This is a genomic window from Roseovarius gahaiensis (assembly GCF_011601345.1).
GTDB classification, from domain to species: Bacteria; Pseudomonadota; Alphaproteobacteria; order Rhodobacterales; family Rhodobacteraceae; genus Roseovarius; species Roseovarius gahaiensis.
In genome coordinates this window covers 1-55,896 of sequence record NZ_JAAORB010000012.1, presented here as the reverse complement: position 1 = coordinate 55,896, position 55,896 = coordinate 1, and the positions used below count along the sequence as shown (strand labels likewise).

The window sequence follows — 55,896 nt, the reverse complement described above, 5'->3', positions numbered from 1 at the left end:
GCAAAAGCGGGTTCGGCGATTGGAAAAAATCACGATCAGGACAAAAGCCACGATCAGGCCGACAACGATGATCAAAGCTGCGCCTCCGCGAAGATTACCAAGGGCTTATAGCTCGTTTGCCGCGCAGTCTGAACCGTTGAAATAACGCGCGACCCGATCGCACCTGTCGTCATCGGGTCGCGTTACGCTGTTTGGTTTAGAAATAGGCGTACATTTGGTCCAGCGCCGACAACTCGGGGCTGGCAGGCGAGGCCGGTGTGTTTGCCGGTTCATCCTGATAATAGATCTCGAACCAATCTGCCATGTTGGCGGCTGTATCCGCCGGGGTGGTGGCTTGGGTATCATTTGTTTTCGCTGCAAGTGCCATGGGGTCTCTCCATCATGATTGCACTTGTAAATGTAACATTCTGCAGCGCAGCATTCACCGACACTCCTGCAAGTGCGTTATGCGCTGAACGCAAAATGCACAAAAAAGCCCCGGCAAAATGCCGGGGCTCGTTGATTTTATGCGTTATTTTTTCTCAGACTGCCCGCTCAACCATCATTTTCTTGATGTTTGAAATCGCTTTGGCCGGGTTCAGACCTTTGGGGCAGGTCTTGGTGCAGTTCATGATCGTATGGCAACGATACAGCTTGAAGGGATCTTCCAGATCATCCAGACGCTCGCCCGTAGCCTCGTCGCGGCTGTCGATGATCCAGCGATAGGCATGCAACAGGGCTGCCGGCCCAAGATACTTGTCACCGTTCCACCAATAAGACGGGCAGGAGGTCGAGCAACAGGCACACATCACGCATTCATAAAGACCATCAAGCTTTTCACGGTCTTCTATCGATTGCTTCCATTCTTTCGCCGGAGCATTCGTTTTGGTCTCCAACCACGGCATGATGCTTTCGTGCTGCGCGTAAAAATGCGTGAGGTCGGGAATCAAATCCTTGACCACGGGCATATGCGGCAACGGATAGATTTTCACATCGCCTCTGATTTCGTCCATGCCATAAATACAGGCCAACGTGTTGATCCCGTCGATATTCATCGCACAGGATCCGCAGATCCCCTCGCGGCAAGACCGGCGGAACGTCAGCGTCGGGTCGATCTTGGTTTTGATGTAAATCAGCGCATCCAGAACCATCGGCCCACAATCGTCCAGATCGACGAAATAGGTATCGACGCTAGGAGTGTCGCCGTTGTCAGGATTCCAACGATAAACTTGGAACTTGCGGACGTTTTTTGCGCCCTCGGGCTTGGGCCATGTCTTGCCCGCTGTCATCCGGGAATTCTTGGGGAGTCTCAGTTGAACCATTTTTGTCTCCTCCGCTTAGCCGCCAAACAGCGTCATGCTGTTTTCGGCAATGCATTGCACGGCTTCGGGGCGCCGAGCGATCTCAAGCACCTGATCCACCGTTGATTGAGTTACACCCGAGACCGACGCCCCGGCAATTGTCAGAATTTCATTCGCCGAGGCCGCATCAATGATGCAATCGGTCACTGGCGCCGCGTTCACGCCGGGAAACTGCCGGTCGACAACCCCATTCACCACGGTCTTGGCACGGTCACGCGCCAAGTTGTCCGCCGCGTCGTTCATCGCGTTGCACCCCGTCAGAACGGTCGCCATTGTCAAAGCTATGGCAAACCCCTTCATCAGAACGTCCGTTCCTTGGGGGCGATTTTCTTGATGCTTATGCCACCGTCGGTCTCGGACGTGAGCGGATCTTCGATGATCGGGCGATAGCTAAGATCGATCGTCGCATCAGCCACCCGTGCGATCGTGTGCACCCGCCAGTTTTCATCGTCACGCGTGGTGAAATCCTCATGCGCATGTGCGCCGCGGCTTTCCTTGCGTGCCTCTGCCCCGGCGATGGTGGCCAAGGCGTTGGGCATCAAGTTGGTCAGCTCCAACGTCTCCATCAGGTCCGAGTTCCAGATAAGCGAGCGGTCCGTCACCTTCAAATCGCCAACCTTGGCGGCAATGGCCTGCATTTTATTGACGCCGTCAGCCAAGGTTTTTGAGGTCCGGAACACGGCGGCGTCTTCTTGCATGGTTTTCTGCATTTCCAGACGCAGATCAGCCGTCGGCGTGTCACCATCGGCATGGCGCAGGGTATCGAACCGGTCAAACGCTTTATCGACCTGTGCCGTATTGGTGTCGGGCACGGCTGTTTCGGGATCAACCACCTTACCGGCCCGGATAGCGGCCGCACGGCCAAACACCACCAAGTCGATCAACGAGTTGGACCCAAGGCGGTTCGCCCCGTGAACACTGGCGCACCCGGCCTCGCCCACGGCCATCAGCCCCGGCACAACGGCGTGCGGATCATCCTTTTGGGGGTTCAAAACCTCGCCCCAATAGTTCGTCGGAATACCGCCCATGTTGTAATGCACGGTGGGCAGCACCGGGATCGGCTCTTTCGTGACGTCCACACCGGCGAAAATCTTGGCGGATTCCGAAATGCCGGGCAGGCGCAGGTTTAGCGCCTCGGCGGGCAGGTGCGACAGGTTCAGGTGAATATGATCACCATTCGGACCCACGCCCCGGCCCTCGCGGATTTCCATCGTCATCGAACGGCTGACATAATCGCGCGGCGCAAGGTCTTTGTAGTTGGGCGCATAGCGCTCCATGAACCGCTCGCCTTCGCTGTTGGTCAGGTAACCACCCTCACCGCGCGCACCTTCGGTGATCAGACAACCCGAGCCATAGATGCCCGTTGGGTGAAACTGCACAAATTCCATGTCCTGCAGCGGCAGCCCCGCACGGGCCACCATGCCGCCACCGTCGCCGGTGCAGGTATGCGCGCTTGTGGCGCTGAAATAGGCGCGGCCATAGCCGCCTGTTGCCAACACCACCATCTTGGCGTTGAACACATGCATCGTTCCATCGTCCAGCTTCCAGCAGACAACACCGGTGCAGGCACCATCATCGCTCATGATCAGGTCGATGGCGAAATATTCGATGTAGAATTCGGCGTTGTTTTTCAGGCTCTGGCCATAAAGCGTGTGCAGAATGGCGTGGCCAGTCCGGTCGGCGGCGGCACACGTGCGCTGCACCGGCGGGCCTTCCCCGAATTCCGTGGTATGGCCACCAAAGGGGCGCTGATAAATCTTGCCCTCTTCGGTGCGGCTGAACGGAACACCGTAATGTTCCAGCTCATACACGGCTTTGGGGGCCTCGCGCGCCAGATATTCCATGGCGTCTGTATCGCCCAGCCAATCACTGCCCTTGACCGTGTCATACATGTGCCACTGCCAGTGATCCGGCCCCATGTTCGACAGCGACGCGGCGATGCCACCCTGTGCCGCAACCGTGTGCGAGCGTGTCGGGAACACTTTGGTCACGCAGGCCGTGCGCAGGCCCTGTTCGGCCATGCCAAGCGTGGCGCGCAGCCCTGCGCCGCCCGCCCCCACGACAACAACATCATAATCGTGCGTTTCGTATTCGTAAGCAGCCATTGCTTGAAAACTCCGGGATTAAAGGGCGATCTTGAGAACGGCGAACAAGCCAGTGGCGATCATGCCATAGCTTAGCACCGTGACCGAGATGATCAGGATCTTCCGGGTCATGCCGCCCGCGTAATCTTCGATCATGGTTTGTGCGCCCTTGCGGAAATGTTGCAGCCCCACATACAGGACCAGTATTGTCAGAATCGCCACGGCGGGGTTTGAAAAGGTATCGATAACCTCATCATGAGTGCCCCCAAGCGCACGGCCAAAGACGAAAAGAAAGATCGGCACGATCAACGCCAAGCCCACCGAGCTGACGATCATATACCAATGATGTTCGGTGCCGGAATGAGCAGCGCCCAAACCTTCGGCGCGCTTGCGTGCTGTTAGAAAACGCATGGCTGGCCCCCTTTTAAATGATTATCAGCGTGATGATGGTCATGATTACCGACCCGGCGATACAGGCGATGCCCAGCTTTTCAGCCGTTTCTATTTCAAGGCCCTTGCCAGAATCGTAGATCAAATGCCGCAGCCCGGCAAAGTAGTGATACCAGATCGCCCAAAGCGACAGCGTGAAAACCAAATCCCCGAACCACGATGTCACCACCGCGTTTGCCATTGCAAAATACTCCGGCCCCGTCGCGGCGGCCAACAACCACCAGACAACCAGCAGCGCGGCAACGATCAAGGCATTGCCGGTCAGGCGCGTCAGAATCGAGGTAATCGAAGTCAGCTGTGGGCGATAGACTTGCAGATGTGGAGACAGTGGGCGGTCGCCCCGGTTCACGTCGGCCATGGTCGGTCCCTTCGTTTTCGTCCTTGGGGCGCGCCCACGGTGAGTGGACTGCCCTTGTCATGAGTCTTTTAGCGCGTGATTGCGCTTTGCACAGCCCCATTTGGTGAATTCTACCGTCAATTCGTCGCAGATCGGCATTTTGTGATCACGTAAATTATCGTGTGATCACAAAATTAACCCTGATTGTAGGTCAAGAGGCTATCAGTCCCCTAAGGCTTGGAAATCTGACGGTTAAGGGTAATCGGTCGACTTATGCCACGAAGCGGCTGATGTGATCACAAAACCAAATCAGGTCTTGAACACACGATAAATCGCCGGAATCACCAAAACTGTCAGCAATGTTGACGAGATCAGACCAAAGAAAAGCGACAGTGCAAGACCCTGAAAAATCGGATCGGCCAAAATCACCGCCGCCCCAATCATAGCCGCCAAAGCTGTGAGCAGAATCGGCCTGAACCGGATCGCACCAGCGTCGATCAGGATATCCAAGTCGCTTTTTCCGGCCGGGTCGGTATGCCTGATAAAATCCACCAGCAAGATCGAATTGCGCACGATAATCCCCGCAAGGGCAATGAACCCGATCATCGACGGGGCCGAAAACGGCGCCCCCCACAGCCAATGGCCCAGCATGATCCCGATAAAGGTCAAAGGCACCGGCGTCAGGATCACCAGCGGAACACGGAACGATCCGAACTGCGCCACCACCAGTATGTAAATCGCCAGCAAAGCCACACCAAAGGCCGCCCCCATATCGCGGAAGGTGACCCAGGTGACTTCCCACTCGCCATCCCATAGCAGCGTCACCCCGCTTTCGTCAGCGGGCTGGCCGTTCAGGGCAATTTGCGGTTTTTGCCCCTCGGGCCACTCCATCGCGTCGATCTTGTCGGCCACGGCCAACATTCCGTAAAGCGGCGCCTCGAAATCCCCGGCCAGCTCGGCGGTGACCATCTCGATGTCCCGTCCGTTGCGCCGGAAAATCGGGAACGAGGCCTGCTCGTCCCGCACTTGCACTACGTCGCCCAATTCCACAACGCCACGCGCGCCGGGCAGAACATTGGCCGGGATCGGCGTCGACAGCATGCGCTGGTCCATCACACGATCCGATTTCGCACGCGCCACGGTAATCGGGATCGGGTCGCGCCCCTCGCCGCGATGCGAATAGCCCACCGGCGTCTGACCGTTCAGGATGGCCAGCGTGTCAAAAACATCGGCCTCCTGCACGCCGAAAAACTCTAGATCATCGCTGGAAATGGTCGCCCGCAGACGTCGGGGCTGCACCCCAAAGCTATCATCCACATCGACGATATACGGCACCTCCTCGAACGCTGTGCGCAGTTTGCGCGCAACCTCGCGGCGGGTCTCGGCGTCGGGGCCATAAACCTCGGCCAAAAGGGTCGCCAGCACTGGCGGACCGGGCGGCGGTTCAACAGTTTTAACCGCCGTGCCCTCGGGCAGATCAAGGCCGTTCAGCCGCTCACGCAGGTCAAGCGCAATCTCGTGGCTGGTGCGCTCGCGTTCGCCCTTGGGCAGCAGGTTGACCTGCACATCCCCCTGTTCGGGGAGGGCACGCAGATAGTAATGTCGCACCAGACCGTTGAAATTGAACGGCGCGGCGGTGCCTGCATGGGTCTGCGCAGCCACCACCTCGGGCAGGTCCATCGCAGCGCGCGCGACCTTCTGCACCACGGCATCCGTCGCCTCAACCGACGCCCCCTCGGGCAGGTCAACCACCACCGACAGTTCCGATTTGTTATCGAACGGCAACAGCTTGACGGTCACGTCCTTGGTGTAAAGCAACCCAAGCGAGCCGAAAGAGATCACCACAGTCAGAAAAAGAAACAACCCGCTGCGCGCCTTGGTGGCCAGAATGGGCGTTGCGACCCTGCGATAAACGCGGCCCAATACGCCCTCGCCCTCTTCGTGCGCCTCGGCGTCGGCCCCGTCTTTGCCCGAAACCTTGACCATCAGCCAAGGCGTCACCATCACCGCCACGAAGAACGAGAATATCATCGCAGCCGAGGCATTGGCCGGGATCGGGCTCATGTAAGGGCCCATCAACCCCGACACGAACAACATCGGCAACAAGGCCGCAACAACGGTCAGCGTGGCAACAATGGTTGGATTACCCACTTCGGCCACGGCATCAATCGCCGCCTTGATCTTGCTTTTGCCGCGATCCAGTTGCCAGTGCCGGGCGATATTTTCGATCACCACGATGGCGTCATCCACCAAGATACCGATGGAAAAAATCAGCGCGAACAAAGACACACGGTTCAGCGTATAACCCATGATCCACGCCGCAAACAGCGTCAGCAGGATCGTCATCGGAATGACCACAGCCACCACGATGCTTTCGCGCCACCCGATCGATAGCCAGACCAGCCCAATGATCGACACGGTGGCAAGGCCCAGATGGAACAAAAGCTCATTGGCCTTTTCATTCGCCGTTTCGCCGTAATCGCGGGTCACCGACAGCGCCACGCTTTCGGGGATCAGATCGCCTTCAAGCGCGTGAACCTTGTGCAAAATCTCCTCGGCCACGATCACGGCATTGGCGCCTGCGCGTTTGGCCAAGGCCAGCGTCACCGCTGGCGCGCGGTGCAATCCGCCATCCTCGGTGCGGGTGACGTTGGCTGCGTATTGCTCTGACATATCGGGCACAAACTCGATCTGCGCCACGTCTCCGACGTAGACAGGCCGCCCGTCGCGAGCGGTCAGCAGAAGGCTGGCAATCTCGGCGGGGTTGGTCAGGGTTTCACCGGCGATCAGGTCGATCTGCTGGCCACCGTCGCGCAGTGTGCCCGTGCTGAAGGCGCGGTTTGCGCTTTGCACCTTGCCCGCCAATTGTTGCAGCGTCACGCCATACAGCGCCAGCTTTTCAGGGTCGGGGGCCACGCGAATGGCCTCTTGCGCGTCACCGGTCAGATAGGTCAAGCCGACATTGTCGATCTTGGTCAACTCACCGCGCAGCGCCCGCGCCATGCGGGTGAGATCATAAGATGAGACCTCATGCCCGGGCTTGCCCGCCAAGGTCAGCGTGACAATCGCCACGTCGTTGATTCCCCGGCCCACGATCAGCGGTTCGGGAATGCCGACGGGAATCCTGTCCAGATTGGCGCGGACCTTCTCATGCACCCGCAAGATCGCCGCATCGGCCGATGTGCCCACCTCAAACCGGGCGGTGACCATCGCCGTGTCATCACGGGTTTGGGAATAGACATGCTCGACATCGTCAATGGCCTGCACGATGTTTTCCATCGGCTCGGTCACCAGTTGCACGGCATCCTCTGCCGTCAGGCCCGAGGCTTGGATATGGATATCGACCAGCGGCACCGAGATTTGTGGCTCTTCCTCGCGGGGCAGGCTGATCAAGGCAATCAGCCCCACGGCCAGCGCCGCCAGAATGATCAACGGCGTCAGGGGTGAGGTGATAAAGCCCCGCGTCAGCCACCCGGCAAGCCCAAGCGGGCGAACTGTGTCGCCTTGCTCACTCATCGCCGCTCACCACCACGTCACCAGCGTTCAGGCCGGTCAGGATACGCACCATCGCCACACCATCACGATCATGTTCCGAGCCGACGACAACGCTGCGCATCAGGGTGTCGTCGCCCTTTGCCACATGCAGAAAATCCAATCCGGCGCGGGTCATCAGGGCCGATTTCGGGACCAAAAGCGCCTGATGCTCTCCGACCGGAAGGCGCACCAGAACACGGGCATCGACATAGCGTTCGCTGAGGCCGTCCACCTCGACATCCGCAATCACGCGGCCATTTTCGATCAGCGGATAGACCTTGGCCAACGTGCCGGTGCGTGGACCGTTCGGCCCTTCGATCTGAATTTCATCGCCTTCGACAAGCGTCCCGGCATGGCGTTCCGGCACTGCCAACCGCAGGAACACCCCGCCACCGCCGATCGAGGCGATGGTCTGCCCCGGCGTGACCACTGCGCCGGCTGTCACCGGGACATCCAAAACAACGCCGTCCAACGGGGCCAGAACATCACCTTCGGTCACTTGCTGTTCGATCACCCGTCGCTCGGCGCGGGCGGCGGCGATTTCATAGGTGATCACGTTCACTTCGGTGCGCAGCGCATCCAGCCGTTGCACCGTGGCGACACCGCGTTCCTGCAATTCTTCGGCGCGGCGCAATTCGGTTTCCGCATTTTGCAGCCGCGATTCGGCAGCTTGGAGGCGGGCATCGACCGCGCCAAGCTCATAATCCAGCTTTTGATCCACCACACGGGCCAGATTGGCGCCACTTTGCACCCGGTCACCCGCGGCGACGTCCAGCATACTCAGGGTTCCGCCCAAGCGGGCGCGGGCCGGCACCCTATCGCGGGTTTCCACGCGGCCATAAACCGCCTTCCAGTCTGTAATCGTGACAGGCTCTACCGTGAATTCAGCCGCAGACACCGACCAAGCGGCACATAGGGCAGCAGCAACGGAAAAGGCCCGGATCATGGGGCGAAATTCAAACATTCTCTTGCTCCAACGGCAAAGACAGCGGCGAAACCCAATCATTCACATTCAAAAAGAAATATGTGAATGACAGGTTGGTTGACCCCAGTCAACCACGCCTGTCCTTATCGTCAAAGCGGAATCAATGCCCAGTAATCCAAGTCCAGCAATACATGCGGCAGATATTTCCCGTCATCGCCCTTCAGAGTGAACGGCGTGCCACCCTTTGTGGCGACCAACCGCAAGCGTAGCGCCCCCACACCGGGCGCAGGCGTTTCGGCCTTGTCCAGAACTTCCGACCAAGCCTTGATCGTATCACCGCTATAGCACGGATTCGCATGTGCACCTGCGTTCAGCCCGGCGATCATCTGCGCATTGGCCAGCCCGTTGAAGCTCAGGGTGCGGGCCATCGAAATCACATGCCCCCCATAGATCAGGCGGTTGCCGTCTTCGCGCAGGGTGGCGTCGAAATGCACCTTGGCCGTGTTCTGCCAAAGGCGGGTCGCCATCATATGCTCGGCCTCTTCGATGGTTACGCCATCGACATGGTCGATCACCTCGCCCACCTCGTAATCGGCCCAACGGTGCGGTTCCCCGGCCAAGGTGAAATCGTAATCGGTGAAATCAAGCCCCTCGGGGATCACCAGATCGCTGGCGTCCAGTGCGGGCTTGAGATCAGGAATGGTGGTCTCGGGTGCCGCAGCGTCCAGATCGCGTTTGCGCACCATGACCCAACGCACATAATCCAGCACGGTCTCGCCGCGCTGGTTTTCGCCCTTGGTGCGCACCCAAACGACACCGGATTTGCCGTTTGAATTCTGCTTGAGCCCGATCACCTTGCTGGTGGAGCGCAGCGTATCGCCCGGATAGACCGGCTTGAGCCAGCGGCCCTCGGCATAGCCCAAATTGGCCAGCGCGTTCAGCGATACATCGGGCACGGTTTTGCCAAACACCACGTGAAACGCCGCCAGATCATCCAGCGGGCTGGACGGCAGGCCGCAGCCGCGTGCAAACTCGTCCGACGAATACAGCGCATGGCGCGCGGGATAGAGCGCATGATATAGCGCCCGCTCTCCGCCTGACACGGTGCGCGGCACCGCGTGCGCAATCACGTCCCCAATCGAATAATCCTCGAAAAACCGGCCCGGATTTGTCTTGGCCATGATTACTGCTCTCCCAGCTTGAGATCGGGGGTATAGGTGCCGTCCACCTCTTTCACCACGGCCTGACCGCAGCGCATGACGCCATTGGCGTGATCAAAGGCATAGGTTGGGCTGCCATGCAGCGCCCACCCTTTGTTCAGCGCATCAGTCACCTTGTGACAGAACTCTGATGTGTCATCGGCAGACAGGAAGCGATACAGTTGCATTTCGGATCACCCCGGAAACGGCCAGACGCCCAGCCAGTTGTGAATCCAAGAAATCACGCCGAACATGACCAGCGTGATGACCACCAGCAGGATGTCCTTTCTGGCCGGTCCAGGCGCGGGGCGCTCCCACTCCTGCGTGCGGTTGATGACAACCACCTCCAGCACGGCCCAGGCCAGCAGCCCGCCGAACAGCACCACCGAGGCCAAATCGCCGTTCACAATCAGGTGCGCCACGGCCCAGATCTTGACCGCGGTCAGTTGCGGGTGGCGCATCTTTCCGCGCAAGCGGCCCTTGGTCGCGCTCATACCGTAGACGAAGACCGCGACCAACATCAGCAGGTTGTTCAGATGCACGGTCCATACTGGCGGATACCAAAGGTTGACGAATTCAGCACCGCGGTAGCCGATCACCATCAGCACCAAGCCAACCACGATGATCAGAGCTGCAACGCCCTTGCCCGCATTGCCCATGCCGGCACGCATGTCGGGGGCAGCACGTTTAAAGAAGTGGCCTGCACTCCACAGGATCAGGCCCAGAATAAGATATGCCATTGTCGTTTACTCCGCTGCCATGTCCTTGATTGCCTCGGCCTTGGCCAGAATGCGCTGCGCCGCAACAATGTGCAGGTTTTCCACAATCTGTCCATCGACCACGGCCACGCCTTGCCCTGCCGCGTGGCTTTCCTCGAACGCTGCGATCTGACGTTGCGCCAGATCGATTTCCGACTGTGTGGGCGCAAAGGCGGTGTTTGTCACGTCAATCTGCGCCGGGTGAATCAGTGTCTTGCCGTCAAAGCCCAGGTCACGGCCCTGTTCACATTCGGCCTTCAGCCCCTCACCATCGCGGAATCGGTTATACACCCCGTCAATTGCAACCACACCACGCGCCGCACGGGCCGCCATGACGATCATCTGCAACGAGGTCATCAACGGCAGACGATCGGCACGGGTGCGACAGCCCAGATCCTTGGTCAAATCATTGGTGCCGGCAACCAGCCCCGCCACCTGCGCATGGGCCGCGATTTCGCGGGCGTTAAACACGCTGACAGGGGTTTCCATCATCACCCAGATCGGCATGTCGGGGCCCAGCATATCGGCCAGATTGTCCACATCCGATGGCGTGTTGACCTTGGGTAGCAAGATTGCATCCGCACCCGCATCGCGCAGCGCCCGCGCATCCTCAAGGCCCCATTCCGTGGTCAAAGCGTTGATCCGCACGATTTTCGAGCGTTTGCCATAGCCACCCTGTTTCAGAGCGTTCGCCAGCGTTTCACGCGCCTGCGGCTTGGCCTCGGGCGAAACTGCATCCTCAAGGTCGAAAATGATGGCATCGCAGGGCAATGTACGCGCCTTGTCCAACGCCCGATCCTTGGAGCCGGGTATATAAAGGACCGAACGAAAAGGCCGTGTTGCGGTATCCATCTGGCAGCGCCTCCCTGATCATGCTGGAACAAACTTGCGCCGGAATGCCACTTTTTGCCCAAAAAGTTCAAGTGTTTTGTCGCCGCGGCGCAGAAAATGCCCTGCACGCGCCCCGGATTACGTCAGAGCGTCCCAGATCAACTTGGTGCCGGTTACAGCCAACAAAACATATGTAATGGCGAAAAATAGCGTTTGGGGGACCACGCGATGCGCCCATATGCCCAGCCACGCGCCCATCACCGCAAAGGGGGCCAACATCACGTCCAGCACCAAGGTTTCCATGGTGAAGATACCCAAGAAGGCGTAAGGCACAAATTTCATCATGTTCAGCGCCCAGAATACGATGACGGTGGTCGCCTGAAAGGTGGTTTTGTCCAATCGCTGCGACAGCAGATAAACAGCGGCCGGTGGCCCGCCCGCATGGCTGACAAAGCTGGTAAAGCCTGCCACCGTCCCGGCCAGAACCCCCGCCCATCCGGGCAACGGCTGCGCCGATGGACGCACCAACCCGGCCCGCAGCGCCCCCGCCAGCCGATGAAGGCCAGACAAATCCCGCCGATCAGCAGGCGCAACACATCCGGTTCCGCCATGCTGTATAAAAGGGCTCCCATCGTAACCCCCGGCACACACCCCAGCAAAAGCCGCCGCGCGTCACGCCAGTTCCAGCGCCGCCAATAAGGCCGCAGGGTCGACACGTCGATCAACATCAGCAGCGGCAACATGATACCAAGGGCCTGCCCCGGCTCGATCACCAGTGCCAGAATCGACGCGCTGGCAAAGGCCGCGCCCGACCCGAAGCCGCCCTTTGATATCCCCGCAAAGACCACTGCGGGCAGTGCAACAGCAAAAACTGCCGGGTCTGGCAAAATCATGGCAATTGGCCCTAACTCCCTGTTTCCACGCAGTGTTAGCGCGCGTCATGATCCAGCGCCAGCATGACTTCGCCCCAGCGCTGCATCGCGGCACTCTTGCGTGTGCGCCAAATTGGGACTACCCCAAACGCGAAATTCCAACCGACCGGAGATACATCCAATGGCCAGACCCAAGATTGCCCTCATCGGCGCAGGACAGATCGGCGGCACGCTTGCTCACCTCGCCGCCATGAAGGAACTGGGCGACGTCGTCCTGTTCGACATTGCCGAAGGCACCCCCGAAGGCAAGGCGCTTGATATCGCTGAATCCGGCCCCTCGGAAGGGTTTGACGCACGCCTGAAAGGCACGCAGGACTATGCCGATATTGCCGGGGCCGATGTCTGCATCGTGACCGCCGGTGTGCCGCGCAAGCCGGGCATGAGCCGCGATGACCTGCTGGGCATCAACCTGAAGGTCATGAAATCTGTCGGCGAAGGCATCCGCGACAACGCGCCGGACGCCTTTGTGATCTGCATCACCAACCCGCTGGACGCGATGGTTTGGGCGTTGCAGAAATTCTCGGGCCTGCCCGCAGAAAAAGTCTGCGGCATGGCCGGTGTGCTGGACAGCGCGCGCTTCCGCCACTTCCTTAGCCTTGAATTCGACGTGTCGATGAAAGATGTCACCGCATTCGTTCTGGGCGGCCATGGCGATACGATGGTTCCGCTGACCCGGTATTCCACCGTTGCGGGCATCCCGCTGCCCGATCTGGTGAAAATGGGCTGGACCACGCAGGACAAGCTGGACGCCATCGTTCAGCGCACGCGTGACGGCGGTGCCGAAATCGTCGGCCTGCTGAAAACCGGCTCGGCGTTCTATGCCCCGGCCACCAGCGCCATCGAAATGGCCGAAGCCTATTTGAAAGATCAAAAGCGCCTGCTGCCCTGCGCGGCCTATTGCGATGGTGAATATGGCCTGAACGGGTTCTACGTCGGTGTGCCCACCGTGATCGGTGCGGGTGGTATCGAGCGTGTGGTCGACATCTCGTTGACCAAAGACGAACAGGCGATGTTCGACAGTTCGGTCAAAGCCGTCAAAGGCTTGGTCGAGGCGTGCCAAGGCATCGACAACTCGCTGGCCTGACCCGGCATCACAAGGATATCTAGTAAAACGGCGTCACTTGCGTGGCGCCGTTTTTTTGTGGGTCGCGGGATGACGCTGCCCGTGATGATTCTGGAAAATATGCACTTTTTATTATATTTTAAATTTGTGATCACACGATTTGAAGCTGTGATCACAAATGTTCGAAAATCCCCAAAATCCTCTGCAATACGTAAAAACTTCTTCCCGCATGTCCAAATAATATGACACACAGGTTGCAATCGTAGCAAAACGGGACAGTTTCATGAATATCCATGAGTATCAGGCGAAAGCTCTGCTTCGCTCCTACGGCGCCCCGGTCTCGGATGGCCGTGTCGTGCTGCGCGCCGAAGAAGCCAAAACCGCCGCTGGCGAAATGGACGGCCCCCTTTGGGTGGTCAAGGCGCAGATCCACGCGGGTGGCCGCGGCAAGGGCAGCTTTAAAGAGGCCCGCGCCGGAGAAGCCGGTGGCGTGCGTCTGGCCAAATCAGTCGAAGAAGCCGCCGAAGAAGCCAAGCGGATGCTGGGCTCAACGCTGGTGACCAAACAAACCGGCCCCGCCGGTAAACAGGTCAACCGCATCTATATCGAAGACGGCTCGGACATCGAAAAAGAATTCTACCTCGCCCTGCTGGTCGACCGTCAGACATCGCGCGTGTCGTTCGTTGCCTCGACCGAAGGCGGCATGGATATCGAAGAAGTCGCCGAAAGCACCCCGGAAAAGATCCTCAGCTTCTCGGTTGATCCGGCCACCGGCTATCAGCCGTTCCATGGCCGCCGCATCGCGTTCATGCTGGGCCTTGAAGGCGCGCAGGTAAAACAATGCGTCAAGCTGATGGGCATTCTCTATAAGCTGTTCCTTGAAAAAGACATGGAAATGCTTGAGATTAATCCGCTGATCATTTCCGACAAGGGCGATCTGAAATGCCTTGACGCCAAGATGGGTTTTGACGGCAACGCGGTCTACCGCCACTCCGATGTCGCCGAACTGCGCGACACCACCGAAGAAGACCCCAAAGAGCTGGAAGCGTCGAAATACGACCTCAACTACATCGCTCTGGACGGTGAAATCGGCTGCATGGTGAACGGCGCGGGCCTTGCGATGGCGACCATGGACATCATCAAGCTGTATGGCGCGGAACCGGCCAACTTTCTTGACGTGGGCGGTGGCGCCACCAAGGAAAAAGTAACCGAGGCGTTCAAGATCATCACCTCGGACCCGCAGGTCAAAGGCATTCTGGTCAACATCTTTGGCGGCATCATGCGCTGCGACGTGATCGCCGAAGGCGTCATTGCCGCGGTCAAAGAGGTGGGCCTGAAGGTGCCGCTGGTTGTGCGTCTGGAAGGCACCAACGTCGAAAAAGGCAAGGAAATCATCTCGAATTCCGGCCTCGACGTGATCGCCGCCGACGACCTGAAAGACGGCGCCGAGAAGATCGTAAAGGCCGTCAAAGGCTGACCGTAGGGTGCGCATTCACTGCGCACCTTCCCCGGAATTTCCAAAGGAGAACGCCAAGATGGCAGTCCTCATCGACGAAAACACCAAAGTGATCTGTCAGGGCCTTACCGGCTCGCAGGGCACATTCCACACCGAACAGGCCATCGCCTACGGCACCAAGATGGTCGGCGGGGTCACACCCGGCAAAGGCGGTCAGACGCATCTTGATCTGCCGGTGTTCAACTCGGTCCACGAGGCCAAGCACGAAACGCAGGCGAACGCCTCGGTGATCTACGTGCCACCGCCGTTTGCCGCCGACAGTATCCTCGAAGCAATCGACGCCGAGATGGAGGTGATCGTCTGCATCACCGAAGGTATCCCGGTTCTGGACATGATGCGCGTCAAGCGCGCGCTGGAAACCTCAAACTCCACGCTGATCGGGCCGAACTGCCCCGGTGTCATCACGCCCGACGCCTGCAAGATCGGCATCATGCCCGGTCACATTCACAAGCGCGGGTCGTGCGGCGTTGTCTCACGCTCGGGCACGCTGACCTACGAGGCGGTCAAGCAGACCACCGATGTGGGTCTTGGCCAGTCCACCTGCGTCGGCATCGGCGGCGACCCGATCAAAGGCACCGAACATATCGACGTTCTGGAATGGTTCCTTGCCGATGACGAGACCGAGTCGATCATCATGATTGGTGAAATCGGCGGTTCGGCCGAAGAAGAGGCCGCGCAATTCCTTGCCGATGAGCGCAAGAAAGGCCGCTGGAAACCCACCGCTGGCTTTATCGCGGGCCGCACCGCGCCTCCGGGCCGTCGCATGGGCCACGCCGGTGCCATCGTCGCCGGTGGCAAGGGCGGCGCCGACGACAAGATCGAGGCGATGAAATCCGCCGGGATCGTTGTCGCCGACAGCCCCGCCACCTTGGGCGAAGCCGTGCTCAAGGCGATTGGGTAAGCTCGTTGTCATACGGACACTTGATACCTTCGAGGAATTCGCCCCGCACGGTGATGCGCCAAGAGCATTGCCTCGCAACCACCGTGCGGTGGCTCTCTGCAAGTGCGTTCTTCCTGCTTGCAGGCGCTTGTAAGGCAGTGACTTCGGAAAGTATCGAGACAGCCATCCGGGCCTGCACGGAAGCTGGCACGTCCGTGGAAACCCGGTTCATGCAGCTTGACGAGTCAGGTTGGGTCCATTTGACCGATGACAAAAGTGCTCGCGCCCTTTCGGCAATGGAAACCGTGGCGTCGTATGGCGGCACTGAGTTCAGGCCCGCCGAGGGCACGCTCGCGGATTTCTTCGACGCTCAACGCAAAACTCCGCTAAAGCTCCGCTTTGCCGCAGGCCAGCGGGTGACACAGACCGAATTGAGCGCAGCACTCGAAAGCCGATCCGCTCGCTTTGCCCTTCAGCATTCTTCTCCACCGGCCTCGCTTGACGTTGAGGTCGTGACATTCCCGGATGGCAGCTTGGTCATGAAATGCAGCCTGGCTGCTACGGGAAATCTGGATAGCGGCGATGCGCGCGCGCTTCTTGCCTCGCAGGCGATGGCCGTTGTGCGAGATGAAACCGAGCAAACCTCGTTCGGGGCCACACGGCACAATCTCCGGCTCGAAGCTGAGTCGCCCGAAATCGATGCATCAATTGAATTCTACGACTTCACGGAGGCCACCGAACTCCATACATTCTTCAACGAGCGTGGAGTTGACAACACGCTTACATCTCTCATGAGCACGGGGCTTCATCCTGTGCCGAGCGAGGCATCACAATGACCGACCAATCCCCCAACGACCAGTTCCACGCCTCCAGCTTCATGCAGGGGCACAATGCGGAATATCTTGAACAGCTTTACGCGCGCTACGCAAACGACCCGAACGCGGTCGACGAGGCGTGGCAGGCGTTTTTCCGCGAGCTTGGGGATGGCGAAACGGATGTCAAGAAAGAGGCCGCGGGGCCAAGCTGGGCGCGCGCCGATTGGCCGCCGATGCCCAATGACGATCTGACCAGCGCCCTGACCGGCGAATGGCCTGCCGAACTGGAAACACAGAAGGCCGGCGACAAGATCAAGCAGAAAGCTTCCGAAAAGGGCATCGAAGTCTCCGACGAGGCGGTAAAACGCGCCGTTCTGGATTCCGTGCGCGCCTTGATGCTGATCCGCGCCTACCGCATCCGTGGCCATCTGATCGCCGAGCTGGACCCGCTTGGCCTGCGGGATCATGGCGCCCGCCCCGAGCTTGATCCGAAATCCTACGGCTTCACCGAGTCGGATATGGACCGCCCGATTTTCATCGACAACGTTCTGGGCCTTCAGGTCGCGTCGATCCGGGAAATCCTTGATATCGTCAAACGCACCTATTGCGGCACCTTTGCCCTGCAATACATGCACATTTCCGATCCCGAACAGGCCGGTTGGCTGAAGGAACGGATCGAAGGCTATGATAAGGAAATCACCTTTACCCGCGAAGGCCGCAAGGCCATTTTGAACAAGCTGGTCGAGGCTGAAGGCTTCGAGAAATACCTGCACGTCAAATATATGGGCACCAAACGCTTTGGCCTTGATGGCGGCGAAAGCCTGATCCCCGCGATGGAGCAGATCATCAAGCGTGGTGGCGGCCTTGGCGTCAAAGAGATCGTCATCGGCATGCCGCACCGCGGCCGCCTGTCGGTGCTGGCCAACGTGATGGGCAAACCCTACCGCGCGATCTTTAACGAATTTCAGGGGGGTAGCTTCAAACCCGAAGACGTGGACGGCTCGGGCGATGTGAAATACCACCTCGGGGCGTCAAGCGACCGGGAATTCGACGGCAACAAGGTGCACCTGTCGCTGACCGCGAACCCCTCGCACCTTGAGGCGGTGAACCCGGTGGTTCTGGGCAAGGTCCGCGCCAAGCAGGACCAGTTTAACGACGACGAACGCACCAGCGTTCTTCCGGTGTTGCTGCACGGCGATGCGGCCTTTGCCGGTCAGGGCGTCGTGGCGGAATGCTTTGGCCTGTCGGGGCTGAAAGGCCATAAAACCGGCGGCACCATGCATATCGTGGTTAACAACCAGATCGGCTTTACCACCGCGCCGCATTTCTCGCGCTCCTCGCCCTACCCCACGGACATCGCGCTGATGGTCGAGGCACCCATTTTCCACGTCAACGGCGACGACCCCGAAGCGGTTGTTCACGCCGCCAAGGTGGCCACGGAATTCCGCCAGAAGTTCCAAAAAGACGTGGTAATCGACATCATCTGTTACCGCCGGTTCGGCCATAACGAGGGCGACGAGCCCATGTTCACGAACCCGGTGATGTACAACAAGATCAAGAAGCAAAAGACCACACTCAGCCTTTATACCGAACGGCTTGTCAAAGACGGTCTGATTCCCGAAGGCGAGATTGACGATATGAAGGCCGCCTTCCAATCGTATCTGGCCGACGAGTTCGAAGCGGGCAAGGAATACCGCCCCAACAAGGCCGACTGGCTGGATGGCAAGTGGTCGCACCTTGACCGCAAGGACGAGGATTATCAGCGCGGCGAAACCTCCATCCCGCCCGAAACGATGGAAGACATCGGCCGCGCCCTGACCACCGCCCCGGAAGGGTTTCCTCTGCACAAGACCGTTGGTCGCCTGCTGGACGCTAAGAAGAAAATGTTCGAAACCGGCGAAGGCTTTGATTGGGCCACCGCCGAGGCGCTGGCCTTCGGCTCACTCCAGCTGGAAGGATACCCCGTGCGCCTTTCCGGTCAGGACAGCAGCCGCGGCACCTTCAGCCAACGCCATTCGGCCTTTATCAACCAAGACACCGAAGAGCGTTACTTTCCGCTTAACCACATCCGCGAGGGTCAAGCCCGCTACGAAGTCATCGATTCGATGCTCAGCGAATACGCGGTTCTTGGGTTCGAATATGGCTACAGCCTTGCCGAACCCAACGCCTTGACCCTGTGGGAGGCCCAGTTCGGCGACTTTGCCAACGGCGCGCAAATCATGTTCGACCAGTTCATCAGTTCGGGCGAATCCAAATGGCTGCGCATGTCAGGCCTCGTGTGCCTGCTGCCGCATGGATACGAAGGACAGGGCCCCGAACACTCTTCGGCGCGTCTGGAACGCTTCCTCACGATGTGTGGCGGCGACAATTGGATCGTGGCCAACTGCACCACACCGGCCAACTATTTCCACATCCTGCGCCGCCAGCTGCACCGCACCTATCGCAAACCGCTGATCATGATGACGCCCAAATCTTTGCTGCGTCACAAGATGGCCGTTTCGAAAACCGAAGAGTTCACCACCGGCTCAAGCTTTCACCGGGTGCTGTGGGACGATGCGCAATACGGCAACTCGGACACGCAACTGAAACCTGACGATCAGATCAAGCGCGTGGTGCTGTGTTCTGGCAAGGTGTATTACGACCTTCTGGAAGAGCGCGACAAGCGCGGCATCGACGATGTCTACCTGTTGCGCGTCGAACAGTTTTATCCGTTCCCGGCCATGTCCATGGTCAAGGAACTGGAACGCTTCAAACAGGCCGAAATGGTCTGGTGTCAGGAAGAGCCGAAAAATCAGGGCGCGTGGTTCTTTATTGAGCCGAATATCGAATGGGTTCTGCAACGCATCAACGCCAAGCACACCCGCCCCACCTATGCTGGCCGCGCGGCCGCCGCGTCGCCCGCCACGGGCCTCGCGTCTCAACACAAAGCACAACAAGAGGCGCTGGTCGAAGCCGCGCTGACCATCGAAGGGAAATAACGCATGTCTACCGAAGTTCGCGTCCCCACGCTCGGCGAATCCGTGACCGAGGCCACCGTCGCCACTTGGTTCAAGAAACCCGGCGATCCCGTCGCCGCCGACGAAATGCTGTGTGAGCTGGAAACCGACAAAGTCACCGTCGAAGTGCCCTCACCCGCCGCAGGCACCCTTGGCGAAATCGTCGCCGGTGAAGGCGAAACCGTAGGCGTCGACGCCCTGTTGGCGACGATTTCCGAAGGCGCAGGTGCCAAATCGGACGATGCCGATGACAGCGCCGAACAAGACAAGACCCAACCCGCCGCGTCGGAAAGCAACGGCGACAAAGGCAATGTCGATGTGATGGTGCCCACGCTTGGCGAAAGCGTCTCCGAGGCCACGGTCTCTACTTGGTTCAAAAAGGTTGGCGACAGCGTCTCTCAGGACGAAATGCTGTGTGAGCTGGAAACCGACAAAGTCTCGGTCGAAGTCCCCTCGCCCGCCGCTGGCACGATCTGCGATATCCTTGCTCAGGAAGGCGATACCGTGCAGGCAGGTGGCAAGATCGCCGTGCTCTCGGGCTCGGCGGATGGCACGATCACGCCCGACAAACGCCCCGAGCCCGCCGATGACGACAGCGCCCCCGAAGGCGGCAAGGAAACTCAAAGCGCACAGGGTGGCGACATCGAACACGCCCCATCGGCCAAAAAGGCAATGGCTGAAAAAGGCCTCTCTGCCGATCAGGTCCAAGGCTCGGGTCGCGATGGCCGGATCATGAAAGAAGACGTGGCCAAGGCTGCCTCGGCCGCTACATCCGCCCCCGCCGCATCGGCCCAACCGGCACAAGCCCCCCGTGCCCCGGTCAGCGCAGATGACGCCGCGCGCGAGGAACGGGTCAAGATGACCCGCCTACGCCAGACCATCGCCAAGCGCCTCAAAGACAGCCAAAACACCGCCGCCATGCTCACCACCTATAACGAGGTGGACATGACCGAGGTGATGGCGCTCCGCAATGAATACAAAGACGAGTTTCTCAAGAAACACGGCGTCAAGCTGGGCTTCATGTCCTTCTTCACCAAGGCCTGCTGCCACGCCTTGAAAGAAGTCCCCGAGGTCAACGCCGAAATCGACGGCACCGATATCGTCTACAAGAACTTCGTGCATATGGGCATCGCCGCTGGCACCCCCACCGGCCTCGTGGTGCCGGTGATCCGCGACACCGACGCGATGTCATTCGCCGCGATCGAAAAAGCCATTGCCGAAAAAGGCGCGCGGGCGCGTGACGGGAAACTGTCGATGGCCGAAATGCAGGGCGGCACGTTCACCATCTCCAACGGTGGCGTCTACGGCTCGCTGATGTCCTCGCCCATCCTCAACCCGCCGCAATCGGGGATTCTGGGGATGCACAAGATCCAGCAACGCCCGATGGTGGTGAACGGCGAGATCAAGGCCCGCCCGATGATGTATTTGGCCCTTTCCTACGATCACCGCATCGTCGACGGCAAAGGCGCGGTCACCTTCCTCGTCCGGGTGAAAGAGGCGCTGGAAGATCCGCGGCGGTTGTTGATGGATTTGTAACGGGAATAGTGGGTTTCAAACCCACCACCTGTGGGGACCGTTTTCAAAGGAGTTTAAAGATATGCGCACAACGATAATTGGCTTGGCGCTCCTTGTCCTGTCTGCTTGCAATCCAACGACAGCCGCACTTGTAAGCGGACAACCCAATGCAGCACTGGACTTGGCTGCCGGAAGTGGAGCGGTGCAAAGAGATCAAAACGGCCAAGTGACTTTTCGCTATGTTTTTGCTGAGAACCACCTGAATGGGTTGGTCGAACCTGATCTTCAAGAAGAGACACGGCTAAATTTTATTGGGCAATTCGTCGCTGAAAGAAATATTTGCCCCACGGGCTGGAAGATTGATAACAAGTCAGACGTATCAAACAGTCTATTGTACGAGGGCTCTTGCAGAGGCTAAGTCCATGACATCTGGTGTTGCCTTTCAAGCGGCTCCCGCACCAGTGACGAGACTACAGTGGCCTTGGTCATGAGTTTCGGGCCGATCAGGAAAATCGGTCAACGGCTACGTAATTGGTGGCAGGGCGAGTTTATAGGTGAGAAGTATGAGGGACTATTCTTCATTGGTTTCGAGAGACATTGGGCCGCGCGGGCAGCACGCAGGGTTTGGCAATTCTGGAAAGAAGAATGGGAATGGATTGTTGGTACACTTCTAGCGATAGCCGCTTTATTCGTCGCACTATGAAGAAATGAGCATCGTCAAATGACCCCCGAACTCACCGCCCTCACCCTCGCCGCCCTGCTACAGGTCGTTCAATACGTCCTCTACGCCGTGCCCGCGAACCTCGAACTTGGGCCGGGCTACACCATGTCCGCGCGTGATCGCGAGCCTTCAAAGCAAATGTCCGAACGCACAGCCCGCCTTGGCCGTGCGCTCAACAATCACTTCGAGGGGCTGATCCTCTTCAGCATCGCCTGCGTGGTCCTCACGCTTGCCGAAAAATCTAGCCCCCTCACCGCCGCGCTCGCCTTCACCTATCTCGGCGCGCGCGTCCTCTACATCCCCGCCTACGCCTTCGGCTGGCGTCCAGGCCGCTCGTTGATCTGGGCTGTGGGCTTTCTGGCCACCACGCTTATGCTTCTGGTGGCCCTGCTATGATCTTCATTGTTCCAAAAATACTCCGGGGGAGTCGCCCATCGGGCGACGGGGGCAGTGCCCCCAAACCCGCTCAACCGAAAGGATACCCTTATGGCAAATTATGACGTCATCGTCATCGGCTCCGGTCCCGGAGGCTATGTCGCCGCCATCCGCTGCGCGCAGCTTGGCCTGAAAACCGCCTGCGTCGAAGGCCGCGACACATTGGGTGGCACCTGCCTCAACGTCGGCTGTATCCCATCCAAGGCTCTGCTGCATGCCAGCCACCAGTTGCACGAGGCCGAGCATAATTTCGCCAAGATGGGCCTCAAGGGAAAATCACCGTCCGTCGACTGGAAACAGATGCTGGCCTACAAGGATGATGTCATCGGCCAGAACACCAAGGGCATTGAATTCCTGTTCAAAAAGAACAAGATCGACTGGCTCAAAGGCTGGGGCACGATCCCCGAAAAGGGCAGGGTCAAGGTCGGTGACGATGTTCACGAAGCCAAGAACATCATCATCGCCACCGGCTCTGACTCCTCGTCTCTGCCCGGCGTCGAGGTGGATGAGAAAACCGTTGTCACCTCCACCGGGGCGCTGGAACTGTCCAAAATCCCCAAAAAAATGGTAGTGATCGGCGCAGGCGTGATCGGACTCGAACTCGGCTCGGTCTATTCCCGTCTCGGAACCGAGGTCACGGTCGTTGAATTCCTCGATCACATCACCCCCGGCATGGATGGTGAGGTGCAAAAGCAATTCCAGAAACTGCTGAAAAAGCAGGGGCTTGAATTTGTGATGGGCGCGGCCGTGCAATCTGTCGAGACGATGAAAACCAAGGCCAAAGTGCATTACAAACTGCGCAAAGACGACAGTGAACACACGCTTGACGCCGATACCGTGCTGGTCGCCACGGGCCGCAAACCCTTCACCGATGGCCTTGGCCTCGACGCGCTTGGCGTCAAGATGTCCGAACGTGGCCAGATCGAAACCGATGATCAATGGCGCACCAATGTCGAAGGCCTCTATGCCATCGGCGATGCCATCGCCGGCCCGATGCTGGCCCACAAGGCCGAGGATGAAGGCATGGCCGCCGCCGAAGTGATTGCCGGCAAACATGGTCATGTGAACTATGGCGTCATTCCCGGCGTGATCTACACCCACCCCGAGGTCGCCAGCGTCGGCCAGACCGAGGAAGAGCTCAAAGACGCCGACCGCGCCTACAAAGTCGGCAAGTTTTCCTTCATGGGCAATGGTCGGGCCAAGGCCAACTTTGCCGCAGATGGGTTTGTCAAAATCCTTGCCGACAAGGACACCGACAGGATCCTTGGTGCGCATATCATTGGCCCGATGGCCGGTGACCTGATCCATGAAATCTGTGTGGCGATGGAGTTTGGCGCGTCAGCCGAGGATCTGGCCCTCACCTGTCACGCCCACCCAACCTATTCCGAAGCGGTGCGCGAGGCGGCCTTGGCCTGCGGTGACGGCGCAATCCACGCCTGATCAGCGTAGCACCGCGAGGCGCGTACGCCAGAGCGCGACGAGCACCGCAATCAAACCGGAAAGGCGGGCCAATCGGGCCGCCTTTTCAACTTACCACAGCGTCTTGATCGCCCGGTCCATCCACGCCGTATCGTAATCGCTGCCGCCTTCCTCGCCGCGCGTCTGTTCGGCCAATATCTCGCCCATCGTCGGCAGGCCCTTGCTGTCGTCGCGCTCCCACAGGCCCGATCGCATCGTGGCGCGGGCGCATTGGGCGTAAACCTCGCCGATCTTGATCACGATCACAGTGGTCGGTCGTTTGCCTTGGCGATTGAACATGGCGCGCACTTGCTCATCCGCCGTTACCCGCGCTTGCCCGTTGATCCGGACAACTGTGTCCGATCCTGACACCATGAACAGCAGCGAAATCCGCCCATCACTGACGATGTTGCGCAGCGTATCCAGCCGGTTATTGCCACGCCAATCGGGCAGGGCCAGCGTTTGCGGGTCCAGTTCGGTCACCACCGGCCCATCCTCGCCGCGCGGGCTGCCATCGGTGCCAGCGGGGCCGACAGTGGACAGGATGCAATACCGCGATTTGGCGATCCACTTGCGATAAAGCGGGGTCAGGCGCGTCGCGACTTTGCGCACACTCGCCACGCTCGGGGCCGGATAAAGCGCTTCAAGATCGGCAATCTCGCGGATATAGTCAACTTTCGGGGTCAAATCCCGCCTCCTGCATCAGTGCGGTCGAGGCGGTTTCCACCTTAGCTTCCAACTCGCGCATGAACTGCCGTCGGTCCTGCCCCGCCGGGATGCGCGGCAAAAACTCGACAATCGCCGTGCCGGGTTTACGCATGATGCCTTTGCGCGGCCAAAACAAGCCCACATTGGCCGCGACTGGCACGCAATCTTGGCCCAGTTCGTCATACAGCACACCCGTGCCCACCTTGTAGGGCGCCTTGACGCCGGGTGCGATGCGGGTGCCCTGCGGGTAGATGATCAACTGTCCCGGCTCCTGTCGGCCCTTACCCACGTCCGAAACCATCTTTTTGATCGCCAGACTGCGCTTGCCCCGGTCCACCGGGACACAGCCAATTTTCAGCGCGTATTGCCCGATCACCGGCGCCCACATCAATTCACGCTTCATGATGAACTTGCCCGCAGGCACCGCGCCGAAAATCAGCACGATATCCAGAAACGATTGATGCTTGGCCGCGATCAAAACCTCGTCGGTGGGCGGCGTGCCGCGCACTTCGGTGTGCAATCCAACCATCCAGCCCGCGGTCCAGCGCACCCAACGGCACCATGAATGGCAGGCCGCCTGCGCGCCCCGGCGACTGACCACTGCCCAAGGGAAAAACAAGATCCCTATGATCCCCATCATCGCATAGATGTTGATCACAAAGATCAGCGAACGCACCCACTGCACGGCGTGGCTCATGGCATGTCCTTCAAGGTCTTGATGGCCGCCGCGCGGGTTGCGGCAAAGGCCACTGTCGCCGCAAGGGGCGGGATCAGCAGCGGCCAGACCCAATGCCAGCCCTGAAAACCAAGCCCGGTCAGAAATCCACCTTCGGCCTGTGCAGATGGCAACAGCAGGATCGCCGCACAGCCCAGCACCATACCAACGGCAGCACCGGTCAGCGCCCGCAAGGTAAAGCGGCGCACAAAGGCCCGCGCAATATAGGCGTCGCGCGCTCCCACCAGCCGCAGAACGCTGATCACCTGCGCATTCGCTGCCAGTGCGGCATTGGCCGCCAGCGTGATCATCGCCGCCGTCGCAGCACCGATCAGCGACAGTGACACCCATCCCAACAGCCGCAACCGTCCGGCCGCATCGGTCAGCGGGCGGCGCCAGCGTGTGTGATCGTCCAGCACAGCGCCCGGCACCTCGGCAGACAGGCGCAGCCGCAAGCCCTGTGGATCAAACCCTTCGGCATCTTCGATCACCTCGATCAACTGCGGAATGGGCAAGGTCTCAACTGGCAGATCGGGGCCGAACCACGGCTCAAGCAGGGCGCGCTGTTCGTCCGTGTTCAGCGCGCGTGCCTCGGCGACACCGCGTGTGCTGTTCAGCAGTTTCAAGGCGGCATCGGTCTGTGCCGCCAACTGTCCCTCGGGCGCTGAAATGCGCACGGTCGAACTGCGCGCCAATTCGTCCCCCCAACGGTCGGCCAATCGCCCGGTGGCCAGCGACAGCGCCAGTGCGAACACTGCCAGAAACGCCATTGCGGCCGCGCTGAACAAGGTCAGTTGCGCGGTGAACCCAGTGGGCGGCACAACCCGATCGGCCTGCGCATCGCCGACCACCAACTCCCCTAGTCTGGCCAGATTAGGCGTCACAGATCGGCCCCCGCGAAATGGAGCCGCCGGTTGGAAATCCGCAGCACACGGGCCTGAACATGCGCCTTGGCGGCGCGGATCAGGGCAAGGTCATGGGTGGCGATCATGATGGTTTTTCCCATGCGGTTCAACTCGACCAGAAGGCGCAGGAGGCGTTGCGACATGTCCCAATCCACATTGCCCGTAGGCTCATCGGCCAAGACGACATCGGGCGACATGATGATCGCGCGGGCCAGCGCCGCACGCTGACGTTCGCCCCCAGACAATTCCGGCGGGCGGGCCCCGGCGCGGGACTTGAGCCCCACCCAAGTCGTCAGTTCCTTCAAATTCGCGCCTTCAGTTAGCAAATCGCGGCCCGAAACCATCAAAGGCAGGGCAATATTGTCGGACACGCTTAGGTGATCCAGAAACTGGCAATCTTGATGCACAACGCCGATGCGGCGCCGGGTCATCGCGATGTCGTCGCGGTCCATCCCGCGCACATCCGTCCCGAACAGCCGCACATCCCCCGCTGTCGGCAACAAAGCCCCATAGAACAGCTTGAGCAGAGTGGTCTTGCCCGCACCCGACGGGCCGGTCAGAAAATGGAACGATCCGGGCTGAAGCTGCAGCGACACATCGCTCAGCAGCTCACCCCCACCGTAACTGTAGGCTACGTTATCCAGCTCGATCAAACCCGTTCCCTCATGCACATGATGCTGGCCTTAAATGCCTTACGGAACACAGTTGTGCAATGATTACAGGCCCGATTTGCTTTGCCCTTTCGCAACAGAACGTTACCGCCTATTGTACCAACACGAGGAAACAGGCGGATACCGCTGGCAGGCGACAGGTGGCAACATGAGGCTGACTTGCCCAAATTGCGGGGCGCAATACGAAGTGCCCGACGAAGTGATCCCGGAAACCGGGCGTGATGTGCAGTGCTCCAATTGCGGTGACACGTGGTTTCAGCATCATCCCGATCATCTAGCGTCCAAGGACGAACCATCGCCGGACACCGCCGAACACCCCAAAGGTGACACCAGCGCAAGTGGTCAGGACTATGACGCAGACGCAGACGCAGATTATGATGTCATCCCCGAAGGCCAAGACGATCAAAACGGTCACCCGGCGGAAACCGACGACAGCCATACATCGTCCGAGGATGGGCCAGACATCTCGGACGACCACGGGGACGAAGACGACCAAAACGAAACCACACCCACCGAAGGCACACAGCGCCGCGAGCTTGACCCAGCCATTCGTGATCTTTTGCGCGAAGAGGCAGAACGCGAACAAAAGGCCCGCGCGGCGGATAGCGGCAGTCTAGAGACCCAGACCGAAATGGGCCTTGAAGATAGCGGCGAAGATCAACGCACCCGCGAAGCCCGCGAACGCATGGCGCGACTGCGCGGCCTAGACGCCGAGGAAACGCCTCCAAGCGATCCGCAGCCGTCGGATACAGGCCCCCAAGATCCAGCCCAAGAAGACGACAGCCGCGCTGATATAGACCCAGAGTCGCGTCGCAACTTGTTGCCGGATATCGACGAAATCAATTCCTCGCTCGACTCTGATCCAACCCCTCGGCCGGAAGCCGCCGTCGCACGCGATGCTGTCTTACAAACCGCACCAAGAAAATCCGGCGGGTTTCGACGTGGTTTTGTTCTGACGGTCCTTTTGTTCGCGGCTTTGACGCTGATTTACGTGTTTGCCCCACAGATTGCAGGACTGCACCCCACGCTTGAAGCTCCGATGGTAAGCTATGTGACCACCATAGACAGCCTGCGCAGCCTGCTGAATGACGCGGTCGCGTCTTTCATGGAGTAAAACGGAAAAACCCAATAGGGCCGCGCAAGGCGGTTTTCAGGCTCAGAACCGATCCAGAAGTCTTTTGAGATAATCCAGTTCGATGTCAGGCCGCTCGCCATCCCCTGACCGGCGGCGGATTTCATCAAGCAGTTCGCGTGCGCGGCGATAGATATCTTCGCCTTGCAACAGCGAATCCTGGGTGCCCACCTGATTGCCATCGCCCGAACGGCGACCCAACGGGTCGGATTGCTGCTGACCCGGCTGGCCGCGCGCCTGCCCCTGTCCGCCTTGTTGTTCGCGGTTGGATTCGGCCATGGCCTCGCCCAGATTGCGCATCCCGTCGCGCAGCGCTTCCATCGCCTCTGACTGGCGATCCAAGGCTTCCGGCAGGTCATCGCCGCGCAGTGCCTCTTCCGCCCCTTCCATCGCCCGTTCGGCCTGTTCCAGCGCCTCGCGCGCGGCATCGCCTGCTTCGGTGCCACCACCGGGCAGACCGCCGCGCTGGCGCTCCAACTCGCGGCGCAAGGCCTCTTGACGGTCGGCCAGATCACCGCCCGCACCATTCCCGCGCTCGGCTTGCTCTTGTCCGGGTTGGCCGCCTTGTTCGCCCGGCTGGCCGGGTTGTCCGCCCTGTCCTTGGCCCTGCTGGCCTTGTTGCTCATGGCCTTGGCCACGACCCTGCCCGCCGTTGCGGCCTTCGTTGCCCTGCCGCTCACCGGTTTGGGCGTCGGGGTTGAACTGTTCTTGCAGATCGCGGAATGCCTCATCCGACAGGCCCTGCTGATCTCGCAGGGTCTCGGCCAGACCTTCCATCGCTTGCTGGCCAGGGTTCTGGCCCTGCTGACCGCCTTGGCCTTCGGTGACGCGCATGTTTTCCATCATCTGCTGGAACTCTTCCAAGGCTTGCTCGGCCTCGGCCATGCGCCCCTGTTCCATCAACTCTTGGATGCGATCCATCATGTCCTGCAAATCCTGCTGGGTCATGCGCATCATGTCCTGATCCATCTCACCTTGCTGAGGATCGCCGCCCTCTTGCTGCTCGCGCTGCGCCTGTTGCATTTTCTGGCGCATGTAATCATCCGTCGCCTGACGCAACTCTTGCATCAGGCGGTCGATTTCCTCCTGACTGGCACCATTTTTCATGGCTTCACTCAGCCGTTCTTGGGCCGCGCGCATCCGCTCCAGCGCGTCACCGATATCGCCTTCTTCCAGCGTCAGCGCCAGATCCCACAAGGCCTGGGCGATCTGATCCCGCGCCGGATCATCGAAACTGTCCGTCTGCACCAAGGTTTCCAGCCGCCGCAGGATGACTCGCAGTTTCAGGTAGTCCGCTTCACGCCGAAACAATCCGTCCTCCGGCTTGTAAGACACCGCGCGCAGCACTTGTGTGACCCGCGTGGCATTGTCCTTGGACCATAGCAAATCGCGCCGCTGCTCGATCACCGCCGCCGCCAGCGGATCGAAAAACCGCCGGGCCGGCAAGGCCATAGCGCGCGGGGCAGTTTGGCCCGTGTTGCCAGCGGCATCTTCGACCTCCACCTGCAACGTCACCGGCAAATGCGCCCATGGATGCTGTGACAGGTTTTCAATCAGGGCCTCGGTGAAATCGGCCCGGTCGCCGGTGATGGGCATCGGAAGATCCAACTCGATCGGGCTGTGCGGCTCGGGCGCGGTCGCCAATCCGTAACGGCGGTCAACGGCGTCCATATCCAGTCGGAACGTGGCCGTGCCAGCCGTCACACCATAATCGTCGGTGGCGCGGAAAGGCTGGCTCATCTGACCGTCAAAGGTGGTTTCGCGCCCGTCTTCCAAAAGCTCAACGCTTGGCGGCAGATCATCCTGTGCCGTGATGTCCCAGCTTTGTCCGCCGGGGCCGTTGATCTGTAAAACACCAGACTGCGCCACATCAAAACTTTGCTCAGGGTCCGTCACCGCGCCGACATCTTCCGTGCGACCCGATATCGTTTCCGCCACGCTTAGCGCCCCAACCTCGCCGTACAGACGTAGGGTCACGCTGCTGCCTTCGGGCACGTCAATCTGATCAGACTGATCGTTCAGATAGAGGCTGGGCAATCCGGTATATGCGGGCGGTTCGACCCAGCCTTCCCATGTCGGGCCACCGGCCAGCGCTGCACTGCCACCGGGGCGCAGGTCACCAACGGATCCAACCCGCCAGACCGACCCGAAAAGCAGCGCCACGATCAGCCCCAAAAGCGCGATGTAGCGCAGGCCAAACGGATCACGGCGCGCCAGCTTCAAATCCGGCTGCACGGCCTGCGCCTGCGCGGCGCGCTCGGCCATCCGGGCCTGATGCGCCCGCCACAGGGCCTCTGACGCGGGATCGCCCCCACCAATCGCCTGCGCGTCGCGCAATGCCGTCAGCGGATGCCCCGGCAGGCTGCTATCCAGCCGCGCAACCGCAACCTCGCGTCGGGGCCACCGAAAGGCGCGCGCGCCAAGATAGCCAAAAACAACGCCCCCCAGAAACGCCGCAACGGTCAGCGTCCAGACCACCTCAAGCCGCAAAAGATCGTGCAGGCCAAGAATAAGGGCCGCAGCACACAGCGCGATCAAAGACCACAGAGGCCAGAACGCGCGCACCACACGCTCGGCAATCAGCCCTGCCCAAGTCAGGGTCAGGGGGCGTCTAAGCCGGGCCAGAACCGGTGTCAGAGGGGTTGTTTGCCGTGGCATGGTCCGCTCCATTCACATGGCCGGACACACCATTTGCGTCACAGCCACTCGGGAATGGTATCGCGATTTATGATCTCGTCAAAGGTAGGACGCTGCCGAATAACGGCGAATTGATGCCCATGCACCAAAACTTCGGGGATCAGCGGGCGCGTATTATACTCGCTCGACATCACCGCGCCATAGGCCCCGGCACTGCGAAACGCCACCAGATCGCCTTCGGCCAGCTCGGGCATCATCCGGCCCTTGGCAAAGGTATCGCCCGATTCGCAGACCGGGCCGACAATATCATAAGGCGCCTGCTCGGCCGCCGGTGCGGGTTGGGTCAGCGGGACAATATCGTGATGCGCATCATACATCGCCGGTCGGATCAAGTCATTCATCGCCGCATCAAGGATCAGAAAATCACGTCCTTCACCGGACTTCACGTAAACGACACGGCTGACCAGAATACCGGCATTGCCGACCACCAGACGCCCCGGCTCGATCTCGATCTCGCAGCCAAGATGGCCCAGTGTGTCCTTGATCAACTGACCGTAATCCGTCGGCAGCGGCGGTGCCTCGTTCGAGCGGGTGTAGGGAATGCCCAAACCGCCACCCAGATCCAGCCGCCGGATGTCGTGGCCTTCGGCGCGCAGCGCTTCGGTCAACTCAGCCACCTTTTCATAGGCCAGCCGGAACGGCTCCAACTCGGTCAACTGGCTGCCGATATGCACATCTATACCAACCACATCCAGCCCCGGCATGGCCGCAGCTTCGGCATATACCTCTTTGGCCCGCGTGATCGGAATGCCGAACTTGTTTTCGCTCTTGCCAGTGGCAATCTTGGCATGGGTCTTGGCGTCGACATCGGGGTTCACGCGCACGGCGATCGGGGCCTTCACGCCCAATTCCAGCGCCACCGCATTCAACGCGGCCATTTCCGGCTCGCTTTCGACGTTGAATTGCCGAATCCCGCCTTCCAGCGCCACGCGCATTTCATCACGGGTCTTGCCGACGCCGGAAAACACGATGCGCTCTCCGGGTACGCCAGCCGCCTTGGCACGCGCATATTCCCCCCCCGAGACCACATCCATCCCCGCGCCCAGACCGGCCAGCGTTTTGAGGATCGCCTGATTGCTGGCGGCCTTCATCGCGTAGCACACCAGATGCTCGGTGCCCTCCAGCGCCTCGTCAAACAGGCGGAAATGGCGCGTCAGCGTGGCGCTGGAATAACAATAAAACGGTGTGCCCACCTGTGCGGCAATCTCGGCCACCGGCACATCCTCGGCATAAAGTTGCCCGTCGCGATAAAGAAAATGGTCCATGGCCCGCGCCCTTCCTGTTCAGCCCGCCTCTTACCACCGCGCACGGCGGTTGCAATCACAGGCGTCACGGCCCCGCTTCATTGTTCCAAAAATACTCACATCCCGTCCCGTGCCACACGCCCTGACCGCAGGAACAGATAGAGCGGCAAGCCACAACTGACCCCGATGCAGAACGTGGCCGGAATAGCGATCAGGCCCAGCCACGCCCGCCGCGTGGCGCACTCCCACACGATCCATACGGTCAGCGCGACGGCGGCAATGGTCAGGTCCCACACCAAACCACTGGTCGCGGCATTCGTGTGCCACGCATCCACCATGCCCATCAGGTCAAACCCATGCTCGCGGAACCACGCGATGAACCAGCTCATCGGGTGGACCGCCCCCCAGATCGCCAGCGCCAGCCAAACGATCCTCATAGGCCGATGCCCAAGCCAAAGCTGACATTGCCACGCGTCAGGGTCGTTCCAACCGATCCCGTCACGCCGTTTGACCCGACACCAACATTGGCCTGCGCCTTGGGGCGGATAGGCTCGCCATCGGCCCCGCACCCGGCAAGCCCGGCCAACATCACAACCGCGAAAAGCCGTTTCATTTCAAAGCCTCCTTCCAGCGGGCGATCTGCGCGCGCACCTGTTCCGGCGCCGTGCCGCCATAGCTGGTGCGCGAGGCGACCGAATTATGCACCCCCAACACATCATAGACCGATGCGTCGATATCGCCATGCACAGCTTGCATGTCCTCAAGGTTCAATTCTGGCAGATCACAGCCTTTGCCCTCGGCCAGTGCCACCAGCGATCCGGTCACGTGATGCGCCTCGCGGAACGGCATCCCCAGAACACGCACCAGCCAATCGGCCAGATCGGTCGCCGTGGAAAAGCCCGAGCCGGCCGCCGCCTCAAGGTTCTCGCGGTGCGCGCTCATGTCGCGCACCATGCCCTCCATCGCGGCCAGTGCCAGCATCAGGTTGTCCGCCGCATCAAAGACCTGCTCCTTGTCTTCCTGCATGTCCTTGGAATAGGCCAACGGCAGGCCCTTCATCACCGTCATCAGCGCCACGTTCGCCCCGAATATCCGGCCAATCTTGGCGCGGATCAATTCAGCCGCATCGGGGTTCTTTTTCTGCGGCATGATGCTGGAGCCGGTCGAAAACCGGTCCGACAGCGCCACGAACCGAAACTGCGCCGACGACCAGATAACCAATTCCTCGGCCATGCGGCTCAGGTGCATGGCGCAAAGGCTGGCCGTGCTCAGGAATTCCAGCGCGAAATCCCGATCACTTACCGCATCCAGCGAATTGGCGGCGGGCCGGTCAAAGCCCAGCGCCTTTGCCGTCATCTCGCGATCAATCGGAAACGACGTGCCCGCCAGCGCCGCCGCCCCCAATGGGCATTCGTTCATCCGGGCCCGTGCATCGCGCACCCGGCTTAGGTCACGGCCGAACATTTCCACATAGGCCATCATGTGATGCCCCCATGTGACGGGCTGCGCGGTTTGCAGATGGGTAAAGCCGGGCATCACCCAATCGGCCCCGGCCTCGGCCTGCGTCAACAGCGCGTCGATCAAAGCCAGCAGGCCTTTTGCGGTGGCATCCAACTGGTCACGCACCCACAGTTTGAAATCGGTGGCCACCTGATCGTTGCGGCTGCGACCGGTGTGCAGACGGCCCGCGGCCTCACCGATGATTGCTTTCAGACGCGCCTCCACGTTCATGTGGATATCTTCCAGCGCGGTGGAAAATTCAAAACTTCCGCCCTCAATCTCTGACAAGACCGTGAGCAGCCCTTCCCTCATCGCCTCGGCATCACTATCACTTACGATACCTGTCGCCGCCAACATGGCGGCATGGGCACGCGACCCGGCGATATCCTGTGCCGCCATCCGCTTGTCGAACCCGATCGAGGCATTAATTGCCTCCATGATCGCGTCCGGCCCAGCGGCAAAGCGGCCGCCCCACATTTGGTTCGAGGTCGTGTCAGTCATATCTGTCTCAGCCCTTCGGAGGGAAAATGAAATTCATTCGCTATGGTCTCCTTTATATGGCGCTTGCTGTTGGTGCAAACGCCGCCTTGGCCGATACCGCAGCACTTGAAGCGCTGCGCGAAGGCGACATGAAAAAACTGAACTTCCACGACACGCCACAGGCCGTGTCTGCCACGCCCTTTGAACGGGTCGACGGCTCGACCGGCACGCTGGCCGATTTCAAAGGCAAGCATGTGGTGTTGAATTTCTGGGCCACATGGTGCGCGCCCTGCCGCAAGGAAATGCCTATGCTGTCCGAGCTTCAGACCGAGCTTGGCAGCGACACGTTCGAGGTTGTCACCCTTGCCACGGGCCGAAACCCACCGCCCGCGATGAAAAAATTCTTTGACGAGATTGGCGTTGATAACCTGCCATTGCATCGCGACCCTAAAAGTCAGATCGCCCGCGAAATGGGCGTGTTCGGCCTGCCGATCACGGTGATCCTTGACCCCGAAGGTCAGGAAATCGCCCGCATGCGCGGCGATGCGCATTGGAACTCAGACAGCGCCAAGGCGATTCTGACCGCGCTGATCGACGGACAGGCTGGGGGCTAATGCCCGCCTTGTGCCTTTGTTGCGCGGATAATCACATCAGGTGCCGCGCTTCATAGAACACGCGGGCCCTTGCCCGATTTGGGCAAACCGACTAAAGCCGCCCTATGTTGGACGACGCCCAAGATATCCATCCGCTTTTTGCCGGTGCCCCTTCGACCACCGAGTTCAAGAAGCTGCGCAAACGCATCGTGCGCCAGACGCGCGAGGCGATTGAGCATTTCGGCATGGTCGAAAAAGGCGATACGCCGCCCAAGTGGCTGGTTTGCCTGTCCGGTGGCAAGGATAGCTACACCCTGCTGGCCGTTCTCCATGAGTTGAAATGGCGCGGGCTTTTGCCTGTTGAGATTCTGGCCTGCAATCTGGATCAGGGGCAGCCGGGCTTCCCGGCGACTGTTCTGCCGGAGTTCCTTGAGAAAATGGGCGTTCCACACCGGATCGAATATCAAGACACCTATTCGGTCGTTGTTGACAAGGTGCCGCAGGGGCGCACGTTTTGCGCGCTGTGTTCCCGGCTGCGACGCGGCAATCTGTACCGTGTTGCCCGCGAAGAAGGCTGCTCGGCAGTGATTCTGGGGCACCACCGCGATGACATTCTTGAAACGTTTTTCATGAACCTTTTTCACGGTGGACGTCTGGCCACCATGCCGCCCAAGCTGTTGAATGAAGAGGGCGATCTTCACGTTTGCCGCCCGCTGGCCTTCGTGGCCGAGGCCGACTGCGAAAAATTCGCGAAATCTATGAATTACCCGATCATTCCCTGTGATCTGTGCGGGTCGCAAGACGGGTTGCAGCGCCAGCAGGTCAAACAGATTCTGGATGGGTGGGAGGCCAACTCTCCGGGTCGGCGGCAGGTCATGTTCCGCGCCCTGATGAACGCTCGCCCCTCGCATTTGCTTGATCCGAAACTTTTTGACTTTCAGGGGCTTGAGCGCGGATCGCTAAAAATTGACGGAAATCCCGAGGCACTGCCCAAGCTGCGTTAAGCCACTGTTGACCGGCCCGGCGCTAGGCTCACGACACATTTGTCGGAGCATGAAACATGCCACTGGGTAAACATAAATGGCGTCTCACGCGGGCCGCACGCCAAGCGATAGCCCGCGAAGGCATGATCGCCATTTCATTACTGACAGGGCTGGCATTTGCCAGCATCACCTTTGGTGCACAGACGGTTCTGTTGGGGCTCGTTTTTGGCCTGCCAACCAGCTTTTTGATCGTTCGCGTTCTGAAAATGCGTGCGCAGCCGCTGAACGTGGCACCTCATAACCGTGAACCGGTGCTGGCCGCACTCGATTCCGCGATTCGAACCGCCCGGCGCCGCTCGGCCAACACGGCGTGCATCATCCTGCAAATTGATAGCTTCAACGTCTTGTGCGACCAGTTTGGTCCATCCGCACCGGATGACATGACCCGCCACACCGTATCACGCCTGAAAAACAGTCTAAGGCGTGGCGACCAGGTTTTCGAACTGGACGCAGGGCGGTTTTGTCTTGTCTTGCGACCCTCCAAACGCCTGACCCAAGGGGCCGCCATGCGGCTGTGTGACCGGCTACGCACCGCGATGGAGGAACCTTTTTCAATGGGATCGGCAACCATGTGTCTGACCGTCTGTATCGGGCATTGCCTTGATTCGCAGTCCCTGCAATCCACGGGGCACGCTTTGATCAATGCAGCCGATCTTGCATTGGAGGAGGCGCGCAGACATGGCCCAGCGTCTTGCCGCGGGTACGCCCCGGACATGAAACGCCTTAGCGCCTGCCCACCGATTGCGGGCGATGACCTGACACGCGCGCTGGATCGCGGGGAATTTCAGGCGTGGTTCCAGCCACAAATCTCCACCGACACCGGCGCGCTAAGCGGCGTCGAGGCTTTGGCCCGGTGGCACCATCCAGAGCGGGGCATACTTGCACCAGCAGAATTCCTGCCGCTGATGGAACAAACCGGGCGGCTGGAAACCCTTGGCCACGAAATGTTGCGACAAAGCCTTGAGGCCCTGAAGACCTGGGATAAAAATGGCCTGTCGGTGCCCCGCATCGGCCTGAACCTGACGCCTTCGGAATTGCGGCAGCCAATCATAGCGGATCACATCGCATGGGAGCTTGACCGTCACGGCGTATCGCCTGACAGATTGGCAATTGAAGTGCTGGAAAACGTGGTCGCGCAATCGGCTGACGATACCGTAGTGCACAATATCAATACCTTGGCCAAACTCGGGTGCATGATTGACCTTGACGATTTCGGCACCGGGCATGCCTCATTGTCCTCGTTGCGGGGGCTTGCGGTTGGGCGACTCAAGATTGACCGGTCATTCGTGACCGGGATCGACGCAAACCGCGATCAGCAACGCATGGTATCGGCCATTCTGTCGATGTCCGAAACACTGGCGCTCGAAACCCTTGCCGAAGGTGTCGAAACAGCCGGAGAGCATGCGATGCTGGCGCAACTTGGCTGTGGATATGTTCAGGGGTTTGGAATCGGTCGTCCGATGCCGTCCGATCAAATTCCGCTGTGGATCAAGCGGCATAACACCCGGTTGGCACAGATTCCGGGCATCGTACATGGAACCGGGTAGGAAATGGTTCAATGGTGCTCAATACTGCCATTTCCCGGAATCCCCTTGACCTTTGGCCTCGCACTCTGTTGAACCGCGGTGATTGAAAACACAGACGGGTGGCCATCTGCAATGGATGATCAGAACAAGAACCTAATTCTGGCGACGGCGCTTAGCTTCATCGTAATCTTGGTGTGGTTCGTAATGTTCCCGCCCCCCGAACCTACGCAGGACGACATCGCGACAACTCCGGCCCAGACCGAGGCCACCGGGGATGCACCTGCTGCAGCACCTGAAACAGCCGCAACCACGCAGGACGTGCCCACCGGCGAAACCGCAGCAGGCACCGAACCCGCGCAGGAAACACCGCAGATTGAAATCGACACGCCCAGCCTGCAAGGCGCGGTTTCACTGTTGGGCGGACGCATTGATCAACTGGCGCTGCGCAAATACCGCGAAACACTTGAGCCCGGGGCAGACACCGTCACGCTACTGGCGCCCGTCGGCAGCAATCAAGCCTATTACGCCCTGTTCGGCTGGGCCCCCGGCCAAGGCCTGAACGCCGACACGGTGCCCGGTGCGAACACGCTTTGGCAAATCGAAAGCGGTGAAACCCTGACGCCTGACACCCCCCTGACCCTTGTCTGGGACAATGGCGCGGGTCTGACCTTCCGCCGGGAAATCAGCGTTGATCAGGACTTTATGTTCAACGTCACGCAATCCGTGGAAAACACCGGCTCGGCGACGGCATCCCTTGCCCCCTATGGCATTTTGGCCCGCCATGGCGAGCCTGCGGATATGAAGAATTTCTTCATTCTGCACGAAGGCGCGATCAGCATGGTTGATGGCGAGTTGACGGAAACCGACTACGACGATTTTGAGCCCGCAACAAATTATTCGGAAACCGCAGTCGCGGAAAACGGCTGGATCGGGTTCACCGATCACTACTGGATGACCACCCTTATTCCCGACACAAAGGGCGCGCAGTTCACCACGTTTCAGGATACCCGGCGCAACATCTATCAGACGACCTCGAAACAGCGCACTGAAACGCTGGAACCCGGCGATAGTGTCAGTGTGTCGACACGGCTTTTTGCCGGGGCGAAAGAGTGGGATACCATCCGCTCCTATCAAAACGACGCCGGGATCGACCGGTTTCTCGACTCGATTGACTGGGGCTGGTTCTTTTTCCTGACCAAGCCGATCTTTGCCGTGCTGCACTGGCTGAACGTCACGCTGGCGGGCATGGGGCTGGCGGGGTCCATGGGGTGGGCCATCATCGGGCTGACCCTTTTGATCAAGGCGCTGCTGCTGCCACTTGCCTACAAATCCTACGTCTCGATGGCGAAGATGAAAGAACTTCAGCCGCAGATGGAGAAAATCAAAGAGGCCGCCGGCGACGATCGTCAGGCCCTGCAAAAGCAGATGATGGAGCTGTACAAGAAGGAAAAGGTCAACCCGGCGTCGGGCTGTTTGCCGATCCTTCTGCAAATCCCCATTTTCTTCTCGCTGTATAAGGTGATTTTCGTCACACTTGAGCTGCGCCACGCCCCTTGGATCGGGTGGATCAAGGATCTTTCCGCGCCTGACCCTTCGTCGCTTTATAACCTGTGGGGTGTGTTCCCTTGGGATGCGCCCGAGCCCGGGTCGATCCTTGCATTGATCTTTATCGGCATTCTGCCGCTGTTGCTGGGGATCTCGATGTGGCTTCAGCAAAAGCTCAACCCGGCTCCCACGGACCCGACACAACAAATGATTTTTGCGTGGATGCCTTGGGTTTTCATGTTCATGCTGGGCAGTTTTGCCAGTGGTCTGGTCATCTACTGGATCGCGAACAACACGATCACGTTCTCGCAGCAGTACATGATCATGCGCAGCCAAGGGTATAAACCCGACCTTCTGGGCAACATCAAATCCAGCTTCAAGCGCAAGCCGAAACCGGACGAGAAATGACCGCGCGGGTCGCCGCCCTGTGGCGCCACCCGATCAAGGGACATGGGCGCGAAAGCTTGGCGCAGGTCACGCTGAGCGCCGGGCAGACCATGCCTTGGGACAGGCGTTGGGCCGTGGCACATGAGGTGTCCGACGCCGACGACAGCGCATGGTCGCCCTGCACTGCCTTTTCGCGCGGCGCCAAAGTGCCAAGCCTTATGGCGATCAGCGCCGAGTGCGACACCGTGGCCGGCACGGTGACCTTGCGCCACCCCGACCGGCCCGATCTGTCGTTTGACCCCGACCGCGAGGCGCAAGCCTTTCTGGATTGGTTGCGCCCGTTGATGCCCAGCCCCCGCGCGCAATCGGCGCGCCTTGTGCGGGTCGAGGGGCGCGGTATGACCGATACCGATTACCCGTCGATCAGCCTTTTGAATCTGGCGTCGAACGACGCCATGACCGAGGCGGTCGGGCAGGACATATCGCCGCTGCGCTGGCGCGGGAACATTCACATAAGTGGCCTAGCCGCCTGGGCTGAAACAGATTGGGTCGGGAAAATACTTCGCATCGGCGATGCGGAATTGCAGGTGCGCGAACCCATTGTCCGTTGCACAGCCACCACTGCAAATCCGGACACAGGGCACCGGGATGCCGACACGCTTGGCACCTTGAACCGTCTTTTCGATCATCAGAATTTCGGGATTTACGCCGAGGTTACGAAATCCGGCGACCTGTCTATTGGTGACACAATCGAGGTGCTGACATGACCATGCTGTTCCCTTTGTCCGATCCCCCGGACGAGCAGACCTCGGAACTTGGGCGCAAAATGTTCGCCGGTCCGGTCGAATTCCTGAAAGGCGTCGTTGCCATGTCAGGTCTGCCTGACGCCGACCGTCTTGAGGTATGTTTCGCCGGACGCTCGAACGTCGGGAAATCCAGCCTGATCAATGCGATCACCGGGCGCAAGGCCATCGCACGCGCCTCAAACACACCGGGCCGCACGCAAGAAATCAACTTTTTCACCTTGGGCGAAAGCCATTATCTGGTGGACCTGCCCGGCTATGGCTACGCCAACGCGCCGCTGGCCAAGGTCGAAGCATGGCAAAGGCTTCTGAAACAGTATTTGTCAGGTCGTCCCAACCTGCGCCGTGCCTTCGTGTTGATAGATGCACGTCACGGAATCAAGGACGTGGACGAAGAGATCATGAGCCTTCTGGACAGCTCTGCCGTGACGTTTCAATGCGTGCTGACCAAAGTTGACAAGCTGAAAGCGGGCGAGCGCGACAAGGTATTGGATCAGGTGCGCGGAAAGCTGGCCAAACATCCCGCCGCCTTTCCGGAACTGATCGTGACCTCCAGCGAAAAGGGCGAAGGCATTGCCACGCTGCGCGCCGTGATCGCCACGTTGGAATAAACGGTGCTTTAGTCGTTAAGATAAGCCGTCAGGCGCTCACGGAAATGCGGCACGGCCTCGGGGTGATGCATGTAAACCGCCGGCGCCATCAAAAGCCATTCCGTGCCCTCATTGCCAAGCACAACCTGTTGCGCACGCTGTTTTGGCAAATGAGCCGCAAAAAACCATGCCCGGATCGGCTCGTCATAGAATCGCTTCCAGACCAAATCACCCGGACTTAGTGCAAGCCCGGTTTCTTCTTGGGTTTCGCGCAAGACGCACTGCATTGGGGTTTCGCCATGTTCGCGGCCGCCACCCGGCACATCCAACCGCCCTGGCCATGGTATATCCGGGCGCTGATCACGCCGGATCGTCAGAAGCTCCTCGCCCAGAAAGAGGAAAAGCTTGGTGCCGTCAAACCGGTCGGAGCTGCCCATGACGCCCGCATCATTGCTTTGCATAAAGACTCCCCACTTGGGCTAGTGTAGTCTGGCACCAACCACGTTACAAACGCCCGCACCTTGCGCAACAAGCAGATCTGCAATGCCCGCCCTTTGCCGCGATTGCCTGACACAGTTTGATAACGGCCCGCGCTGCCCCGCGTGCCGCAGTCCGCGTGTCTTGGCGCATGACGAGCTGTTTCAGCTGTCTATCGCACATATGGATTGCGATGCGTTTTATGCCAGCGTTGAAAAACGCGACAATCCTGAATTGGCCGACAAACCGCTGATCATTGGCGGCGGGCGGCGCGGTGTGGTTTCGACCGCGTGCTATATCGCGCGCATTCGCGGCGTGCGGTCGGCGATGCCGATGTTCAAGGCACTTGCGCTATGCCCCGACGCGGTGGTCTTGAAGCCCAGAATGGAGGTCTATGCAGACGTGTCGCGTCAGATCCGCGCCATGATGCATGACCTGACGCCATCGGTCGAACCGCTGTCGCTGGACGAGGCGTTCATGGACCTGACCGGCACCACCCGCCTGCATGGTGCACCGCCTGCAGTCATGCTGGCACAGCTGATCAAACGGATGCGCGATCAATTAGGGCTAACTGGCTCGGTCGGGCTGTCACATAACAAATTTCTGGCCAAGATCGCGTCTGACCTCGACAAACCGCACGGGTTTTCTGTGATCGGGCAAAGCGAAACCGCCGCGTTCCTGCACAACAAGCCCGTCAGCCTGATCTGGGGTGTCGGCGGGGCCACACGTAGCGCCTTGGACGCGGCGGGCATCCGCACCATTTCCGATCTACTAAGATGGGAGCAGCAAGACCTGATCGCGCGCTTTGGGTCTATGGGGAACAGGTTGTGGCATCTGGCGCGCGGGCAGGATGCGCGCCGCGTGTCCGCAAACGCCCCCGTCAAATCCGTATCAAATGAAACCACTTTTCCAGAAGATATTGCCGATACCGACATTCTGGATGGGCATCTGTGGCGCTTGGCCGAAAAAGTGTCTGACCGCGCCAAAGCCAAGGGGATCGCAGGCCGCGTTGTGACGTTGAAACTGAAGCGCCGCGATCATAGCCAGCTGACCCGCCGCGTTGCCCTGCGCGATGCCACGCAGATGGCCGATACGATCTATCGCACGGCAAGGGCGCTTTTGGATCAGGTCGAGGGGCAAATGTCATATCGTCTGATCGGCGTCGGGCTGTCCGATCTGGTGCCGCAAGACGGGGCTGATCGGTCGGGCGACCTGTTAGACCAAAACGCCGCCCGCCGTGGCGAGGCCGAGCGCGCAACCGATAGCATTCGCGCGCGATTTGGACCAAACGCCATCCTAAAGGGGCGCTCGCTGCGATAGGTCTATTCGGCCGCGAGGGCCTGTCCGGTTGGGCAGCCAATCGCGGCGATGTCGGCGATCACACCATTCAGCAACGTCCGAAACGCTTCGAAATGGCCATTGGGGCGGATCAACTGCTCGTTCATGTAAAGCGCCCGGTCGATTTCGATTTGCACGGCATGACGGTTGCGCGACGGCCGACCGTAGCGTTGTGTGACATAAGCACCGGCAAAGGGCGTATTGCGGGTGACAACAAGGCCCGCGTTGACAAAGGCCTCTTCAATCCGGTCAACCACATCGGCGGCCGCTGCCGCGCCAAAGCGATCACCCAGCACAATGTCAGGCCGCCGCACGCCCATACGCACAACCGAATCCACCGCTTCATGCGGCATCGAATGGCAATCCACCAATATCGCCTGACCGAACATCAGGTGCGCCTGATCAAACTGCGCACTCAGCGCCTCGTGGTAGGGGCGCCAATAGGTTTCAATCCGGCGTGTCGCCTCGGCCATTGTGATCTTGCCCGAATAGATCGCTTGGCCATTGGCCACCACACGCGGGATCACCCCAAGCCCCGAGGCAACACGCGGGTTATGCCCCGATTTGCGCAGCCCGTCGATCAACGCCGGGTCCAACTCGTCTTCGGCACGATTCAAATCGACAAACGCGCGCGGCGCCCCGGCCTTGATAAAAGGCGCTCCATGACGCGGGGCATCCTGAAACAATCTGTCAACGAACGCATCCTCGGAACTGCGCACGGTATGGGTGTTCAAGGTTGTTCGACGCAAAAAAGACCACGGGTAATCGCAGCCGCTGTGAGGCGAGGAAAACACAACAGATGTTGTCCGGCGCTGCGGATGCGTGAGATGATAAGCGGCTTTCGGCATGGTCTCTCCGTTCTAGAAACATAATAGACTGAATTTGTCGTTCTAAAAGCCCTTGATCCCCTGCCCGACTCCTTTTATAGACCGCTCTCACCGGCGCGGCTTTCCGCGCCCCTATTATTTGGGGCAAAGGACGTGTTGGTATTCATGGGCGATTAGCTCAGCGGTAGAGCACTTCGTTGACATCGAAGGGGTCACAAGTTCGAACCTTGTATCGCCCACCATGAATTCACTGTTTCGCGCTGGTCGTGGAACGCCCGCAACCCTAGGCGCTGGCCCGCGCCGCGACAGACAGGAGATCGACCATGAAGGTTCGCAACTCGCTCCGCTCGCTGAAGAACCGGCACCGTGATTGCCGCGTCGTGCGCCGCAAAGGCCGCGTTTACGTGATCAATAAAACACAACGCCGCTTCAAGGCACGTCAGGGCTGAAACTCAGCCCCCTGCACGACGCGAACAAACCCCGCCATCCGGCGGGGTTTTTCTTTGCGGTTTGCCATGAAAAACGGGCCCGCTGCCCCTTGCCCTTGCAATAATCCTCGGCTTAGCTGCGCGACACAGCACTGGCCGGGGCGCAATTTCATGAGCACATCGAAAAAGATCATCGTTATCGGCGCAGGGATTTGCGGCCTCAGCAGCGCCATTTGGCTGCGCCGGGCCGGGCATGATGTGACGCTGATTGATCGCGAAGGCCCCGGCGCGGGCGCATCCTTTGGCAATGCGGGACTGTTGGCGCAATGGGCAATGGTGCCTGTCAACACACCCGATCTGCTGTCCACCGCCCTGAAATACATGCTGAGCCCCAAGTCACCCTTGTTTTTACAGTGGTCTTATCTGCCCCGCCTTGCGCCATGGCTGGCCCGGTTTGTCAGCAACGCAAACGAAGACACCTGCCGCCGCACGGTCGAGGCCCTGATTCCGTTAATCACCGATAGCGTTGATCAGCACCGCGCTTTGACGCGCGGCACCTTGGCGGAAAAATGGATTACGACCAGCGATTTGGGCTATGCCTACGAAACCCGTGCTGCGTTCGAAGCCGACGCCTATTCATGGGCAATCAAGCAAGAGGCCGGGATGACCCCCGAGATTCTGGAAGGCCCTGCCGTGCAAGACGCCGAGCCGATCCTTGGCCCGGCCACCCAATGCCTTGCCCGCCTGAAAGGCCATGGGCACATCACCGATCCGGGGCGATATATGCAAGATCTTGCGCAAGTTTTGCAGGATGAAGGCGGCACCTACCTGCAAACCGAAGCCGTGGATATCACCCTAAGCGACGGGCGCATATCGCAGGTTCAAACACTGCAAGGCAGCCTGCCCTGTGATCACGCGGTTCTGGCCGCCGGGATTTGGTCAAAAGCGCTGATGCGCAAGCTGGGGGTCAAGGTCCATCTTGAGGCCGAGCGCGGCTATCACCTGCACTTCAAAAACCCGTCGCAAACCCCACGCAATCCAATGATGGTGTCCAAGGGAAAATTTGCCGTTAACCCGATGGCCAGCGGCTTGCGCTGTGCTGGCACCGTGGAACTTGGCGGGATCACCAAAGGCCCGTCACAACGGCCTTTGGAGTTGATCAAACGCCACACCAAGCTGGTTTTCCCATCTCTGACCTATGACAGCGTAGAGGAATGGATGGGGTTCCGCCCGTCAACGCCCGACAGCCTGCCCTTGGTCGGAGAGCTTGGCAAAACCGGCGTGTTCGCGGCCTTCGGGCATCAGCACATCGGGCTAACCGCCGGGCCGAAAACCGGGCGTATTGTCGCCGGGTTGGTAGATGGTCAGCGTCTCAACCTTGATCTGGCACCATATGACGCAAATCGGTTTCAAATCTCGACGCGGTAACGCGTTACGAAATTCGCCAAAACCTTTTCGGGCGCATTCACATCCGCCGCGCGACACATTGCAATCAGATCATCCGCCGTTTCAGGTGGAAAATATCCACGATGCCGGTAAATCTTGATCCGGGTTTCAAACCCTGTGGCGTCGGCCTCGGGGTGGAACTGGGTGGCATACACATTCTGCCCAAAGCGCACCATCTGGAACGGGCAGCTTGGCGCGCTGACCAAATGTGTGCAGCCAACGGGAAGGTCTTGCAACGCCTCTTTGTGGCCAACGAACGCCGCGAAACTGTTCGGCACACCGTCTAGCAGCGGGTCAGCGTGGCCTGCCTCCGTAAGGGCGCAATCGGCAGTTCCAACCGGTTCGGAATAGCGATCTTTGCTGACATCGCCGTTCAAGTGTTTCCCCAATATACCGATGCCATAGCAACACCCAAGAAACGGGAAATCGCGCTGAGTGATCGCGGGCATCAGCGACAACACCTGTGCTTCGATCCGCGCCTCGACCTCGGATTTGTCAGCCGGGGCATCGCTGACACATCCGGGCCCACCCCCGACGATCACCCCCGACAGATCATCCAGCGACAGATCATCGGGCTGGTTCTGTTGATCCAGACGGATACGGAGTGTTTGGGCCGGGGCCAATCCGCCCTTCCGCAAAATCGCAGCATATTCATCATCTGCGGCCTCAGTCTCGGGGCGCAGTTGCAGGATCAGAAAGGGTTTGGTCATCATCGGTGTCCGGATTTGGTCAAACGTCTGGTGGCCTGTTTCGTGCAATCCGTCAAGACCACGCCAAATGCCAGCGTCCGCTTGACCCGACGCCCCGATCCACTAGGCTGCGTCCAGATTGCAATCGCGCTTGGGGAAATCAGATGACACACTGGCGGTGTTTTGGTCTTGGTCCCACTATCGCCACGGTATTGGCCTAGGATACTATGCGCCGTTCGGTCAGCCTTGCGGCCTATCTGGCCATGTCACGCCATGGCGCTAAGACCACCCCGGCGGCAGCCCCGGAAAGGGCGCGCCCGACAGGTGAATTGATTTGGGCACATGCCGTCGAACCCGCCCATGCCGACGCCCTGTGTCAAATGGCCGAACGCCTTGCCGCACAGCGCCCCGGGCTGCATATGCTCATAACAACGCATCGCGATGAAGTCTCAGAACAGACCAAGGGAAAATGTATTCTCAGGGCACATTTGCCGGAAGATTCAGTCCCGAATGCCGAGGCGTTCTTGCGTCACTGGACCCCAGACATTTGCCTTTGGGCGGGCGGAGACTTGCAACCCGCCTTCATCACATGCGCAAGCGAACACGATGTGCCGCTTTATCTGATTGACGCCGAAGAACGCCTGTTGGACAAAACGATCTGGCGATGGCTTCCGGACCTTCCTCGCGCTTTATTGGACCGGTTTGCAATGATCTTCGCGCGCAACGCAAACACGGCGCGGTTTCTTAGGCGGCTGCGGGTCAATGATGCGGAGATTGAAATTACCGGCCCGTTCCAAGAAGGGGCTTTGACCCTGCCTTACAACGAAAGCGACCACGCGGAATTGAGCAATCTTTTGCGCGGCCGTCCGGTGTGGCTTGCCGCCATGGCGCAACCGCAAGAGTTGGACACAGTTCTGCAGGCGCACCGCGATACCAACCGTCTTGCGCACAGGGCGCTATTGGTTCTGGTCCCCGACGATCCAGCAACCGGCCCGGATTTCAAGGCCCGGCTGGATGCTGAAGGATGGCGCAGCATCACATGGTCAGAGGGCGAACTGCCCGAAGAGACAACTCAGGTCATATTGGCCGATACACGCGGCGAGATGGGGCTGTGGTATCGCATTGCCCCGATCACCTTCATGGGCAGCTCTTTGTTGGCCGGGCATTGGGGGCGCGATCCGAACGAGCCTGCCGCACATGGTTCGGCTATCTTGTACGGCCCGAACGTGCGGCGCTATATGTCCAGCTATTCTAGGTTCGCCGAAGCCGGGGCCGCGCGCATCGTCCGGGATCGCGAGACATTGGCCACAGCCGTGCAGCGGCTGATCCCGCCCGACCAATCGGCAACCATGGCGCATGCAGCGTGGGACGTGGCCTCGCAAAGTGCTGGGGTCACGGACAAAATTTTGGATCTTGTGCAGGACACGCTTGACGTGATGGGGGCAAAGTAATGCGCGCACCGCTTTTCTGGTTCACCCCACCCGATCAGCCAACCGTCATGGCGCGGGTGCTGGCGCCGTTGGGCGCGCTGTATGCCGTGGCCACCGCCCGGCGGGTGGCACAGCCCCCCGCATATGCCCCTGATATTCCCGTTATTTGTGTGGGAAACATCAATGCGGGCGGCACCGGCAAGACGCCAACTACCATCGCATTGGTTCAGCATTTGCAAAACATGGGGAAAACCGTGCATGTCATCTCGCGCGGGCATGGCGGATCATTGGATGGCCCTGTCGAGGTCAATGAAAGAATCCATACAGCCCAGGACGTTGGAGATGAGCCATTGCTGATCTCGGCCTTTACCCGCGTGTGGGTCGCCAAGGATCGGGCGGCGGCGGCGAAGGCGGCAGAAAAGGCCGGGCCAGATATCATCGTGATGGATGACGGCCATCAAAATCCGTCGATAAAAAAAGATCTTTCCCTGATCGTGGTGGATGCCGCGCAGGGGTTTGGCAATGGCCGCTGCATTCCCGCCGGTCCGCTGCGCGAACCGGTGACCACAGGCTTGCAACGGGCCGATCTGGTTTTGTCGATTGGTCCGGGCGCAGCACAAGACAGTTTCGGCAAGACATGGGGCGACCACATTGGCCGACCGCGTCTGATGGGCCATCTGGCCCCGCTGCAAACCGGAATGGATTGGACCGACACCCGGTTTTTGGCGTTTGCGGGCATTGGGCATCCGGCCAAGTTTTTTGCGACTTTGCAAGGGCTGGGCGCTGATCTGGTGCGGGCCGAAGCGTTGGAGGATCACCAACCGCTGACCCCGGCGCTGATGGCCCGGCTAGAGAACGAGGCCAAACTGTTGCGCGCGCAACTTGTTACCACGGAAAAGGATGCGGTCCGCCTGCCACCCGAGTTTCGGCAGAAGGTTCTGACCCTGCCTGTGCGGCTGGAAATCAACGACTGGACACCGCTGGATCAGGCGTTGGCTGATGTGGGCCTGATGGTGCGCTAGCCGTCCTGCCCCAGCTTGGGCGACGGGCGGTCAAGCGACAGCTCGGATTCGGAAAACCGAAAGGGTGAGCGGACACCGGGCACGCCTTGGGGGTCAACGCGCATGCCACGGGCCTGCACCTGCGGGTCATCAAACACCTCGGCCAAATTGTTGATCGGGCCAGCGGGCACGCCATGCATTTCGCAGGTGGCCAACAGATCGGCCTTGGAAAAGGTCCGCGTGCGGGCCGTTAGCAATTCATCAAGGTTTTCGCGGTGGGCCACCCGCGCAGGATTTGTCGCGTACTCCGGATCGTCTGCCAGATCGGGACAGCCCAGCAAGTCGCACAAGCGGCGGAACTGCCCGTCATTTCCTACGGCGATGATGATGTAGCCATCCGAGCAATCGAAGACCTGATAGGGGGACAAGTTGGGATGAAAATTGCCAAGCCGCCCCGGCGGTGTGCCGGTGGATAGATAGTTCATCGCCTGATTTGCGGTGACAGACACGGCAACATCCAAAAGCGCCATGTCGATATGCTGCCCCTGCCCGGTGGCGTGGCGGCGATGCACAGCCGCCAGAATGGCGGTGGTGGCGTAGACACCGGTGAACACATCCGTCACGGCGACGCCCACCTTGGTCGGCTGTCCGTCAGGGTGTCCGGTGATCGACATCAGCCCTGACATCCCCTGAATGATGTAGTCATACCCGGCGCGATGCGCATAGGGCCCATCCTGCCCGAACCCTGTGATCGAGCAATAGATCAGGCCGGGATTGATCGCGCGCAGACTGTCGTAATCCAAGCCGTACTTGGCCAGCCCTCCCACTTTAAAATTCTCGATCACGATATCGGCGTCGCGGATCATGTCGCGGACTTGTTCCTGCCCCTCAGCGGTGCGGAAATCCACTGTGACCGAAGATTTGCCCCGGTTGCAGGAATGGAAGTAAGCGGCCGAGCGGTCGCCGTCGCACTCGATAAAGGGCGGGCCCCATTGGCGCGTGTCATCACCGGCGGGGCTTTCGACCTTGATCACCTCGGCCCCCAGATCGGCGAGTGTCTGACCGGCCCAAGGGCCGGCCAGAATGCGGGCAAGTTCAACGACCTTGAGGCCGGATAGCGGCGATGTCATCCTTCGCCCAACGCCTCGTCGATGATCACCTTAAGCTCGTCATAGGCCATATTGGAATGCTTTTCGCCATTGATCACGATCGTCGGGGTTGAGGTGATATCATGTTCCTCGGCGTTTTGCTGATACCAAGCGACCAGTGCCTTGGCCTTATCCTGATCTGTCAGGCAAGCCTCGATCTGATCTTCGCCAAGGCCCGCGACCTTGCCGATTTTGCGCAGGGCATTAGCGGATTCAACCGGATCACCGGACCCGATCCACTCTTTCTGCTGTTCATAAATCAGCGAGCTGAGGCCAAAGAACTTCTGTTCGCCCCCACAACGCGCCACCATCGACGCCCACAGGCCCAGACGATCAAAATACACATCCCGGTAGATGAAATTGATCTTGTCCGTGTCAATATAGTCGGCCTTCAGCTGCTTGAACTGGTCGGCGTGGAACGTGGCGCAATGCGGGCAAGTGAACGAGGCATATTCAATCACGGTCACCGGTGCATCCGCGTTGCCAAGCCTCATTTCAACGATCGACGAGGTATCGACATCACCGGCTTCCTGCGCGTTGACCGCGCCATAAGGCAGATCGTTGGATGTTGCAGGGGCCGAGGTCAGCCAATAGGCCGCTCCGGCAACGAGGGTCAGGCACAAGGCCGCGATGGCGGTCGTTCGGGTCATTCAGGTCACCTTTCGGGATCTAGCGTTTCGTCTTGGATAGAACGTTCTGCCCAAGGGCTTCAAGCGCGGATCTGAGCGAGGTATCGCCGATCGGCGCGGTCATATCTGCGGCACGGGCCTGCAACGTGGGGTCAGGGGCGACAGGCGCGGGCTTTTGCGGGCGATGATCGAAACTGGCCTGCCCTTCGGCAAAGCCTGTGGGCGCGGTTTGTGTAACACGGATGCGCGAGATGGCATTATAGCCATAAACCGCGTTCACCTTATCGCGCAGCTGTTCTTTTTGCATTTCCAGCATCGGGGCCTGCGCCCCGGTGGTCAGCACCGTCAGCGTGGCACCAAAGCCCTGCCGCCCATAGGACACGTTGACCGGACGCGCGATGGCAGCGATATCGGCCCCGACGATTTCCGGCCAGTGGGTCAGCAGGCGGGTTTGCGCAAAGCCACGCGATTCCGAGGCGTGGCGAATGCGGCCCTGAACAAGTTGGCCCGTGCGTTTGAACCCGCGTGTGGTGCTGTTGCGTTGCGGCATGGGTGGCATCCTCGACTTGGCATCTATCTTAGGGCATGTGGCACACCATGCCAAAGCGAAACGGCGCGAAAGGGATAAAGAATGCGTGACGCGGCACAAGACCTGCTGGCGTGGTACGACCGGCATGCACGCGATCTGCCGTGGCGCGTGGCCCCGGCGGCGCGCGCGGCGCGCGTGCACCCTGATCCATATCGTGTCTGGCTGTCCGAGGTTATGCTGCAACAAACAACCGTTGCCGCCGTGAAAGCCTATTTCGAGCGTTTCACGACATTGTGGCCGGATGTGCAGGCGCTGGCCGCGGCCCCGGATGCGCAAGTGATGGGCGAATGGGCCGGTTTGGGATATTACGCCCGGGCGCGCAACCTGCTGAAATGCGCACGGGTTGTGGCCAATGATCTGAACGGACAATTTCCCGACACGCGCGAGGATTTGGTCAAACTTCCCGGCATCGGCCCCTATACCAGCGCCGCGATTGCCGCGATTGCCTTTGACGCCCCCGAAGTGGTGGTGGATGGCAACGTGGAGCGAGTGATGGCGCGGCTGCATGACATTCACACCCCCCTGCCCGCCGCTAAACCAGAATTGACAAGGGCCGCCGCGGCACTCACACCCAACCGGCGGCCCGGCGATTACGCGCAGGCGGTAATGGATCTGGGCGCGACTGTCTGCACGTCCAAATCCCCGGCGTGTGGGATCTGCCCTTGGATGGCGCGCTGCACAGCGCGCAAGGCCGGCACACAATCCGATTTGCCCCACAAGACCCCCAAAAAACCAAAACCGACCCGGCATGGCATCGCCTATGTCGCACAGCGCGCCGATGGTGCATGGCTGCTCGAGCGTCGCCCCGACAAAGGCTTGCTGGGCGGCATGCTGGGCTGGCCCGGCAGCGACTGGCGCGACACCCCAAGCCCCGCACCACCGCTTGAGGCTGATTGGCAAGACTTGGGCACAGAGGCCCGCCACACCTTCACCCATTTCCACCTGCGGCTGACCATTCAGGTCGCACAGGTTGGCATGAATACACAGCCCGAACGTGGCACGTTCCATCCGGCTGGGGCGTTTCGCCCGTCGGATTTACCGACGGTGATGCGCAAGGTATTTGACCTTGCCCGCGACACCCTGAACAATGGCCCCTGAAACGCGCCCCACCATGTTGCTTTTGTAAGGGAGCCAAGTGATGATCCCCGCCCATAAGGTTGCGATGTTTCGCAACGCCGTACCATTCTGGATGTCTTTGCTGCTTGTCCCCGTCGCCGTGATTGGCGCGCTTTATGGCGGCTGGACGGTTATTTTGCTGCCGGTCGTCACATGGTACTTCTTTTCCATCCTTGATGCATTCCTTGGCCTGAACACCGAAAACGCCGATCTGGACACCGACGAAGATCAGCTCAGCTGGTACAAGGCGATCACGCTGATCTGGGCGCCCATTCAGTTTGCCCTGCTGTTTTGGATGATCTGGTATGTGACCGGGCCGGGCGATGCGCATCTTTCGGCGCTTGAAACCATCGTTTTGTTTTTCGGCGTGGGTGTGATCACCGGCACGGTCGGCATAAACTATAGCCACGAACTCATGCACCAAAAAGACCGCGGTGAGCGGTTCTTGGGCGACGCGCTGTTGTCGATGGTGCTCTATTCGCATTTCCGGTCCGAACATCTGCGGGTGCACCACCTGTATGTCGGCACCCCACGCGATCCGGTCACCGCACGCTACAACGAAGGCTTCCACCGCTTTTTCCCCCGCGTGCTGAAGGGGTCACTCCTGTCGGCGTTCAAGGCGGAAAAGGCCATGCTGGCGCGTAAGGGCAAACCGTGGACCGATGCGAAAAACCCGTTTTGGCGGTATTGGGCGCTACAGGCCTTCATGCTGCTGCTGGCGGTGATCATCGGCGGTTGGGCCGGGCTTTTGCTGTTCCTGTGGCAGGCCGGTGTCGCCATCTGGCAGTTGGAACTGGTCAATTACGTTGAACATTATGCCCTGACCCGCAAACATCTGGGCGATGGTAAATACGAACATGTCAAACCACACCATAGCTGGAACGCGGCGCACAAAGCTTCGAATTGGCTGCTGATCAACCTGCAACGCCATTCCGACCACCACTACAAACCCGATCGCCGCTTTCCACTGCTGCAAAACTATGACGCGGATGAAGCCCCGCAATTGCCGTATGGCTACCCGATCATGACCATGGCAGCGATGATCCCGCCGATCTGGCGCAAGGTGATGAACCCGCGTGTCAAACACTGGCGCGAGATGTATTACCCCGAAATCACTGACTGGAGACCTTACAACAAGGCGCGCAACCCACTGCCACGCTAGAGCGATCCGCGCCCTTCTCTTGTTCAAAAATATCCCGGGGAGCGCGAGGGGCTGGCCCCTCGCCCAAAAAACTGTGTGGCGCAGCCACTCCTTTTGGAAACACCCCACAAAAAAGCCCCGCCAAAAGGGCGGGGCACAGGTGTGGTGCCTGCGATGTCAGGCCGCAGGCACCGGCGGTGTTCTGATATTCGAAAGCCTCAGTTCGGACGCTCGGCCATTTCGGCGCGGATCTGTTGGCGCAGCAGATCGATGGGCACGGTCTTGCCGTCACGCTTAAAGCACCAATAGGTCCAACCATTACAGCTTGGCGCACCTTCCAACGCAGCGCCCACCTGATGGATCGATCCTTTGACATCATCGCCAATCAAAGTGCCATCGGCGCGCACCTTGGCCTTGTGGCGGCCATTCATGCTCAGCAATTCTTCGCCGGGGCGCAGCATGCCACGCTCGACCAGCTGGCCAAAGGGCACTCGCGGCTCGGCGCGTTTGCTGGCCGACACCTGCAATGCGTCACGGTCGTATTTACGCACGGCTTTCAGGCGTTTCTCGGCCACTGTGCGATAGGCGGCTTCCCGTTCGATGCCGATGTAATCGCGGCCCAACATCTTGGCCACGGCGCCGGTTGTGCCTGTCCCAAAGAACGGGTCCAGCACCACGTCACCCGGATTGGTACTGCCGACCAGAACGCGGTGCAGCAGGCTTTCGGGCTTTTGCGTGGGATGCGCCTTGTCGCCCTGATCGTCTTTCAGACGCTCGTGCCCGGTGCAGATTGGCAAAACCCAATCGCTGCGCATCTGCACGCCATCATTGAGTGATTTCAGCGCTTCGTAATTGAAGGTGTATTTGCCACCTTCCTGTTTGCTGGCCCAGATCATGGTTTCATGGGCATTGGTCAGGCGCTTGCCCCGGAAATTCGGCATCGGGTTGGATTTGCGCCACACCACGTCATTGAGAATCCAGAAGCCTTCGTTTTGCAGGGCTGCGCCGACACGGAAAATATTGTGATAGCTGCCGATCACCCAGATCGCACCGTTGGGTTTCAACAGGCGGCGCGCGGCACGCAGCCAGTCGCGGGTGAACTTGTCGTAAGCCTCGAAGCTGGCGAACTGGTCCCATGCGTCATCCACCGCATCCACCGCGCTGTTGTCGGGGCGATGCAAATCGCCTTTCAACTGCAGATTATAGGGGGGATCAGCAAAGATCAGATCAATGGACGCCTCGGGAAGGCTGTTCATCGCTTCGATGCAGTCACCGTCAAGAATCGTGTTCAGCGGGAGCGCGGTCGCGCCCTTGGATTTGGTCATTGTTTTCATTCTCTGCCTCTGATCCCGGCGCTTTTTGCGCTCTGGTTCCTTTGGCACTAAGATGAGTCAAACCCGATTCGCCGTCAATTTCTTTTTTGAATCAGTTACTTACAGATTTACCTTGATACAAGATATTGTGTACCGGCTTGAAAGATCGTCTATGGTGTGCGGTAACACCCAGATTTTGAAGCGCCGCTTTGTGGGTTTTTGACGGGTAACCTGCATTAGTGTCCCAGCCATAGCCCGGGAACTGTTGCGCCAAATCCCACATGATGCGGTCGCGGGTGATTTTCGCCATGATCGAGGCGGCTGAAATCGACAGTGACAGGGCATCGCCCTTGATCACGGCCCGCGCGGGCAAGGACAGGTTGCGCGGGATCAGGTTACCGTCGATCAGCGCCATGTCGGGGGGTGTTCGCAGGCCCGCCACCGCGCGTTCCATGGCCAGATGGCTGGCGCGCAGGATGTTCAATGTATCAATCTCGTCGACACTTGCATGAGCGATGGACACCTCGGCCATGTCCATGATCACGTCGAACAGCACCTCTCGGCGTTTGGCCGTCAGGCGCTTTGAATCGTTCAGGCCGTCGGGGATGCGGGCAGCGTCCAGCACAACAGCAGCGGCAGTGACCGGCCCCGCCAACGGGCCGCGCCCCACCTCATCCACGCCCGCGATGCGGGTGTATCCTTGGGCCTGTGCGGCCAATTCAAGCGCGTAATCCGGCGTGTTGGTCATACCGTGCTTTGGCATGGTCCTTGGGGAAATGCAAAAGGGAAGGGCCCGCGCCCTTCCCGTCAGCGGCTCGGGTCTTGAACGGCAGCTTATCGCAGGCCGCGACGTTCAAGGCAGCGCGCGCTATACACCGCCCGTCCGCCGGTATTGCTGATCAGGCAGGCAGTGGGCAGCGACACGCGGTTTTGTGCGCGACGCGGGATCACTCCGCCTGGTCGGTAGCCGCGATGCGTCCCAACATGTCTGTTGTAGCGGTCATGCCGTTTTTGCGCCTTGTAGCGCTTTTGCGCTTTATAGCCCTTATGGCGCGCCTGTTGCTTGTGCTGGCCATAGGCGTGCGGTGCCGAATAGACCCCCTTGGGGCGTTTGGTTTTATTGGCGTCGGCCACGGCTGCGCCGATGATGGCAAGCGCCGCGACGCCCGCGATCACTTTGGCGGCATCATTCTCGGCGCGCGCCGGCGCGGCGGTCAGGCCCGTCACGGCGACTGCGGCTGCCAGCACTGTGGCGATGAATTGGCGATGTAACATGGTTGTATCCTTTCCTTGGGGTTCAAAGCTCAGGCCCGGCGCACGCAAGCCAGACGCGATACCGCAAAAATGCATGGTCCCAGAAAAGACAGGCAATAACGCCGATCTGTTATCGAATAACGCACTGAAAATGCGCCAGACAGCGACAGGCGTTATTGAATAGCCGCGCAGGGCAGCGCATGGTTGGCACATGACATGGACTTACACGCCCCTCACCGCCGCCCTGAGCGCTGCTGTCCTTATACTGGGCCTCGGGTCGGCCAGCATGGCGCAGGCCGCCTGTGTGGCCGAATACAAGGCCAAGCGCGACAATCCGTTCGAACTATATTACGACGTGGCCCCCATCAGCGGCCCCTGCACCAAATCCAATGCACGCGCCCAATTGAAGGCGCAATTGGCCCAGAATGGCCTTATACTCCTGAAGGTTGTATCAGTGCGCGATCAGTAAGAGGGTGACCCAGTGAAAGACCAATCAGGCAGCGCTGCCAACGCTCTGAGATCAGGCAACCGAGTGGTTGTCATCGGGATCATCACCATCCTCGCCATTCTGGTGCTGGCGGCAGTGCTGTTGTTCATGAATCTGCCCGACGCCGGGGCGTTCAATGCCCGGGTTGAGCGGATATTTGTGGAAAACGATACGCTGACCTGTCAATGTGCATTCAAAACTGACCCGGTGTGATCATCCAAAAATGACCCACCCCGGAGGTGGCAAAGCCCACAG

General features: G+C 59.7%; 55 protein-coding genes, 1 tRNA gene and 1 pseudogene. 26 read left to right on the top strand and 31 right to left on the bottom strand.

All coding sequences use genetic code 11. The features are described from left to right. Window positions 1–196 precede the first annotated feature (196 nt). The 13 genes and pseudogenes from HAT86_RS08485 to HAT86_RS08425 all read right to left on the bottom strand — a co-directional run bounded on the left by HAT86_RS08485 (window position 197) and on the right by HAT86_RS08425 (window position 12,351). On the bottom strand, window positions 197–367 hold the full coding sequence (locus HAT86_RS08485; RefSeq protein WP_167195816.1) for a hypothetical protein: 171 nt from the start codon (window positions 365–367) through the stop codon (window positions 197–199). Window positions 368–521: 154 nt separating this feature from the next. After that, window positions 522–1,301, bottom strand: a complete 780-nt coding sequence (locus tag HAT86_RS08480) for a succinate dehydrogenase iron-sulfur subunit (protein WP_167195813.1) — start codon at window positions 1,299–1,301, stop codon at window positions 522–524. Window positions 1,302–1,316: 15 nt separating this feature from the next. Then, window positions 1,317–1,613, bottom strand: coding sequence for a succinate dehydrogenase (locus tag HAT86_RS08475; RefSeq protein WP_167195810.1), 297 nt, complete (start codon window positions 1,611–1,613; stop codon window positions 1,317–1,319). A gap of 26 nt (window positions 1,614–1,639) precedes the next feature. Further along, complete coding sequence (sdhA, locus tag HAT86_RS08470; protein WP_167195807.1) at window positions 1,640–3,445, bottom strand: succinate dehydrogenase flavoprotein subunit; 1,806 nt, start codon at window positions 3,443–3,445, stop codon at window positions 1,640–1,642. A gap of 18 nt (window positions 3,446–3,463) precedes the next feature. Further along, the gene (gene sdhD, locus HAT86_RS08465; RefSeq protein ID WP_167195804.1) at window positions 3,464–3,835 is read right to left on the bottom strand and encodes a succinate dehydrogenase, hydrophobic membrane anchor protein; all 372 of its coding nucleotides are present in this window, start codon (window positions 3,833–3,835) and stop codon (window positions 3,464–3,466) included. A gap of 13 nt (window positions 3,836–3,848) precedes the next feature. Beyond that, the gene (sdhC, locus tag HAT86_RS08460) at window positions 3,849–4,232 is read right to left on the bottom strand and encodes a succinate dehydrogenase, cytochrome b556 subunit (protein ID WP_167195801.1); all 384 of its coding nucleotides are present in this window, start codon (window positions 4,230–4,232) and stop codon (window positions 3,849–3,851) included. Between the two features lie 288 nt (window positions 4,233–4,520). Further along, window positions 4,521–7,727: an efflux RND transporter permease subunit gene (locus HAT86_RS08455; protein ID WP_167195798.1), complete on the bottom strand. Its 3,207-nt coding sequence runs from the start codon at window positions 7,725–7,727 to the stop codon at window positions 4,521–4,523. Next, entirely contained in the window at window positions 7,720–8,709 is a 990-nt protein-coding gene (locus HAT86_RS08450) for an efflux RND transporter periplasmic adaptor subunit (RefSeq protein WP_167195795.1), read from the bottom strand. Before HAT86_RS08450 ends, HAT86_RS08455 begins: the two co-directional genes overlap by 8 nt. A 110-nt stretch (window positions 8,710–8,819) precedes the next feature. Beyond that, window positions 8,820–9,851: a MaoC family dehydratase gene (locus tag HAT86_RS08445; RefSeq protein WP_167195792.1), complete on the bottom strand. Its 1,032-nt coding sequence runs from the start codon at window positions 9,849–9,851 to the stop codon at window positions 8,820–8,822. Between the two features lie 2 nt (window positions 9,852–9,853). After that, window positions 9,854–10,057, bottom strand: coding sequence for a DUF1737 domain-containing protein (locus tag HAT86_RS08440; protein WP_167195789.1), 204 nt, complete (start codon window positions 10,055–10,057; stop codon window positions 9,854–9,856). Window positions 10,058–10,063: 6 nt separating this feature from the next. After that, a complete protein-coding gene (locus HAT86_RS08435) occupies window positions 10,064–10,609 on the bottom strand; it encodes an NnrU family protein (protein ID WP_167195786.1) in 546 nt (181 codons plus the stop codon). Window positions 10,610–10,615: 6 nt separating this feature from the next. Continuing rightward, complete coding sequence (locus HAT86_RS08430) at window positions 10,616–11,479, bottom strand: HpcH/HpaI aldolase/citrate lyase family protein (RefSeq protein WP_167195783.1); 864 nt, start codon at window positions 11,477–11,479, stop codon at window positions 10,616–10,618. A gap of 117 nt (window positions 11,480–11,596) precedes the next feature. Next, window positions 11,597–12,351, bottom strand: a pseudogene (locus HAT86_RS08425) (sulfite exporter TauE/SafE family protein). A 160-nt stretch (window positions 12,352–12,511) separates the two neighbouring features. On the opposite strand from HAT86_RS08425, the gene mdh reads away from it, so the two are divergent. The 9 genes from mdh (at window position 12,512) to lpdA (ending at window position 23,771) form a co-directional block, all read left to right on the top strand. Continuing rightward, a complete protein-coding gene (mdh, locus tag HAT86_RS08420) occupies window positions 12,512–13,474 on the top strand; it encodes a malate dehydrogenase (RefSeq protein WP_167195780.1) in 963 nt (320 codons plus the stop codon). Window positions 13,475–13,736: 262 nt separating this feature from the next. After that, window positions 13,737–14,930, top strand: a complete 1,194-nt coding sequence (gene sucC / locus HAT86_RS08415; RefSeq protein ID WP_167195777.1) for an ADP-forming succinate--CoA ligase subunit beta — start codon at window positions 13,737–13,739, stop codon at window positions 14,928–14,930. 58 nt (window positions 14,931–14,988) lie between these two features. Next, window positions 14,989–15,870: a succinate--CoA ligase subunit alpha gene (gene sucD, locus HAT86_RS08410; protein WP_167195774.1), complete on the top strand. Its 882-nt coding sequence runs from the start codon at window positions 14,989–14,991 to the stop codon at window positions 15,868–15,870. 209 nt (window positions 15,871–16,079) lie between these two features. Next, entirely contained in the window at window positions 16,080–16,685 is a 606-nt protein-coding gene (locus tag HAT86_RS08405; RefSeq protein WP_167195771.1) for a hypothetical protein, read from the top strand. Then, on the top strand, window positions 16,682–19,642 hold the full coding sequence (locus tag HAT86_RS08400; RefSeq protein WP_167195768.1) for a 2-oxoglutarate dehydrogenase E1 component: 2,961 nt from the start codon (window positions 16,682–16,684) through the stop codon (window positions 19,640–19,642). Before HAT86_RS08405 ends, HAT86_RS08400 begins: the two co-directional genes overlap by 4 nt. 3 nt (window positions 19,643–19,645) lie before the next feature. Next, on the top strand, window positions 19,646–21,196 hold the full coding sequence (gene odhB, locus HAT86_RS08395) for a 2-oxoglutarate dehydrogenase complex dihydrolipoyllysine-residue succinyltransferase (RefSeq protein WP_167195765.1): 1,551 nt from the start codon (window positions 19,646–19,648) through the stop codon (window positions 21,194–21,196). Window positions 21,197–21,257: 61 nt separating this feature from the next. Beyond that, entirely contained in the window at window positions 21,258–21,593 is a 336-nt protein-coding gene (locus tag HAT86_RS08390; RefSeq protein ID WP_167195762.1) for a hypothetical protein, read from the top strand. Window positions 21,594–21,896: 303 nt separating this feature from the next. Continuing rightward, complete coding sequence (locus HAT86_RS08385) at window positions 21,897–22,292, top strand: MAPEG family protein (RefSeq protein WP_167195759.1); 396 nt, start codon at window positions 21,897–21,899, stop codon at window positions 22,290–22,292. Window positions 22,293–22,382: 90 nt separating this feature from the next. Further along, complete coding sequence (lpdA, locus tag HAT86_RS08380; protein WP_167195756.1) at window positions 22,383–23,771, top strand: dihydrolipoyl dehydrogenase; 1,389 nt, start codon at window positions 22,383–22,385, stop codon at window positions 23,769–23,771. A gap of 90 nt (window positions 23,772–23,861) precedes the next feature. Here the strand turns inward: lpdA and HAT86_RS08375 are convergent, their stop codons facing one another. Genes HAT86_RS08375 through HAT86_RS08360 form a run of 4 tightly spaced genes read right to left on the bottom strand, consistent with a single transcriptional unit; the run spans window position 23,862 to window position 26,770 of the window. Beyond that, window positions 23,862–24,476 carry a pyridoxamine 5'-phosphate oxidase family protein gene (locus HAT86_RS08375; protein WP_167195753.1) on the bottom strand — a complete coding sequence of 205 codons (615 nt, stop codon included), beginning with the start codon at window positions 24,474–24,476 and terminating at the stop codon, window positions 23,862–23,864. Then, entirely contained in the window at window positions 24,460–25,194 is a 735-nt protein-coding gene (locus tag HAT86_RS08370) for a lysophospholipid acyltransferase family protein (RefSeq protein WP_167195750.1), read from the bottom strand. Before HAT86_RS08370 ends, HAT86_RS08375 begins: the two co-directional genes overlap by 17 nt. After that, on the bottom strand, window positions 25,191–26,096 hold the full coding sequence (locus HAT86_RS08365; RefSeq protein ID WP_167195747.1) for a cell division protein FtsX: 906 nt from the start codon (window positions 26,094–26,096) through the stop codon (window positions 25,191–25,193). The genes HAT86_RS08370 and HAT86_RS08365 overlap by 4 nt, the downstream gene beginning before the upstream one ends. After that, window positions 26,093–26,770 (bottom strand): cell division ATP-binding protein FtsE, encoded by a 678-nt coding sequence (locus HAT86_RS08360; protein WP_167195744.1) that lies wholly within the window; start codon window positions 26,768–26,770, stop codon window positions 26,093–26,095. Before HAT86_RS08360 ends, HAT86_RS08365 begins: the two co-directional genes overlap by 4 nt. A 166-nt stretch (window positions 26,771–26,936) precedes the next feature. On the opposite strand from HAT86_RS08360, the gene HAT86_RS08355 reads away from it, so the two are divergent. Then, the gene (locus tag HAT86_RS08355) at window positions 26,937–27,902 is read left to right on the top strand and encodes a zinc-ribbon domain-containing protein (protein WP_167195741.1); all 966 of its coding nucleotides are present in this window, start codon (window positions 26,937–26,939) and stop codon (window positions 27,900–27,902) included. Window positions 27,903–27,944: 42 nt separating this feature from the next. Here HAT86_RS08355 and HAT86_RS08350 read toward each other — a convergent pair whose 3' ends face one another. The 5 genes from HAT86_RS08350 to argH all read right to left on the bottom strand — a co-directional run bounded on the left by HAT86_RS08350 (window position 27,945) and on the right by argH (window position 33,862). After that, window positions 27,945–30,578 carry a TIGR02302 family protein gene (locus tag HAT86_RS08350; RefSeq protein ID WP_167195738.1) on the bottom strand — a complete coding sequence of 878 codons (2,634 nt, stop codon included), beginning with the start codon at window positions 30,576–30,578 and terminating at the stop codon, window positions 27,945–27,947. A 38-nt stretch (window positions 30,579–30,616) separates the two neighbouring features. Continuing rightward, window positions 30,617–31,882: a diaminopimelate decarboxylase gene (gene lysA, locus HAT86_RS08345; RefSeq protein ID WP_167195735.1), complete on the bottom strand. Its 1,266-nt coding sequence runs from the start codon at window positions 31,880–31,882 to the stop codon at window positions 30,617–30,619. Window positions 31,883–31,977: 95 nt separating this feature from the next. Continuing rightward, a complete protein-coding gene (locus HAT86_RS08340; protein ID WP_167195732.1) occupies window positions 31,978–32,298 on the bottom strand; it encodes a DUF2834 domain-containing protein in 321 nt (106 codons plus the stop codon). After that, window positions 32,295–32,474: a hypothetical protein gene (locus tag HAT86_RS08335; protein ID WP_167195729.1), complete on the bottom strand. Its 180-nt coding sequence runs from the start codon at window positions 32,472–32,474 to the stop codon at window positions 32,295–32,297. The genes HAT86_RS08340 and HAT86_RS08335 overlap by 4 nt, the downstream gene beginning before the upstream one ends. Continuing rightward, on the bottom strand, window positions 32,471–33,862 hold the full coding sequence (gene argH, locus HAT86_RS08330) for an argininosuccinate lyase (protein ID WP_167195726.1): 1,392 nt from the start codon (window positions 33,860–33,862) through the stop codon (window positions 32,471–32,473). Before argH ends, HAT86_RS08335 begins: the two co-directional genes overlap by 4 nt. A gap of 26 nt (window positions 33,863–33,888) precedes the next feature. On the opposite strand from argH, the gene HAT86_RS08325 reads away from it, so the two are divergent. The 6 genes from HAT86_RS08325 (at window position 33,889) to yihA (ending at window position 40,349) form a co-directional block, all read left to right on the top strand. Beyond that, entirely contained in the window at window positions 33,889–34,455 is a 567-nt protein-coding gene (locus tag HAT86_RS08325) for a TlpA family protein disulfide reductase (RefSeq protein WP_167195723.1), read from the top strand. Between the two features lie 104 nt (window positions 34,456–34,559). After that, window positions 34,560–35,438: a tRNA 2-thiocytidine(32) synthetase TtcA gene (ttcA, locus tag HAT86_RS08320; protein WP_167195720.1), complete on the top strand. Its 879-nt coding sequence runs from the start codon at window positions 34,560–34,562 to the stop codon at window positions 35,436–35,438. Between the two features lie 56 nt (window positions 35,439–35,494). Then, window positions 35,495–37,024, top strand: a complete 1,530-nt coding sequence (locus HAT86_RS08315) for a putative bifunctional diguanylate cyclase/phosphodiesterase (protein ID WP_167195717.1) — start codon at window positions 35,495–35,497, stop codon at window positions 37,022–37,024. A gap of 111 nt (window positions 37,025–37,135) precedes the next feature. Continuing rightward, complete coding sequence (gene yidC / locus HAT86_RS08310; RefSeq protein WP_167195714.1) at window positions 37,136–38,956, top strand: membrane protein insertase YidC; 1,821 nt, start codon at window positions 37,136–37,138, stop codon at window positions 38,954–38,956. Further along, complete coding sequence (locus HAT86_RS08305) at window positions 38,953–39,702, top strand: MOSC domain-containing protein (protein ID WP_167195711.1); 750 nt, start codon at window positions 38,953–38,955, stop codon at window positions 39,700–39,702. The genes yidC and HAT86_RS08305 overlap by 4 nt, the downstream gene beginning before the upstream one ends. Next, window positions 39,699–40,349, top strand: a complete 651-nt coding sequence (yihA, locus tag HAT86_RS08300; protein ID WP_167195708.1) for a ribosome biogenesis GTP-binding protein YihA/YsxC — start codon at window positions 39,699–39,701, stop codon at window positions 40,347–40,349. The genes HAT86_RS08305 and yihA overlap by 4 nt, the downstream gene beginning before the upstream one ends. 8 nt (window positions 40,350–40,357) lie before the next feature. Here yihA and HAT86_RS08295 read toward each other — a convergent pair whose 3' ends face one another. After that, window positions 40,358–40,789, bottom strand: coding sequence for an NUDIX domain-containing protein (locus HAT86_RS08295; RefSeq protein ID WP_231125859.1), 432 nt, complete (start codon window positions 40,787–40,789; stop codon window positions 40,358–40,360). Between the two features lie 82 nt (window positions 40,790–40,871). Here HAT86_RS08295 and HAT86_RS08290 point away from each other — a divergent pair, with 82 nt between their 5' ends. Beyond that, the gene (locus HAT86_RS08290) at window positions 40,872–42,125 is read left to right on the top strand and encodes a DNA polymerase IV (RefSeq protein ID WP_167195705.1); all 1,254 of its coding nucleotides are present in this window, start codon (window positions 40,872–40,874) and stop codon (window positions 42,123–42,125) included. Window positions 42,126–42,127: 2 nt separating this feature from the next. Here HAT86_RS08290 and HAT86_RS08285 read toward each other — a convergent pair whose 3' ends face one another. Further along, a complete protein-coding gene (locus HAT86_RS08285; RefSeq protein ID WP_167195702.1) occupies window positions 42,128–42,991 on the bottom strand; it encodes an N-formylglutamate amidohydrolase in 864 nt (287 codons plus the stop codon). Between the two features lie 146 nt (window positions 42,992–43,137). On the opposite strand from HAT86_RS08285, the gene HAT86_RS08280 reads away from it, so the two are divergent. The 3 genes from HAT86_RS08280 to HAT86_RS08270 all read left to right on the top strand — a co-directional run bounded on the left by HAT86_RS08280 (window position 43,138) and on the right by HAT86_RS08270 (window position 44,826). Beyond that, window positions 43,138–43,212, top strand: a tRNA-Val gene (locus tag HAT86_RS08280). Between the two features lie 81 nt (window positions 43,213–43,293). Beyond that, window positions 43,294–43,419 (top strand): type B 50S ribosomal protein L36, encoded by a 126-nt coding sequence (gene ykgO / locus HAT86_RS08275; protein WP_005850168.1) that lies wholly within the window; start codon window positions 43,294–43,296, stop codon window positions 43,417–43,419. A 150-nt stretch (window positions 43,420–43,569) separates the two neighbouring features. Further along, entirely contained in the window at window positions 43,570–44,826 is a 1,257-nt protein-coding gene (locus tag HAT86_RS08270) for an NAD(P)/FAD-dependent oxidoreductase (protein ID WP_167195699.1), read from the top strand. Here HAT86_RS08270 and HAT86_RS08265 read toward each other — a convergent pair. Continuing rightward, window positions 44,808–45,554 (bottom strand): glutamine amidotransferase, encoded by a 747-nt coding sequence (locus HAT86_RS08265; protein ID WP_167195696.1) that lies wholly within the window; start codon window positions 45,552–45,554, stop codon window positions 44,808–44,810. The two genes, HAT86_RS08270 and HAT86_RS08265, sit on opposite strands and share 19 nt — an antisense overlap. A 206-nt stretch (window positions 45,555–45,760) precedes the next feature. Between HAT86_RS08265 and HAT86_RS08260 the strand changes: the two genes are divergently transcribed. Together HAT86_RS08260 and lpxK are read left to right on the top strand one after the other, a co-directional pair. Further along, the gene (locus tag HAT86_RS08260) at window positions 45,761–46,984 is read left to right on the top strand and encodes a 3-deoxy-D-manno-octulosonic acid transferase (protein ID WP_167195693.1); all 1,224 of its coding nucleotides are present in this window, start codon (window positions 45,761–45,763) and stop codon (window positions 46,982–46,984) included. Continuing rightward, window positions 46,984–47,985 (top strand): tetraacyldisaccharide 4'-kinase, encoded by a 1,002-nt coding sequence (gene lpxK / locus HAT86_RS08255; protein ID WP_167195690.1) that lies wholly within the window; start codon window positions 46,984–46,986, stop codon window positions 47,983–47,985. The genes HAT86_RS08260 and lpxK overlap by 1 nt, the downstream gene beginning before the upstream one ends. On the opposite strand, the gene HAT86_RS08250 is transcribed toward lpxK, so the two are convergent. Genes HAT86_RS08250 through HAT86_RS08240 form a run of 3 tightly spaced genes read right to left on the bottom strand, consistent with a single transcriptional unit; the run spans window position 47,982 to window position 50,291 of the window. Beyond that, entirely contained in the window at window positions 47,982–49,094 is a 1,113-nt protein-coding gene (locus HAT86_RS08250) for a CaiB/BaiF CoA transferase family protein (RefSeq protein ID WP_167195687.1), read from the bottom strand. The two genes, lpxK and HAT86_RS08250, sit on opposite strands and share 4 nt — an antisense overlap. Further along, on the bottom strand, window positions 49,091–49,762 hold the full coding sequence (locus HAT86_RS08245) for a DsbA family protein (protein WP_167195684.1): 672 nt from the start codon (window positions 49,760–49,762) through the stop codon (window positions 49,091–49,093). Before HAT86_RS08245 ends, HAT86_RS08250 begins: the two co-directional genes overlap by 4 nt. A gap of 19 nt (window positions 49,763–49,781) precedes the next feature. Next, window positions 49,782–50,291: a DUF721 domain-containing protein gene (locus HAT86_RS08240; protein ID WP_167195680.1), complete on the bottom strand. Its 510-nt coding sequence runs from the start codon at window positions 50,289–50,291 to the stop codon at window positions 49,782–49,784. 81 nt (window positions 50,292–50,372) lie between these two features. Between HAT86_RS08240 and mutY the strand changes: the two genes are divergently transcribed. Further along, window positions 50,373–51,428 carry an A/G-specific adenine glycosylase gene (mutY, locus tag HAT86_RS08235; RefSeq protein WP_167195677.1) on the top strand — a complete coding sequence of 352 codons (1,056 nt, stop codon included), beginning with the start codon at window positions 50,373–50,375 and terminating at the stop codon, window positions 51,426–51,428. A gap of 40 nt (window positions 51,429–51,468) precedes the next feature. Further along, window positions 51,469–52,608: an alkane 1-monooxygenase gene (locus tag HAT86_RS08230; RefSeq protein WP_167195674.1), complete on the top strand. Its 1,140-nt coding sequence runs from the start codon at window positions 51,469–51,471 to the stop codon at window positions 52,606–52,608. Between the two features lie 197 nt (window positions 52,609–52,805). Here HAT86_RS08230 and HAT86_RS08225 read toward each other — a convergent pair whose 3' ends face one another. The 3 genes from HAT86_RS08225 to HAT86_RS08215 all read right to left on the bottom strand — a co-directional run bounded on the left by HAT86_RS08225 (window position 52,806) and on the right by HAT86_RS08215 (window position 55,175). Beyond that, a complete protein-coding gene (locus HAT86_RS08225) occupies window positions 52,806–53,921 on the bottom strand; it encodes a site-specific DNA-methyltransferase (RefSeq protein WP_167195671.1) in 1,116 nt (371 codons plus the stop codon). A gap of 91 nt (window positions 53,922–54,012) precedes the next feature. After that, window positions 54,013–54,663 (bottom strand): ribonuclease HII, encoded by a 651-nt coding sequence (locus tag HAT86_RS08220; RefSeq protein WP_408015017.1) that lies wholly within the window; start codon window positions 54,661–54,663, stop codon window positions 54,013–54,015. 71 nt (window positions 54,664–54,734) lie between these two features. Next, window positions 54,735–55,175 carry a hypothetical protein gene (locus HAT86_RS08215; RefSeq protein WP_167195668.1) on the bottom strand — a complete coding sequence of 147 codons (441 nt, stop codon included), beginning with the start codon at window positions 55,173–55,175 and terminating at the stop codon, window positions 54,735–54,737. 190 nt (window positions 55,176–55,365) lie between these two features. Between HAT86_RS08215 and HAT86_RS08210 the strand changes: the two genes are divergently transcribed. Next, window positions 55,366–55,623, top strand: coding sequence for a hypothetical protein (locus HAT86_RS08210; protein ID WP_167195665.1), 258 nt, complete (start codon window positions 55,366–55,368; stop codon window positions 55,621–55,623). Between the two features lie 12 nt (window positions 55,624–55,635). Further along, complete coding sequence (locus HAT86_RS08205; protein ID WP_196780558.1) at window positions 55,636–55,854, top strand: hypothetical protein; 219 nt, start codon at window positions 55,636–55,638, stop codon at window positions 55,852–55,854. Window positions 55,855–55,896: the final 42 nt, after the last annotated feature.

Excerpts from the sequence above, each read along its gene's own strand:
- lpdA (WP_167195756.1), top strand. The coding sequence starts at position 22,383 with ATGGCAAATTATGACGTCATCGTCATCGGCTCCGGTCCCGGAGGCTAT.
- HAT86_RS08350 (WP_167195738.1), bottom strand. The coding sequence starts at position 30,578 with ATGCCACGGCAAACAACCCCTCTGACACCGGTTCTGGCCCGGCTTAGA.
- sucC (WP_167195777.1), top strand. The coding sequence starts at position 13,737 with ATGAATATCCATGAGTATCAGGCGAAAGCTCTGCTTCGCTCCTACGGC.
- odhB (WP_167195765.1), top strand. The coding sequence starts at position 19,646 with ATGTCTACCGAAGTTCGCGTCCCCACGCTCGGCGAATCCGTGACCGAG.
- HAT86_RS08285 (WP_167195702.1), bottom strand. The coding sequence starts at position 42,991 with ATGCCGAAAGCCGCTTATCATCTCACGCATCCGCAGCGCCGGACAACA.
- mdh (WP_167195780.1), top strand. The coding sequence starts at position 12,512 with ATGGCCAGACCCAAGATTGCCCTCATCGGCGCAGGACAGATCGGCGGC.
- sucD (WP_167195774.1), top strand. The coding sequence starts at position 14,989 with ATGGCAGTCCTCATCGACGAAAACACCAAAGTGATCTGTCAGGGCCTT.
- HAT86_RS08220 (WP_408015017.1), bottom strand. The coding sequence starts at position 54,663 with ATGCCAAAGCACGGTATGACCAACACGCCGGATTACGCGCTTGAATTG.
- HAT86_RS08430 (WP_167195783.1), bottom strand. The coding sequence starts at position 11,479 with ATGGATACCGCAACACGGCCTTTTCGTTCGGTCCTTTATATACCCGGC.
- HAT86_RS08230 (WP_167195674.1), top strand. The coding sequence starts at position 51,469 with ATGATCCCCGCCCATAAGGTTGCGATGTTTCGCAACGCCGTACCATTC.
- lysA (WP_167195735.1), bottom strand. The coding sequence starts at position 31,882 with ATGGACCATTTTCTTTATCGCGACGGGCAACTTTATGCCGAGGATGTG.
- HAT86_RS08305 (WP_167195711.1), top strand. The coding sequence starts at position 38,953 with ATGACCGCGCGGGTCGCCGCCCTGTGGCGCCACCCGATCAAGGGACAT.
- lpxK (WP_167195690.1), top strand. The coding sequence starts at position 46,984 with ATGCGCGCACCGCTTTTCTGGTTCACCCCACCCGATCAGCCAACCGTC.
- HAT86_RS08370 (WP_167195750.1), bottom strand. The coding sequence starts at position 25,194 with ATGAGCCACGCCGTGCAGTGGGTGCGTTCGCTGATCTTTGTGATCAAC.
- HAT86_RS08260 (WP_167195693.1), top strand. The coding sequence starts at position 45,761 with ATGCGCCGTTCGGTCAGCCTTGCGGCCTATCTGGCCATGTCACGCCAT.
- HAT86_RS08340 (WP_167195732.1), bottom strand. The coding sequence starts at position 32,298 with ATGAGGATCGTTTGGCTGGCGCTGGCGATCTGGGGGGCGGTCCACCCG.
- HAT86_RS08210 (WP_167195665.1), top strand. The coding sequence starts at position 55,366 with ATGACATGGACTTACACGCCCCTCACCGCCGCCCTGAGCGCTGCTGTC.
- HAT86_RS08485 (WP_167195816.1), bottom strand. The coding sequence starts at position 367 with ATGGCACTTGCAGCGAAAACAAATGATACCCAAGCCACCACCCCGGCG.
- HAT86_RS08265 (WP_167195696.1), bottom strand. The coding sequence starts at position 45,554 with ATGACCAAACCCTTTCTGATCCTGCAACTGCGCCCCGAGACTGAGGCC.
- HAT86_RS08445 (WP_167195792.1), bottom strand. The coding sequence starts at position 9,851 with ATGGCCAAGACAAATCCGGGCCGGTTTTTCGAGGATTATTCGATTGGG.
- sdhA (WP_167195807.1), bottom strand. The coding sequence starts at position 3,445 with ATGGCTGCTTACGAATACGAAACGCACGATTATGATGTTGTTGTCGTG.
- ykgO (WP_005850168.1), top strand. The coding sequence starts at position 43,294 with ATGAAGGTTCGCAACTCGCTCCGCTCGCTGAAGAACCGGCACCGTGAT.
- HAT86_RS08225 (WP_167195671.1), bottom strand. The coding sequence starts at position 53,921 with ATGAAAACAATGACCAAATCCAAGGGCGCGACCGCGCTCCCGCTGAAC.
- HAT86_RS08440 (WP_167195789.1), bottom strand. The coding sequence starts at position 10,057 with ATGCAACTGTATCGCTTCCTGTCTGCCGATGACACATCAGAGTTCTGT.
- HAT86_RS08325 (WP_167195723.1), top strand. The coding sequence starts at position 33,889 with ATGAAATTCATTCGCTATGGTCTCCTTTATATGGCGCTTGCTGTTGGT.
- HAT86_RS08295 (WP_231125859.1), bottom strand. The coding sequence starts at position 40,789 with ATGCAAAGCAATGATGCGGGCGTCATGGGCAGCTCCGACCGGTTTGAC.
- sdhC (WP_167195801.1), bottom strand. The coding sequence starts at position 4,232 with ATGGCCGACGTGAACCGGGGCGACCGCCCACTGTCTCCACATCTGCAA.
- HAT86_RS08390 (WP_167195762.1), top strand. The coding sequence starts at position 21,258 with ATGCGCACAACGATAATTGGCTTGGCGCTCCTTGTCCTGTCTGCTTGC.
- mutY (WP_167195677.1), top strand. The coding sequence starts at position 50,373 with ATGCGTGACGCGGCACAAGACCTGCTGGCGTGGTACGACCGGCATGCA.
- HAT86_RS08245 (WP_167195684.1), bottom strand. The coding sequence starts at position 49,762 with ATGACCCGAACGACCGCCATCGCGGCCTTGTGCCTGACCCTCGTTGCC.
- HAT86_RS08270 (WP_167195699.1), top strand. The coding sequence starts at position 43,570 with ATGAGCACATCGAAAAAGATCATCGTTATCGGCGCAGGGATTTGCGGC.
- argH (WP_167195726.1), bottom strand. The coding sequence starts at position 33,862 with ATGACTGACACGACCTCGAACCAAATGTGGGGCGGCCGCTTTGCCGCT.
- HAT86_RS08400 (WP_167195768.1), top strand. The coding sequence starts at position 16,682 with ATGACCGACCAATCCCCCAACGACCAGTTCCACGCCTCCAGCTTCATG.
- HAT86_RS08315 (WP_167195717.1), top strand. The coding sequence starts at position 35,495 with ATGCCACTGGGTAAACATAAATGGCGTCTCACGCGGGCCGCACGCCAA.
- HAT86_RS08215 (WP_167195668.1), bottom strand. The coding sequence starts at position 55,175 with ATGTTACATCGCCAATTCATCGCCACAGTGCTGGCAGCCGCAGTCGCC.
- HAT86_RS08455 (WP_167195798.1), bottom strand. The coding sequence starts at position 7,727 with ATGAGTGAGCAAGGCGACACAGTTCGCCCGCTTGGGCTTGCCGGGTGG.
- HAT86_RS08290 (WP_167195705.1), top strand. The coding sequence starts at position 40,872 with ATGCCCGCCCTTTGCCGCGATTGCCTGACACAGTTTGATAACGGCCCG.
- sdhD (WP_167195804.1), bottom strand. The coding sequence starts at position 3,835 with ATGCGTTTTCTAACAGCACGCAAGCGCGCCGAAGGTTTGGGCGCTGCT.
- HAT86_RS08385 (WP_167195759.1), top strand. The coding sequence starts at position 21,897 with ATGACCCCCGAACTCACCGCCCTCACCCTCGCCGCCCTGCTACAGGTC.
- HAT86_RS08450 (WP_167195795.1), bottom strand. The coding sequence starts at position 8,709 with ATGTTTGAATTTCGCCCCATGATCCGGGCCTTTTCCGTTGCTGCTGCC.
- HAT86_RS08405 (WP_167195771.1), top strand. The coding sequence starts at position 16,080 with ATGCAGCTTGACGAGTCAGGTTGGGTCCATTTGACCGATGACAAAAGT.
- ttcA (WP_167195720.1), top strand. The coding sequence starts at position 34,560 with ATGTTGGACGACGCCCAAGATATCCATCCGCTTTTTGCCGGTGCCCCT.
- yidC (WP_167195714.1), top strand. The coding sequence starts at position 37,136 with ATGGATGATCAGAACAAGAACCTAATTCTGGCGACGGCGCTTAGCTTC.
- HAT86_RS08480 (WP_167195813.1), bottom strand. The coding sequence starts at position 1,301 with ATGGTTCAACTGAGACTCCCCAAGAATTCCCGGATGACAGCGGGCAAG.
- HAT86_RS08355 (WP_167195741.1), top strand. The coding sequence starts at position 26,937 with ATGAGGCTGACTTGCCCAAATTGCGGGGCGCAATACGAAGTGCCCGAC.
- HAT86_RS08250 (WP_167195687.1), bottom strand. The coding sequence starts at position 49,094 with ATGACATCGCCGCTATCCGGCCTCAAGGTCGTTGAACTTGCCCGCATT.
- HAT86_RS08475 (WP_167195810.1), bottom strand. The coding sequence starts at position 1,613 with ATGGCGACCGTTCTGACGGGGTGCAACGCGATGAACGACGCGGCGGAC.
- HAT86_RS08435 (WP_167195786.1), bottom strand. The coding sequence starts at position 10,609 with ATGGCATATCTTATTCTGGGCCTGATCCTGTGGAGTGCAGGCCACTTC.
- HAT86_RS08240 (WP_167195680.1), bottom strand. The coding sequence starts at position 50,291 with ATGCCGCAACGCAACAGCACCACACGCGGGTTCAAACGCACGGGCCAA.
- HAT86_RS08335 (WP_167195729.1), bottom strand. The coding sequence starts at position 32,474 with ATGAAACGGCTTTTCGCGGTTGTGATGTTGGCCGGGCTTGCCGGGTGC.
- yihA (WP_167195708.1), top strand. The coding sequence starts at position 39,699 with ATGACCATGCTGTTCCCTTTGTCCGATCCCCCGGACGAGCAGACCTCG.